56 protein-coding genes, 1 tRNA gene and 1 pseudogene (2 of these 58 cut by a window edge) are annotated in these 57,671 nt (G+C 39.0%); 29 read left to right on the forward strand and 29 right to left on the reverse strand.

What is annotated here, in order from left to right; translation table 11 throughout:
* From BTO08_RS06775 to BTO08_RS06800, 6 genes are all read right to left on the reverse strand, one after another.
* Nucleotides 1–550: the beginning of a hypothetical protein gene (locus tag BTO08_RS06775; RefSeq protein WP_105060413.1), read on the reverse strand. It extends 593 nt beyond the left edge of the window; the window shows 550 of its 1,143 coding nt (coding positions 1–550); its start codon is at nucleotides 548–550; the stop codon falls past the left edge of the window.
* 438 nt (nucleotides 551–988) lie between these two features.
* A complete protein-coding gene (locus tag BTO08_RS06780; RefSeq protein WP_105060414.1) occupies nucleotides 989–1,195 on the reverse strand; it encodes a hypothetical protein in 207 nt (68 codons plus the stop codon).
* Nucleotides 1,196–1,554: 359 nt separating this feature from the next.
* A tRNA-Ser gene (locus BTO08_RS06785) sits at nucleotides 1,555–1,645 on the reverse strand.
* 86 nt (nucleotides 1,646–1,731) lie between these two features.
* The gene (locus BTO08_RS06790) at nucleotides 1,732–2,523 is read right to left on the reverse strand and encodes a phosphorylase (RefSeq protein ID WP_105060415.1); all 792 of its coding nucleotides are present in this window, start codon (nucleotides 2,521–2,523) and stop codon (nucleotides 1,732–1,734) included.
* A 21-nt stretch (nucleotides 2,524–2,544) separates the two neighbouring features.
* On the reverse strand, nucleotides 2,545–2,940 hold the full coding sequence (locus tag BTO08_RS06795; RefSeq protein ID WP_005367289.1) for a hypothetical protein: 396 nt from the start codon (nucleotides 2,938–2,940) through the stop codon (nucleotides 2,545–2,547).
* A 450-nt stretch (nucleotides 2,941–3,390) separates the two neighbouring features.
* The gene (locus BTO08_RS06800) at nucleotides 3,391–3,852 is read right to left on the reverse strand and encodes a hypothetical protein (protein ID WP_242446243.1); all 462 of its coding nucleotides are present in this window, start codon (nucleotides 3,850–3,852) and stop codon (nucleotides 3,391–3,393) included.
* Nucleotides 3,853–4,121: 269 nt separating this feature from the next.
* Between BTO08_RS06800 and BTO08_RS06805 the strand changes: the two genes are divergently transcribed.
* From BTO08_RS06805 to BTO08_RS06815, 3 genes are all read left to right on the forward strand, one after another.
* Nucleotides 4,122–4,475 carry a DUF6404 family protein gene (locus tag BTO08_RS06805; RefSeq protein WP_005367285.1) on the forward strand — a complete coding sequence of 118 codons (354 nt, stop codon included), beginning with the start codon at nucleotides 4,122–4,124 and terminating at the stop codon, nucleotides 4,473–4,475.
* Between the two features lie 175 nt (nucleotides 4,476–4,650).
* Nucleotides 4,651–4,836 (forward strand): hypothetical protein, encoded by a 186-nt coding sequence (locus BTO08_RS06810; RefSeq protein WP_105060417.1) that lies wholly within the window; start codon nucleotides 4,651–4,653, stop codon nucleotides 4,834–4,836.
* Nucleotides 4,837–4,884: 48 nt separating this feature from the next.
* On the forward strand, nucleotides 4,885–6,102 hold the full coding sequence (locus tag BTO08_RS06815) for an MFS transporter (RefSeq protein ID WP_105060418.1): 1,218 nt from the start codon (nucleotides 4,885–4,887) through the stop codon (nucleotides 6,100–6,102).
* A 77-nt stretch (nucleotides 6,103–6,179) separates the two neighbouring features.
* Here the strand turns inward: BTO08_RS06815 and htpX are convergent, their stop codons facing one another.
* Nucleotides 6,180–7,067: a protease HtpX gene (htpX, locus tag BTO08_RS06820; protein ID WP_005367279.1), complete on the reverse strand. Its 888-nt coding sequence runs from the start codon at nucleotides 7,065–7,067 to the stop codon at nucleotides 6,180–6,182.
* A gap of 450 nt (nucleotides 7,068–7,517) precedes the next feature.
* Here htpX and BTO08_RS22315 point away from each other — a divergent pair, with 450 nt between their 5' ends.
* Nucleotides 7,518–7,679 (forward strand): hypothetical protein, encoded by a 162-nt coding sequence (locus tag BTO08_RS22315; RefSeq protein ID WP_198038420.1) that lies wholly within the window; start codon nucleotides 7,518–7,520, stop codon nucleotides 7,677–7,679.
* Nucleotides 7,680–7,764: 85 nt separating this feature from the next.
* On the opposite strand, the gene bioD is transcribed toward BTO08_RS22315, so the two are convergent.
* From bioD to bioB, 4 genes are read right to left on the reverse strand one after another with little or no spacing between them, the layout of a single operon-like run.
* Nucleotides 7,765–8,445, reverse strand: a complete 681-nt coding sequence (bioD, locus tag BTO08_RS06825) for a dethiobiotin synthase (protein ID WP_105060419.1) — start codon at nucleotides 8,443–8,445, stop codon at nucleotides 7,765–7,767.
* Nucleotides 8,438–9,262, reverse strand: coding sequence for a malonyl-ACP O-methyltransferase BioC (gene bioC, locus BTO08_RS06830; protein WP_105060420.1), 825 nt, complete (start codon nucleotides 9,260–9,262; stop codon nucleotides 8,438–8,440). The genes bioD and bioC overlap by 8 nt, the downstream gene beginning before the upstream one ends.
* Entirely contained in the window at nucleotides 9,255–10,439 is a 1,185-nt protein-coding gene (gene bioF, locus BTO08_RS06835) for an 8-amino-7-oxononanoate synthase (RefSeq protein WP_105060421.1), read from the reverse strand. The genes bioC and bioF overlap by 8 nt, the downstream gene beginning before the upstream one ends.
* Nucleotides 10,426–11,478, reverse strand: a complete 1,053-nt coding sequence (bioB, locus tag BTO08_RS06840; RefSeq protein WP_105060422.1) for a biotin synthase BioB — start codon at nucleotides 11,476–11,478, stop codon at nucleotides 10,426–10,428. The genes bioF and bioB overlap by 14 nt, the downstream gene beginning before the upstream one ends.
* Before the next feature lie 214 nt (nucleotides 11,479–11,692).
* Between bioB and bioA the strand changes: the two genes are divergently transcribed.
* The 9 genes from bioA to BTO08_RS06885 all read left to right on the forward strand — a co-directional run bounded on the left by bioA (nucleotide 11,693) and on the right by BTO08_RS06885 (nucleotide 21,405).
* Complete coding sequence (gene bioA, locus BTO08_RS06845) at nucleotides 11,693–12,976, forward strand: adenosylmethionine--8-amino-7-oxononanoate transaminase (protein ID WP_105060423.1); 1,284 nt, start codon at nucleotides 11,693–11,695, stop codon at nucleotides 12,974–12,976.
* Between the two features lie 158 nt (nucleotides 12,977–13,134).
* The gene (locus BTO08_RS06850; protein WP_005367267.1) at nucleotides 13,135–13,704 is read left to right on the forward strand and encodes an LON peptidase substrate-binding domain-containing protein; all 570 of its coding nucleotides are present in this window, start codon (nucleotides 13,135–13,137) and stop codon (nucleotides 13,702–13,704) included.
* Between the two features lie 124 nt (nucleotides 13,705–13,828).
* On the forward strand, nucleotides 13,829–14,401 hold the full coding sequence (locus BTO08_RS06855; protein ID WP_105060424.1) for a sigma-70 family RNA polymerase sigma factor: 573 nt from the start codon (nucleotides 13,829–13,831) through the stop codon (nucleotides 14,399–14,401).
* Nucleotides 14,391–15,092, forward strand: a complete 702-nt coding sequence (locus BTO08_RS06860; RefSeq protein ID WP_105060425.1) for a ChrR family anti-sigma-E factor — start codon at nucleotides 14,391–14,393, stop codon at nucleotides 15,090–15,092. The genes BTO08_RS06855 and BTO08_RS06860 overlap by 11 nt, the downstream gene beginning before the upstream one ends.
* 650 nt (nucleotides 15,093–15,742) lie before the next feature.
* Nucleotides 15,743–17,326: an L-lactate permease gene (locus tag BTO08_RS06865; RefSeq protein ID WP_105060426.1), complete on the forward strand. Its 1,584-nt coding sequence runs from the start codon at nucleotides 15,743–15,745 to the stop codon at nucleotides 17,324–17,326.
* A 99-nt stretch (nucleotides 17,327–17,425) separates the two neighbouring features.
* Nucleotides 17,426–18,145 carry a (Fe-S)-binding protein gene (locus BTO08_RS06870; RefSeq protein ID WP_045083050.1) on the forward strand — a complete coding sequence of 240 codons (720 nt, stop codon included), beginning with the start codon at nucleotides 17,426–17,428 and terminating at the stop codon, nucleotides 18,143–18,145.
* A gap of 12 nt (nucleotides 18,146–18,157) precedes the next feature.
* The gene (locus BTO08_RS06875; protein ID WP_045082967.1) at nucleotides 18,158–19,570 is read left to right on the forward strand and encodes a LutB/LldF family L-lactate oxidation iron-sulfur protein; all 1,413 of its coding nucleotides are present in this window, start codon (nucleotides 18,158–18,160) and stop codon (nucleotides 19,568–19,570) included.
* A gap of 16 nt (nucleotides 19,571–19,586) precedes the next feature.
* Nucleotides 19,587–20,339, forward strand: coding sequence for a LutC/YkgG family protein (locus BTO08_RS06880; protein ID WP_105060427.1), 753 nt, complete (start codon nucleotides 19,587–19,589; stop codon nucleotides 20,337–20,339).
* Nucleotides 20,340–20,502: 163 nt separating this feature from the next.
* Nucleotides 20,503–21,405, forward strand: coding sequence for a LysR family transcriptional regulator (locus BTO08_RS06885; protein ID WP_105060428.1), 903 nt, complete (start codon nucleotides 20,503–20,505; stop codon nucleotides 21,403–21,405).
* Nucleotides 21,406–21,441: 36 nt separating this feature from the next.
* Here BTO08_RS06885 and mlc read toward each other — a convergent pair whose 3' ends face one another.
* A complete protein-coding gene (gene mlc / locus BTO08_RS06890; RefSeq protein WP_105060429.1) occupies nucleotides 21,442–22,656 on the reverse strand; it encodes a sugar metabolism global transcriptional regulator Mlc in 1,215 nt (404 codons plus the stop codon).
* 275 nt (nucleotides 22,657–22,931) lie between these two features.
* Between mlc and queE the strand changes: the two genes are divergently transcribed.
* Both queE and asnS read left to right on the forward strand, forming a co-directional pair.
* The gene (queE, locus tag BTO08_RS06895) at nucleotides 22,932–23,600 is read left to right on the forward strand and encodes a 7-carboxy-7-deazaguanine synthase QueE (protein WP_105060430.1); all 669 of its coding nucleotides are present in this window, start codon (nucleotides 22,932–22,934) and stop codon (nucleotides 23,598–23,600) included.
* Between the two features lie 275 nt (nucleotides 23,601–23,875).
* A complete protein-coding gene (asnS, locus tag BTO08_RS06900; protein WP_105060431.1) occupies nucleotides 23,876–25,276 on the forward strand; it encodes an asparagine--tRNA ligase in 1,401 nt (466 codons plus the stop codon).
* Between the two features lie 107 nt (nucleotides 25,277–25,383).
* On the opposite strand, the gene BTO08_RS06905 is transcribed toward asnS, so the two are convergent.
* A complete protein-coding gene (locus BTO08_RS06905) occupies nucleotides 25,384–26,925 on the reverse strand; it encodes an EAL domain-containing protein (protein WP_105060432.1) in 1,542 nt (513 codons plus the stop codon).
* Nucleotides 26,926–27,031: 106 nt separating this feature from the next.
* Here BTO08_RS06905 and BTO08_RS06910 point away from each other — a divergent pair, with 106 nt between their 5' ends.
* The 3 genes from BTO08_RS06910 (at nucleotide 27,032) to BTO08_RS06920 (ending at nucleotide 30,488) form a co-directional block, all read left to right on the forward strand.
* Nucleotides 27,032–28,333, forward strand: a complete 1,302-nt coding sequence (locus BTO08_RS06910; protein WP_105060433.1) for a GGDEF domain-containing protein — start codon at nucleotides 27,032–27,034, stop codon at nucleotides 28,331–28,333.
* A gap of 102 nt (nucleotides 28,334–28,435) precedes the next feature.
* Nucleotides 28,436–29,191 (forward strand): enoyl-CoA hydratase/isomerase family protein, encoded by a 756-nt coding sequence (locus BTO08_RS06915; RefSeq protein ID WP_105060434.1) that lies wholly within the window; start codon nucleotides 28,436–28,438, stop codon nucleotides 29,189–29,191.
* 106 nt (nucleotides 29,192–29,297) lie between these two features.
* Nucleotides 29,298–30,488, forward strand: a complete 1,191-nt coding sequence (locus BTO08_RS06920; protein ID WP_105060435.1) for an amino acid aminotransferase — start codon at nucleotides 29,298–29,300, stop codon at nucleotides 30,486–30,488.
* A 108-nt stretch (nucleotides 30,489–30,596) separates the two neighbouring features.
* Here BTO08_RS06920 and BTO08_RS06925 read toward each other — a convergent pair whose 3' ends face one another.
* On the reverse strand, nucleotides 30,597–30,902 hold the full coding sequence (locus BTO08_RS06925; protein ID WP_005367233.1) for a hypothetical protein: 306 nt from the start codon (nucleotides 30,900–30,902) through the stop codon (nucleotides 30,597–30,599).
* 277 nt (nucleotides 30,903–31,179) lie between these two features.
* Nucleotides 31,180–31,590, reverse strand: a complete 411-nt coding sequence (locus tag BTO08_RS06930) for a MarR family transcriptional regulator (RefSeq protein WP_105060436.1) — start codon at nucleotides 31,588–31,590, stop codon at nucleotides 31,180–31,182.
* 296 nt (nucleotides 31,591–31,886) lie between these two features.
* Here BTO08_RS06930 and BTO08_RS06935 point away from each other — a divergent pair, with 296 nt between their 5' ends.
* Entirely contained in the window at nucleotides 31,887–32,555 is a 669-nt protein-coding gene (locus BTO08_RS06935; protein WP_105060437.1) for a DUF2982 domain-containing protein, read from the forward strand.
* Here BTO08_RS06935 and BTO08_RS06940 read toward each other — a convergent pair.
* The 11 genes from BTO08_RS06940 to BTO08_RS06990 form a co-directional block, all read right to left on the reverse strand.
* Nucleotides 32,545–33,837, reverse strand: coding sequence for an MFS transporter (locus BTO08_RS06940; RefSeq protein ID WP_105060438.1), 1,293 nt, complete (start codon nucleotides 33,835–33,837; stop codon nucleotides 32,545–32,547). The genes BTO08_RS06935 and BTO08_RS06940 overlap by 11 nt on opposite strands.
* Before the next feature lie 30 nt (nucleotides 33,838–33,867).
* On the reverse strand, nucleotides 33,868–35,439 hold the full coding sequence (gene uhpB / locus BTO08_RS06945) for a signal transduction histidine-protein kinase/phosphatase UhpB (protein ID WP_105060439.1): 1,572 nt from the start codon (nucleotides 35,437–35,439) through the stop codon (nucleotides 33,868–33,870).
* Nucleotides 35,439–36,047: a transcriptional regulator UhpA gene (gene uhpA / locus BTO08_RS06950; protein ID WP_105061318.1), complete on the reverse strand. Its 609-nt coding sequence runs from the start codon at nucleotides 36,045–36,047 to the stop codon at nucleotides 35,439–35,441. Before uhpA ends, uhpB begins: the two co-directional genes overlap by 1 nt.
* A gap of 161 nt (nucleotides 36,048–36,208) precedes the next feature.
* Nucleotides 36,209–37,603: a hexose-6-phosphate:phosphate antiporter gene (uhpT, locus tag BTO08_RS06955; RefSeq protein WP_045185874.1), complete on the reverse strand. Its 1,395-nt coding sequence runs from the start codon at nucleotides 37,601–37,603 to the stop codon at nucleotides 36,209–36,211.
* A 347-nt stretch (nucleotides 37,604–37,950) separates the two neighbouring features.
* Entirely contained in the window at nucleotides 37,951–38,604 is a 654-nt protein-coding gene (locus BTO08_RS06960) for an MBL fold metallo-hydrolase (RefSeq protein WP_105060440.1), read from the reverse strand.
* An 86-nt stretch (nucleotides 38,605–38,690) separates the two neighbouring features.
* Nucleotides 38,691–39,239 carry a YcbK family protein gene (locus tag BTO08_RS06965; protein ID WP_198038453.1) on the reverse strand — a complete coding sequence of 183 codons (549 nt, stop codon included), beginning with the start codon at nucleotides 39,237–39,239 and terminating at the stop codon, nucleotides 38,691–38,693.
* 170 nt (nucleotides 39,240–39,409) lie between these two features.
* Nucleotides 39,410–41,149 carry a L,D-transpeptidase family protein gene (locus BTO08_RS06970; RefSeq protein WP_105060442.1) on the reverse strand — a complete coding sequence of 580 codons (1,740 nt, stop codon included), beginning with the start codon at nucleotides 41,147–41,149 and terminating at the stop codon, nucleotides 39,410–39,412.
* A gap of 211 nt (nucleotides 41,150–41,360) precedes the next feature.
* Nucleotides 41,361–42,482, reverse strand: coding sequence for a DUF1513 domain-containing protein (locus BTO08_RS06975; RefSeq protein WP_198038421.1), 1,122 nt, complete (start codon nucleotides 42,480–42,482; stop codon nucleotides 41,361–41,363).
* On the reverse strand, nucleotides 42,463–43,560 hold the full coding sequence (locus BTO08_RS06980; RefSeq protein ID WP_105060443.1) for an imelysin family protein: 1,098 nt from the start codon (nucleotides 43,558–43,560) through the stop codon (nucleotides 42,463–42,465). Before BTO08_RS06980 ends, BTO08_RS06975 begins: the two co-directional genes overlap by 20 nt.
* 15 nt (nucleotides 43,561–43,575) lie before the next feature.
* Nucleotides 43,576–45,012 (reverse strand): di-heme oxidoredictase family protein, encoded by a 1,437-nt coding sequence (locus BTO08_RS06985; protein ID WP_105060444.1) that lies wholly within the window; start codon nucleotides 45,010–45,012, stop codon nucleotides 43,576–43,578.
* A 95-nt stretch (nucleotides 45,013–45,107) separates the two neighbouring features.
* Complete coding sequence (locus tag BTO08_RS06990; RefSeq protein ID WP_105060445.1) at nucleotides 45,108–46,361, reverse strand: imelysin family protein; 1,254 nt, start codon at nucleotides 46,359–46,361, stop codon at nucleotides 45,108–45,110.
* 310 nt (nucleotides 46,362–46,671) lie between these two features.
* On the opposite strand from BTO08_RS06990, the gene BTO08_RS06995 reads away from it, so the two are divergent.
* The 9 genes from BTO08_RS06995 (at nucleotide 46,672) to BTO08_RS07040 (ending at nucleotide 54,913) form a co-directional block, all read left to right on the forward strand.
* Nucleotides 46,672–47,175 (forward strand): MarR family winged helix-turn-helix transcriptional regulator, encoded by a 504-nt coding sequence (locus BTO08_RS06995; RefSeq protein ID WP_005367205.1) that lies wholly within the window; start codon nucleotides 46,672–46,674, stop codon nucleotides 47,173–47,175.
* Nucleotides 47,176–48,354: 1,179 nt separating this feature from the next.
* Complete coding sequence (gene cyoA / locus BTO08_RS07005; RefSeq protein ID WP_005367204.1) at nucleotides 48,355–49,242, forward strand: ubiquinol oxidase subunit II; 888 nt, start codon at nucleotides 48,355–48,357, stop codon at nucleotides 49,240–49,242.
* A gap of 28 nt (nucleotides 49,243–49,270) precedes the next feature.
* Entirely contained in the window at nucleotides 49,271–51,322 is a 2,052-nt protein-coding gene (gene cyoB, locus BTO08_RS07010) for a cytochrome o ubiquinol oxidase subunit I (protein ID WP_198771995.1), read from the forward strand.
* A 15-nt stretch (nucleotides 51,323–51,337) separates the two neighbouring features.
* Nucleotides 51,338–51,982, forward strand: a complete 645-nt coding sequence (gene cyoC / locus BTO08_RS07015) for a cytochrome o ubiquinol oxidase subunit III (RefSeq protein ID WP_105060447.1) — start codon at nucleotides 51,338–51,340, stop codon at nucleotides 51,980–51,982.
* Entirely contained in the window at nucleotides 51,982–52,320 is a 339-nt protein-coding gene (gene cyoD / locus BTO08_RS07020; RefSeq protein WP_005367198.1) for a cytochrome o ubiquinol oxidase subunit IV, read from the forward strand. The genes cyoC and cyoD overlap by 1 nt, the downstream gene beginning before the upstream one ends.
* Before the next feature lie 12 nt (nucleotides 52,321–52,332).
* Nucleotides 52,333–53,250: a heme o synthase gene (cyoE, locus tag BTO08_RS07025; RefSeq protein WP_045082985.1), complete on the forward strand. Its 918-nt coding sequence runs from the start codon at nucleotides 52,333–52,335 to the stop codon at nucleotides 53,248–53,250.
* Entirely contained in the window at nucleotides 53,250–53,870 is a 621-nt protein-coding gene (locus BTO08_RS07030; RefSeq protein WP_105060448.1) for an SCO family protein, read from the forward strand. The genes cyoE and BTO08_RS07030 overlap by 1 nt, the downstream gene beginning before the upstream one ends.
* A gap of 18 nt (nucleotides 53,871–53,888) precedes the next feature.
* A complete protein-coding gene (locus tag BTO08_RS07035) occupies nucleotides 53,889–54,401 on the forward strand; it encodes a copper chaperone PCu(A)C (RefSeq protein ID WP_105060449.1) in 513 nt (170 codons plus the stop codon).
* Nucleotides 54,402–54,415: 14 nt separating this feature from the next.
* Nucleotides 54,416–54,913 (forward strand): hypothetical protein, encoded by a 498-nt coding sequence (locus tag BTO08_RS07040; RefSeq protein ID WP_105060450.1) that lies wholly within the window; start codon nucleotides 54,416–54,418, stop codon nucleotides 54,911–54,913.
* A gap of 124 nt (nucleotides 54,914–55,037) precedes the next feature.
* Here BTO08_RS07040 and BTO08_RS07045 read toward each other — a convergent pair whose 3' ends face one another.
* Both BTO08_RS07045 and BTO08_RS07050 read right to left on the reverse strand, forming a co-directional pair.
* A complete protein-coding gene (locus BTO08_RS07045) occupies nucleotides 55,038–55,502 on the reverse strand; it encodes a DUF2846 domain-containing protein (protein ID WP_045129592.1) in 465 nt (154 codons plus the stop codon).
* Between the two features lie 272 nt (nucleotides 55,503–55,774).
* Complete coding sequence (locus tag BTO08_RS07050; protein WP_105060451.1) at nucleotides 55,775–56,140, reverse strand: DUF4870 family protein; 366 nt, start codon at nucleotides 56,138–56,140, stop codon at nucleotides 55,775–55,777.
* A gap of 131 nt (nucleotides 56,141–56,271) precedes the next feature.
* Between BTO08_RS07050 and BTO08_RS07055 the strand changes: the two are divergent.
* Nucleotides 56,272–56,808 (forward strand): annotated as a pseudogene (locus BTO08_RS07055) (peptidase T); the annotation flags it as partial.
* A 185-nt stretch (nucleotides 56,809–56,993) separates the two neighbouring features.
* On the opposite strand, the gene BTO08_RS07060 reads toward BTO08_RS07055, so the two are convergent.
* A protein-coding gene (locus BTO08_RS07060; RefSeq protein ID WP_105060452.1) for a hypothetical protein crosses the window boundary here: on the reverse strand, nucleotides 56,994–57,671 show its end. It continues 1,146 nt past the right edge of the window; only the last 678 of its 1,824 coding nucleotides appear in the window; the start codon falls outside the window, past its right edge; the stop codon is at nucleotides 56,994–56,996.

Consider the following 57,671-nt stretch of genomic DNA (forward strand, 5'->3'; position numbering starts at 1 on the left):
ACTCACAGGCCAGTTCTAACTCTTTAATCTTTGTTTTTGCTAGGGACAAATAGTTGTTGATCTCTTCCTTTATTTGAGAGATTCGCTCTGCTTGCTCTTTTGTTAAACTTGTATTTGAAAGTTGCTTGTCCAGATCCACTTTTAGTAATTGTTTAAATAACACCTTTATGACCGAGATGTACTCTTCTAAATGAATTCGTTGAACTGTGAGACCATTTCCTTGATGGTATAGCTTATTTCTAATTCCATGGAAAAATTCAACTCGGGCTAAATCTTTTAAGCTGATTCCTTGTCTACTACTTTTGACGCCCTCAACAACGTCATGGAAACCCTTGCGAATTATGGTGTAACGTTCGTCTTCCGACGTTGTTGATCCTGTAATTTTCTTAGGAAGACCTAAATAGGTCTTTAGTAACATTTCTGCTCCAACATCTAATAACAGGAAAGCAATTAAGTTATCTTCTTCACTCTTTTTTCTTGCATGGTTGATAGCCTCACTCACGATTTTTACGGGCGCTTTTTGCCAAGCTTCTAAATTTTCTTTACTCATCTACTTTCATCTCTAAATCTAATATAAGCTAACAGTGTATTAATAAGTATTCTTACTTTCACGTAAAAAACTCATAAAATATCTTCATCGTACTCAATATAATCTCTACATATCATGAGGTTGGTAGCATTATTTAACACCAATACTTTATGGAAGTATCTGAAAAATAAGAGGTGTATTTAATCTGTCTTATTAAATACAAAACGGAACTCAAACGAGAAAACCACCACGTTTCATTACCACTGTTTATACACATTAAATAAAATTAGTGCAAAATCACGTTAATACGATAGGAATGAGTATCTGTTCGAGATAATAAAAGGGAAAATATGAGTGAGCCGAATAACTCACTCATTTGTAAACATAAGTGCGTAGAGTACAAACCGTACAATACGCACTAGTGTTTTAGTAAATTTCAGGATAAATACTATCTCCCATTCACTCATCTTTATTGATACCCAATATTTTATCGCACCAAGCTATAATTTTTTCAGCATAGAGAGTCAGAATACCAAGACCTAGCAATAAGAAAATGTAGATCCATCCAAGCCAGTAAAAAATTTTCGGTACATTTGGAGCAATAACTGCGGCTACACTACCAAACGACATTAATAAAAAAAATATTTCCCAGAATGCTTTCTTCATAGCAAACCTCTAACTTTAGTTAATAGAACACCAACGTTAGCATGCCTTTTTTATTTCCAAAGTCAGCGTACTGCGACCTTACAAGCTCGCTTGGGATGCTTATTTAATAGAAATGGCAGTAATGAATTTTCAGACATAAGCGGTTATGCAGTTGCCACAATTAAAACTAATCGTCTTAGGAAAAGTAAAGGTAGCAGTAGCACTTATTACAGACATTGCTCTAGATAAAGAAGGTATGTAATAAATACAGGAAAGTAGTTTGTTTTGAACTCTTTGTATCACTCCATTGGCATGAGTAGTTTCAATACTCTAGATACAAAAAAGCCGCTGATTAATCAGCGGCTTTTTCGTTTTAAATATGGCGGAGAGATAGGGATTTGAACCCTAGATACGCTATAAACGTATGCCGGTTTTCAAGACCGGTGCTTTCAACCACTCAGCCATCTCTCCATGGCGCGAATAGTAGCGAAGTGAATACCGAGTGTAAATAGTAGTAAGTGTTATCTGGACAGTCTTTAATCGAATTTAACGGATTATTATTTTGGAACACCGCAATCTGTTAAAAAACGTTCAAAACCGTATTTTTCTAGCCATTCCAATTGTTCAGTGGAACTCACTAAGAAGCGACCAATAAAATTAACCCCATGCCCTTTTATTTCGCCAACTTGATTCTTTGTACGAGGAATAAGCAACATCCAGCGTTGCGTTAATAATATATTATACGGGTGACATTCTGTTAAACCATTGATACTCGATGTCATATACAGCTGCATTGATTCCATAACCGACAAGTAATGCTGGTAGAGTTCTGCTGCATTCAAATATTCGAATATTATCAAGTCATGTTTAAAGGGTAATAGACCCTGAAGAATTGTCTTTTCTAATGGCAGTGATGTTCTAATTAGCTGCATATGCCTATGCATTTGACTAGAACCTGCTATCGCACCTGAATTAAAAAAACCTAAGACGCTATCATCCGTTATTCCTTGTACCCAAGCTTCAAAATCTTTTAAAACTAATGGCGACGTTTGAGGAATATAATTTTTCGCACAGATAAGTAGATGCGGAACAACAATAGGAAATTTATTTAATAAACAAACGTGTTGTTCTCCAATCGTGTTGATATATGCTGAGGGATTATAAGGTGATACAAACGGATCATGAGTTGCTACAGATGGAGAATGTTTAACTTTCATATTCTCTGTTTCTACATTAACAATGAACTCTATCCCATTTTGCTCAATGATAAGATCGTTTGTTATTAACGGTAGTAACTCACCAGACGCTAATCCCTTGTTTGACTTTTCATAACCGATATCCCACAGCATATTCTTTCCTTTACTACTTATTTAGTAGTCTTCATCAATCTCGGGGGTACATTCTTCGCAACTTTGTAAAGCAATCTCGTGTTTAAACATTGCAACACCTTCTGATGTCATATGCTCTGAAGTGAGATCATTAACTTCGGTTGAATCTTCTGAATTAACTTGGCCATGGTTAATTTCATGTTCAGAATAACCATAATAGTTCAGTAACAAATAATCACGAGCTTCATCTTCTGAACATATGATACTGACTGAAAAATACTCTTCGTAGTCTGTATCTGATTGAGATAGTACGTTTTTTATCTGTTCGAGAACATCATCTTTCATACTTGGTGTAAACCATCCAAGTTCAGTTTTCGCCATTCGTTTATGACAGATAAAGCAAGGTAAATCTTCGCTATAATATTTAAAGTTAGTCATTGTGAAACTCCATAAAAGAGGTACACGACAAAATATTCCTAATATAAATAAATTAATACCTATAAAAATGGAATTTTGTGTTGCGGTTTGAGCTTTTATTCTATAAATAATAACGTTAGCGAGATCATATATTTTATAAATATAACCTCTCTACCAATTTAATTGACTCAAGATCACAAGTTAACAACTTAATTACATACTTTATATTTTTAATAGCTATTCTTAAAAATCACAAATTGAATGCTTACAGGATGTAAGATAAGCATTGCTCTTAAATGGATTAGGAGGTTCAATCGAAATGGAAAATAATAAAGACACAAAAAATCAATGGATTATACCCACAGGGATCAGCTTACTTATGGCTGTACTTGGTGTTGTTATACTATCTCCATTTATTAACATTTAATTTAAATGGGGAGTTTCTTCTCCCCATTTACTTCTTACTAAACATTAACTTACAGAGTTCATATTGAATGGATAATAATATTTTGGCATTTCAGAAAGCCGGTTAATATTTTTTTGTTCTTTTTCTGTTAATACTAAATTATCTCTTTCACCGTATAAAGCAGATTGAAATATAAGCCAACTATTAAGAAATAATTTATCTCCTGTTTTGGCTGTATAATCCAATAACTTATATGTAAAATCTTTTTCTTTATTTATAACACACCGCTGAAGAGCCGTATTATTCAATTCATTAAGTATTATCTTTTTTCTTTCTAAAGGTAGACTGCTTAACCATGGATCATTAATAGGTTTTAATTTTCTATTTTCAAGTAATTGACATTGATGAATTTGATTCTCATATTCTTGCTTAACTTTTAACAACTGCATTTTCTCTGAAGAGCCATTCATACTTAATGAAAATGAAGGAAAAGAGATAATTAAAAATATATACAATAAATTATACACTTATAGCTACTCAATAATAAATAATGATTCAGTGAAAAACATTAATTAAATGATGTTTTATATATCAGACGGCAACCTTACAACAATAATTAATGTAAAACAATAAAGATATTTATCGATAAAAAATACAAATTATAACCATAAAAATTTCTTGTTTAAATTATTAGATTTTCATTTTAATTTGATTGTTTAAACTCATTTTTTACTACAAAATAATCTCAATTAATAACGCTGTCTTTTTCATACACACTATGTTTAGGGATAAAATAATGCATTTCGAACAGCAATTAGCCTTAGCGCATCAAGAATTAACTCGCTATGGTATTCAGGCATCGAATAGTCATCCTATAAGTTTTCAATTATTGCACTGGTCAGGTTTACAAGCGCCTCTCCCTCATTATGGTCACTTCAAAACCAACTTTTCCATTTTTTCTGCATGGTATAGCCTTATTTTTGCGATCATTTTCATTCTTGCAGAAATAATCAGTGACACACCTATTGCTCTCATTTCGGCTATTTTTACCTCTTTATTTGCAGGTCTAACTGCAGGAATTTCAATGGCTACTTATTATTACTACAGTGCTAAACGTTTTAATTTGAGCCCTTGGCACCAGTTAAAATAGTTTTAATGGCAGACCCAAACACGACTTCTTTTATTTCTGATTTAATTCCCCTATTAAGCTATGTATAAAACGCATGGCTTAAATGTATTTTATTCATTTGTTTAAAAAATTTATCTCTATATTATCCGCCGCTCGCATTTTAACGCACGCTGCACACTAAAATTTAGAGACAATCATGTTTTCACAATCAACACCTGCACAACTTATTCGCATGCTTGCGCTCCTTGTTATCACTTTGGTTGCTGTTCATCATTGCCAACCATTATTAGATGCCCTTGCTAAACATGCGACAAATGGCGGCTGCCACCAACAAAACATGATGGATGATGAGCAACCTATGTCTCACCACCACATGCATTAGTTATCAACACTTCCCTATAAATATAATTCACTTATACGAGTACCCTTAATGAGTATTTTTCGCTTTCCTCTCCTAGTTTGGTTAGGTATTGGCATTTTAATTTTTAGCCTAGGGATCAGGCAGTCTTTCGGTATTTTTATGATGCCCATATCTGACACTTTTGGCACAGGACGTGAGTTTTTCAGTTTTGCTATCGCCTTACAAAACCTATTATTTGGCTTTTTCCAACCTTTTATCGGCATGGCATCTGATCGTTTTGGCTCAAAGAAAATCATCATCGGTGGTGCCATTGCGTATGGGTTAGGTTTATATCTTACCTCTATCGCAACCGAGCCAAGCATGCTGTATTTGAGTATTGGTGCTTTAATTGGCTTGGGCTTAAGTGCAACAAGCTACGTGATCATCTTAGGTTCTATTGCGCGTGTTGTTCCCGCAGAGCACACAGCAAAGGCATTTGGCTTAACCACATCAGCAGGATCATTTGGTATGTTTGCTGTGATCCCGGGTGCTCAAGCGTTACTTAATCAATTTGATTGGCAAACAGCAATGCAGATATTCGCTCTACTTTGTTGCATGATGATCGCTTTTGCTGCCTTTATGAAAACGGCTAATGAAGATAGCTCTAGCAATACACCTGTGGTTGACGATAGCCAAACATTATCAGAAGCTTTAAAGGAAGCATTTCAAAATAAAAGCTATTGGTTAATTCACTTAGGTTTCTTTGTCTGCGGTTTTCACGTTATGTTTATCGCGACGCACTTACCAAGCTATTTAGCAGATAAAGGTTTACCTGCACAAACAGCCGCTATGGCGCTGGCCTATGTCGGTATCTTTAATATCTTCGGATCTTATTTCTGGGGAATTATGGGGGACCGATTCGACAAGCGCTATGTAATGACATCACTCTACCTTGTAAGAACAGTTGTTATTGCAGCGTTCGTTACACTACCTGTAACTGAAAACACAGCAGTTATTTTTGGTGGGGCTATCGGTTTTTGCTGGTTAGGGACTGTGCCATTAACTTCTGGTCTAGTTCGACAAATATTCGGTGCGAGATACTTATCTACTTTGTACGGTCTGGTTTTCTTTACTCACCAAGTGGGGAGTTTTTTAGGTGCTTGGGTCGGTGGGCGTATTTACGACTATTACCATTCATACACACCTATCTGGTGGCTAACTGTTGTTATGGCATTTATTGCTGCGCTAGTGCACTTACCTATTAACGATAAGCCTCTTCCTCGTTTACTTGCTCACCACGCAAGTTAAACGCAAAAAAAAAGCCCTACTAATTTTCATTAATAGGGCTTTATTCAGCTCTTTCTAATTGAAAGTGTCTCCGTCGATTACTTGTTTAAGTACTCGCCTTGACGAAGTGCTTCAATACGTTTTTCTAGTGGCGGGTGAGTCATAAATAATTCAGATAATGACTTCTTACCATTAATACCAAACGCCATCATTGAGCCTTCTAATTGTGGCTCGTGGCTCACTTTTAGACGCTCAAGCGCTGCGATCATTTTCTCACGACCAACAAGCTTTGCAGAGCCAGCATCAGCATAGAATTCACGATGACGGCTGTACCACATTGTTAGAATGCTTGCTAAGAAGCCGAATAGAATTTCCATGATGGTTGATACGATAAAGTATGTCATGTAGCTACCGCCACTTCCGCCTTCTTCATCGCTATTATTCACACCACTGATTGCGCCAGCCACTAAACGTGAAACGAAAATAACAAAGGTATTCACAACACCTTGCATTAACGTCATTGTTACCATGTCACCATTAGCCACGTGACTCACTTCGTGAGCAAGCACAGCTTCAGCTTCATCACGTGTCATACTGTGTAATAAACCTGTAGAAACAGCTACAAGTGAATCATCACGCTTCGCACCTGTTGCAAATGCGTTAATATCTGGTGAATCATAAATAGCGACTGTTGGCATACCAATACCCGCCTGTTGTGCTTGGCGAGATACTGTTTCCATCAACCAGTGTTCTGTTTCGTTACGTGGGCTTTCGATAACCACACCACCAACAGAACGAAGGGCCATTGACTTTGACATCATCAAAGAAACCAATGAACCACCAAAACCAAATAGTGCAGCCATAACTAGCAAACCAGAAAGGCTACCGGGTTGCATCCCTGTTACAGCATAAACAATGTTCAATACAACACTGAACACCAGCATTACTGCTAAGTTTGTTAATAAAAACAATGCAATACGCTTCATATTTCTAATATTCTCCACTTAGAAATTATTTCAATTCCTACCGTTATCAGTAGAATCGATGCTATCTCTTAATACTGACTCTATACTAAACAAAGCCTGTAACTTAACATTATATTCAATGAATATACGTATGATTTAAAGAGTTTAATTGTTACTAATTCTTTATATATGTTCAAAGAGGCAATTTATCAATAGCGAACATTGACAAAGGTTTTCCTTTATTAATTTAATATAGTCAATCTACGCTGCTGTTTTATCCTCTTTTTAACTACCAATATAAAATTAATTTCATATTAATTACGAATAAAAAACCAACATTATCAAAAAGTTACGACTTACGCATATGCAATATAATACTTATTAGACTTTAGTCTTATTGCTTAAGATAACATTCTCGACTATTGTGATTGTGTTTTAAAATTAGACAAAACATTGAACCAGGGAGGATTCATGGCTAGTAAAGAGAATTACCAAGTTGCCGTTGATATTTTACGTTGTCACCTTGGCATGTCTTTAGAAGAAGCTCATAAAGAGCTTGGCATTGATCAGGTAGCAAAAACGTCAGCAACAGAAACACAAGAATTACTCATGGGTCTTAACCAAGATAATTAATTTGTGTATGCTCAGTTATACAGAAAAAGGCACTCAATGAGTGCCTTTTTCTTATTCTTTGTATTAAAAATACGATGATTAAATCCTATAACCCAAGCTTTTCTAATTGAATATACGATGATAAATCACGCTTATTAATACCTGGCATATAGGGGATCTCACCTAATTTCACACCAGGTAAATTAAGCTCAAGCATTTTTATCATTTCAGCGTAATTTTCAACCCCAGGGTTAACACGATTAGCAACCCAGCCAACCAGTTCTAAACCGTCAGCTTCAATAGCTTCAGCCGTTAGCATCGCGTGGCTTAAACAACCTAATTTAATACCTACCACTAAAATTACAGGCAACTTTTCTCGTTTAACCCATGTAGATAAGAAATCGGTGCGTGTTACGGGCACACGCCAACCACCCGCCCCTTCCACTAATACCACATCAGATTTAGCTTTAAGGTGCGCTAATCCCTGTGAAAGCACATCAAAATCAATGGTTTTACCTTCTCTTTCTGCAGCCAAATGCGGAGAGACAGGCTCTTTAAACGTATAAGGATTCACTTCTTGATAAGTAAGCTCAACCGGTGAGGCTTCTTGTATAAATAAAGCATCTGAATTGCGAAGTCCTTCGGCTGATTCTTCACTGCCTGAAGCGATAGGCTTATAACCTGCCATTTGAATATTGCGCTGACTGGCCGCTTGTAAAATAGCGCGACTACTGACTGTTTTACCGACTTCGGTATCCGTCCCAGTAAGGAAAAAAGCATTAGTCATTAATTAAAACTCCAAAACAAACTTGATAAGTGGCGGGTAATAAATTGCTTTCATCACGATAGGCATCATAGGCATGCTCTAACGCGTTCAATGTTTGACGCCCTAATAACACATTTTTCCTTTTTTGTTGCAAATGTGTAGCGCCAATACCTTTTAGATCTTTCATTAACCCTAGTGCTGATGGGTAATGAACGACTATGGGTGAGAATACTAATTTATCAACCTGTGTTCCTGTTTGCGCCAGCGCAACTTTTATTTCATTTTCTGTTTTAAAATCATTAACATGTTGATGCTGATCAACTTGTGCCCATGCATCTTTTAACTCATATAATGAGCCATCAACCAGCGTTGTGAAAAAGATCATACCGCCCGGTCGAACAATACGTTTTAATTCTTTAAGTGGTACAGCTAAATCATCACACCACTGTAACGCCAAGCTACTAAAAGCAATATCATAGCTATTGTCTGCCAATGGCAAATTTTCAGCATCAGCCAATAGATAATCACAGTCGCTATTACAGCGTTGTTTAGCTTGCGCCAACATTTCTGAAGACAGATCTGCAGCCGTCACATTAAAGCCAAGCTTTACCAGCTCCGCACTAAAATAGCCTGTTCCACAACCTATATCGATCGCTTTTTTATGGCTTCCTACGGCATGAAGATGAGGTAATTCCTCTAATAATAAATGCCCAACTTTACGTTGAAATGCCGCTGCGTTATCGTAATTTTTCGCCGCTTTACCAAAAGCCGATGCAACCGCTTGTTTATCTATTAGCATCGCTGGCTCGGTATTTAACGCCGTATTAAATTTATCCATTATATTGCTCATTAATCACCTCATTTAATGATGCAGCAAGCAGACGAATATCTTTATCGTTATGTGTTGCTGTTAATGTGACGCGAAGACGAGCTGTATTTTGAGGAACCGTCGGAGGACGAATAGCACCTACCCATAATCCACGCTGTTTTAACTGCTCAGATATCGCGATAGTTTGTTCACTACTACCAATAACTATCGGTTTTATAGGGGTAATGGTGTGCTGCAACGGTATTGCAGAATCGAGTTGCTGGGTGAACAAATCACTTAACGCTGTTAATTTTTCTCGTCGCCAAGGCTGTTGCTGTATCACTTCACATGCTTTACTTAATGTATAGGCTTGAGCTGGCGGCATCGCTGTTGAGTAAATAAAGTGTCGTGCAAACTGAATCAAATATTCAGCAGTGTCGTTATCACATAATATTGCAGCGCCTTGGAGCCCAAACGCTTTCCCGAATGTGATCACTAAAATATCTGCTTTTATTCCGCTCGCAGCACAACTCCCTCTTCCTTCATCGCCAAGTACACCACACCCATGTGCATCATCAACCACTAACCAACTTTTTTGTTTATCACAAACATGACGTATTGCTTTAAGCGGTGAACAATCACCATCCATGCTAAATACGCCTTCTGTAATCACCATTCGTGCTTGGTTAGGTTCGAGGACTTGTTTATCAAGTAATCTATCTAGAGCATCAATATCATTATGTGGAAAACGCTTCATCATTGCTGGTGATAACATTCCCGCTTCCATCAATGAAGCATGATTCAACTTATCTTGGTAAACACTGTCGTGCTTTTGTAATAGCGTAAAAAGCAAAGCTTGATTTGCGCTAAATCCGCTATTGAAAAGTAATGCCCTGTCATAGCCGAGCCATTCAGATAATTGCGCTTCTAAATTTGCATGGGGAGAGTGGTAACCTGTCACTAATGGTGATGCGCCACTGCCAGCACCATATAGACTCAACCCTAGCTGCCATGCTTCGATGATTTCAGGTGACTGTGCTAATCCCAAATAATCATTACTTGAAAAGTTAACAAATGATTGTTGAACCGCAGAAATGTGCCCTGAATCATTACCCTGCTTACGAGATAAACAAGTACGGCTACGATAAAGCCTTTGTTTATCTCGTTCTGCTAACGCATGGCGAAAGCGTTGACTAAACAGAGGCATCGTAAAAGATGTCATCTTTAGTCGGGCGAGATGCCACACGGTGTGCCACTTTGCCTAATAATTCATGCTCTTGAACTTCATCAGGTTTCGCTGCTTGTTGCTCACTGTTAATCCCTAACTTAGCAAACAACTGCATGTCTTTATCTTCACCAGGGTTTGGTGTTGTCAGTAATTTGCAACCATAGAACACAGAATTAGCACCCGCCATGAAACAAAGCGCTTGCATCTGCTCATTCATGTCTTCACGACCGGCTGATAAACGTACTGCTGACATCGGCATAATAATACGGGCAACCGCAATAATACGAATAAAGTCAAAAGGATCGACATCATCAACACTTTCTAACGGTGTCCCTTTCACTTTTACCAACATATTAATTGGTACACTTTCAGGGTGAACAGGCAGGTTCGCTAGCTCAACCAATAATCCAGCGCGATCACGCGAGCTTTCACCCATTCCAATGATCCCACCTGAACAAATTTTCATCCCAGCATCACGAACATGAGATAACGTATCAAGTCGATCTTGATAAGTACGTGTGGTGATAATATTGCCGTAGTATTCAGGGGATGTATCAAGGTTATGGTTGTAATAATCTAAACCAGCATCGGCAAGCGTATCGGCTTGATCACTGGTGATCATACCCAGCGTCATACACGTTTCTAAACCCATTTCTTTTACGCCTTTAACCATATCGAGTAGATACGGCATGTCGCGCTCTTTCGGGTTCTTCCAAGCCGCTCCCATACAGAAACGGGTTGCGCCTGATTGCTTTGCTTTATTTGCAGCGTCTAGGACACGCTCAACTTCCAATAAGCGTTCCTTATCTACATCTGTACGATAATGAGCACTCTGTGGGCAATACTTACAATCTTCAGGACATGCGCCTGTTTTAATCGAAAGCAAAGTACTGACTTGTACTTGATTCGGCTGATGATATTGACGATGTACTTGCTGTGCTTCAAAGACTAAATCCATAAATGGTTTATCGAATAAAGCTTGGACTTCCTCTACTGTCCAATTATTACGTACTTCCACAGTCTGACCTCAATTATAGTTATCTTACGACTCACAAGGACTTGCTCGATCCTTCATGTTTTCCTATGTTTCACAGCTCTAGTTGTTAACGTCTTGTTTCACTTTTACTAAGTAAAAAGCTATTAAATGATAACTCTATGAACTATTACTACTTGGCTAGTCTACTAACAGCACGTAGACTGTCAACTATGGATAATAACAGAGGTTTACATCTGTGCAAAAAACAAACAATGTAGATATTGGTTTTGATAAAGAACACGTTTGGCATCCCTATACATCAACAGTTACTCCCCTACCTTGCTACCCTGTTACATCAGCCCAAGGCGTTTATCTCACCCTTGAAGATGGTACGCAGCTAATCGATGGTATGTCATCATGGTGGTCGACTATTCATGGTTATAATCACCCAGTTTTAACTGAAGCGGCAAAAGCGCAGCTTGATAAAATGTCACATGTGATGTTTGGTGGTATCACCCACCAGCCAGCCGTTGATTTGTGTAAAAAACTCATTTCCATCACGCCAGATCCTTTAGACAAAGTGTTTCTTGCCGATTCTGGCTCTGTTGCCGTTGAAGTTGCTCTTAAAATGGCATTGCAATATTGGCACGCACAAAATGAATCTCGTGCAAAATTTTTAACGGTTAGCCATGGCTATCACGGTGATACTTTTGCAGCGATGTCTGTGACTGATCCTACAAATTCCATGCACAGCATTTATAAAGGTTTTTTACCTGAGCATATTTTTGCCAAATCGCCAGAATGTGGGTTTGGGGATGATTGGGATGAAACTGACATTGCTGACTTTGAAGAAAAGATTCGTACTCATCATCAAGATCTTGCTGCTGTGATTATTGAACCTATTGTTCAAGGTGCAGGTGGCATGCGTTTTTACCATCCAACGTATTTAAAACGTATTCGTGAACTTTGTGATAAATACAATGTTTTACTTATTGCTGATGAGATTGCTGTCGGATTTGGTCGAACAGGTAAATTATTCGCCTGTGAACACGCAGAAATAAGCCCTGATATTATGTGTTTGGGTAAAGCATTAACGGGTGGGTATATGACCTTGTCAGCCACGCTGACCACCAAGCATGTCGCCGATACCGTTTGCAGCGGTGAAGCGCAATGCTTTATGCATGGACCAACATTTATGGGGAATCCCCTTGCTTGTGCCGTCGCAAACGCCAGTTTAGATTTGTTAGCAGAAAATAAATGGCAACAACAAGTCAAAAATATAGAGCAGCAATTATCGCTGGAACTTCCGTTAATTGCAGAACTTGAAAATGTAAACTCTGTCCGTTGGTTAGGTGCTATTGGTGTGGTTGAATTACATCACCCAGTTGAAATGAAAAGTATTCAAGAGAAGTTTGTCCAACAAGGCGTATGGGTTCGCCCATTTGGCAAACTTGTCTATATTATGCCGCCATTCATTATTAGCTCTTCACAGTTAACCCTACTAACAACGGCTATTAAAAAGGTTATAAGCTCAATATAACGGTCATTAATTCTAGCGAAAATATCGCATGATTTATCAAAAAGCAGACAAAAATCTTATTTATGTCTGCTTATACTTTAGGTCATGATGCCAGTACTAAAAAATAATAATAATTTAAGTACTGTATCGAAGAGAGTACGTCAGCTAGGGCTAAGATTATGCAAATACCTCTGTTTCCACTAGATGTTTATCTATTACCAGGCGGGGTCAGCAAATTAAGGATCTTTGAACCTCGTTATATCAAACTGGTAAAAATTGCAGCAACAAACAAATATGGATTCGGTTTGTGCATGTCAATAGATAATACGATCTGCCACTTTGGCACACGCGTAGTTATCACTGATTTTGATTCATTGCCAGACGGTGTCTTGAGTATCACAATTCAAGCCGTTGAGTTATTTCTTATTGATGATCATTGGCGTGATGAAGATGGCCTTTATTTGGGCAGAATATCTTCTGTTCCTAATTGGCAAAGTACTGATATTAACTATACCGATGTTGAGATAGCTAACAGCCTTAAAGTGCTTTTCCAAGAGCATCCAGATCATGCAAGCTATTACCCTACCCCTAATTTTGAAGACATGACTTGGGTATGTCAGCGCTGGCTCGAAATTTTACCCTTAGAAGTCAACCAAAAGCAGTGGTTCATGAGCCGAAACGACCATACTGCCGCCTTATCTTTTTTACACACTGTAATTGATGATAATTTGCAAAAAAATGATCCATAACTAAATTAATGACGTATCACTATGTAACCATTCACTATTTATATCAATACACATTGAGATTATGTCTATTATTACATACCCTAATTCTCAATCTAGTCATCATTATAGGTTGAGAACACCAACAATGAATGAGATCAGTATTGAGCAACAAAAACAATTACTCGTTAGTGTAGCAACAGACCGTGACAAGACGGCCTTTGCCGCTATATTTTCTCATTTTGCGCCTAAGATCCGCTCCTATGGTTTAAAACACCTCAAGCAAGAAGCGAATGCGATGGAGCTCGTTCAAGAAACAATGCTTACTGTTTGGCGTAAAGCACATCTTTTTCACCCAGAGAAAGGTGCGGTATCAACATGGGTTTACACAATAATGCGTAATCAATGCTTTGATATTTTACGTAAGCGCCAAGCAACAAAAGAAGATAATTACAGTGATGATATTTGGCCTATTTTTGAGCAGAAACTCGTCACAACATCAGAAGACCCAAGTAACGAACAACTCAATGGTGAGCTCGTTACATTAATAGCAACATTACCGAAAAATCAACAAGTTGTAGTGAAAGAAATTTATCTCAATCAGCGTTCACATCAAGAACTTGCTGATCAGCTAGGACTCCCAGTGGGTACCGTAAAATCGAGGTTACGCTTAGGCTTGCAAAAGCTGCGTTTGCATTTGGAGAATGACGATGCCTACTAATAATATATCGTTTATCAAACATCACCCCAGTAAACAATTACTCGAGCAACATATAGAAGGCAAATTACCTCTTTCTATGGCACTGGCTGTAGCGGCACATATTGAACTTTGCCCTCATTGCCAACAATTAGAGGCACAATTAACGCCTCAAATTGCCAATGCTTCTTGGGCACAGTCAAAAGTCGCACAACGTGATTTAGAGCAAGACATAAACGTTGACGCATGTTTTTCTGCCATGCTGAGTGATATTACAGAGAGTAGTGATGACAATACGTCATACCATGAGTCAGAGCCTCTTGCTATTGAATGCAAAGGAATGACATATACCTTACCGAGAGCATTCACTAAATTTCATCAGTTAAACTGGCGCAATTTAGGGAAAATTAGTCGTGCTCGGTTACCCTTTGAAGAAGCTGAAGTAAGATCCAGCTTATTACACATAGGCAAAGGCGGTACGATCCCAACTCATACTCATAAAGGCTACGAACTTACGCTGTTGCTTGCTGGAGATTTTGAAGATGAAAACGGGCACTATGTCGCTGGTGATTTTATCTTACTTGATGAGTCACATTCAGGACACAGCCCAAAAACCTCCGAAGGATGCCTTTGCTACACCGTGTCAAATGCCCCACTTCATTTTACCCAAGGTGTGAGTCAGTTATTTAACAGCATAGGTAAAGTCATCTACTAATACTTATTTAGAGCCTCTTAACTAAAATGCCTGATGGCTAGAAAAACAGTTGAGAGGCTCTAAAACCCCATTCATTTATTGATTTAATGTATTTACAATTTTTTACTTTATTTCGATAATCTATATTTCACCCTACCATTCATTTACAAAATCAAATATAAAAGCAACCTTATTTATAATATAAACAAAATAACATCGTTTTATATTTTAATTCTTATTTAAACATAAAATCGTATTTGTAGTTTAATTACTACAAATACGATTTCATTTGAAAATAAGTCTTATTTTATTTTTTACTAAACTTACCTATTATTCAAAATAAATAGCATCTTTATTAGGTTGGAATCGCAAAATGTTTGTTTCCAATACTCACCTAATCAATTATTAAACACACCCTCAAAAAACACACAACCCATTGATTATAAATAAAAACAAAAACAACCAATGATACATAATTGTCAACTAGCATCACATTTCTTTTATTTTTCATCACCTTTGGGATTAAAAAATAGATAGTCATCATCTATTTCCAACCTAAAATACTCTTCCCACTGTGGTTATACGTTCAGTTATTACGTGTCACTCAGTAAATAATTAAAAATAACAACAAAACAATTTCGTGAAACAACGAAATAACTTAGGTGGGAAATATGTTAAATCTTGCAATATCGGTTATCCCTATTTTGCTTTTAATTTGGATGATGACAAAAAAGAATGCGTTACCATCACATATCGCATTACCAGTGACGGCACTCATCGTTGGTTTTTTACAACTTGTCTATTTTGGTACAGAAAGCCAACTTTTAGCCGCAAACGTCATTTCTGGTGCATTATCCGCGATAACGCCAATATCAATTATTGCAGGTGCTATTTTATTAAACCGTACGTTAAACGTATCTGGTGCTGAAGATGTGATTCGCCAATGGTTAGAAGGCATCAGTAAAAACCAAGTCGGTCAGTTGATGATTATTGGTTGGGCATTCGCTTTTATGATTGAAGGCGCATCAGGGTTTGGTACCCCAGCTGCAATTGCAGCGCCGATATTAGTCGGTCTTGGTTTTAATCCATTACGTGTAGCCATGCTAGCACTGGTTATGAATTCTGTTCCAGTCTCTTTTGGTGCAGTGGGTACACCTACATGGTTTGGTTTAGGCAACTTAGGACTTCCCGATGCAGAATTGCTTGATGTAGGTCGCCTATCAGCAATTATGCATACAGCGGCAGCTGTGGTTATTCCCGTAATTGCGCTTAAGTTTGTTGTTAACTGGCAACAAATAAAACGCAACTTTGTGTTTATCCAACTAAGCATTTGGTCATGTACTATACCTTATGTATGTCTAGCCCAGTGGAACTACGAGTTCCCAGCATTGATCGGTGGCGCAATTGGCTTAACGCTGTCGATTATTTTTGCCCGTTACAATATTGGTTTAGAAAAGCAGACAAATGCTGAAAACGATGAAAAATTAGCAAGATTACCATTTGGTACTGTTTTTAAAGCAATGGCGCCAACACTATTACTTATTGTTATTTTAATCGTAACCCGTATTAAACAACTTGGTCTCAAAGGCCTATTAAATGACGCAACGCCGATGCTACATCTAAATTTAGGTTTTGCTGATTTACACCTTAGCCAAGCGTTAATCATTCAGCTTAGTAATATTTTAGGTACAGATACATCTTGGGCATATAAAACACTCTATGTTCCTGCATTAATTCCGTTTTTTGTTGTAGTGCTTATTTCGATTCCTTTCCTAAAAATGAATAAGCAGCAAACAAAACAAGTATTTAGTGATACCGCATCACGTATTAAAACACCGTTTATCGCCCTAGTAGGCGCGTTAATTATGGTGAAGTTTATGATGATTGGTGGAGAGCACTCACCAATTATGACTACGGGTAATGCCTTTGCTGATCTAATGGGTAAAAACTGGCAATACTGCGCTGCCTATTTAGGTGCGCTTGGTGCTTTTTTCTCAGGCTCCGCAACCGTTTCAAACCTAACCTTTGGGGCAATTCAGCAAAGTATTGCCCACAATGTTGGGTTACCTGAAGCCACTATATTGGCCATGCAATCTGTTGGTGGTGCGATGGGTAATATGGTGTGTATTAACAATATTATTGCGGTATCGACCATTCTTGGTATTGCAAATAAAGAAGGCTACATCATTAAGCGTACAGTGATCCCTATGATTTTGTACGGTGTGATTGCAGCATGTGTCAGCATTTTTATCTAATTGTCCTTACATAACATTAGATAAATGATTGGCTTACTTTCGGGTAAGCCAATCTCAAATATGAACAATCAGGCGGTAAACCGCCACTGGAGCAATAAAATGAAGGTAAACTTTTTTGTCACCTGCCTAGGCGATACAGTAAAAGCTGAAGTTGCCAAAAAAACAGTAGGTTTACTAGAACAACTTGGCTGCGAAGTGATCTTCCCAGAACGTCAAGGTTGTTGTGGTCAGCCTGCATTAAATAGTGGCTACATTGAAAAAAGTAAGCCGGCAATGAAAAGCATGATCCAAGCTTTTGAGATCAATGACTTCCCTATCGTAACACCAGCCGGTTCTTGTGCGGCTGCGGTTAAAAAGTACCCTGAGTATTTAGCAGATGAGCCAGAATGGGCAGAACGCGCGAAAAAAGTCGCTGATCGTCTGTTCGAATTAACACAATTTGTTGTACGTCAGCTAGGTGTTGAAAACGTCGGTGCTCGTCTTGAAGGTAAAGGTGTTTACCACCCTTCTTGTAGCTTGATCCGTAAACTTGGCGTACGTGAAGAACCTCTACTTCTTCTTAGCAACGTTGAAGGCCTTGAGCTTTTACCTATCGAAAACCAAGAAACATGTTGTGGTTTTGGCGGTACATTCTCTGTGAAAATGTCTGAAATCTCCGGTGAGATGGTGACAGAAAAAGTGCGTCACATTAAAGCAGCAGAGCCTGATTTCTTAATCGGCGCTGATATTAGCTGCTTATTAAATATTGGTGGTCGTATTAGCCGTGAAGGTCAACCAATCAAAGTGATGCACATTGTTGATGTGCTGATGAGTCGTTAAGAGGTCATTATTATGTCAATGAAAACAAGCAACCAAAAATTTAAAGATCGTATTCATGTAAAAATGAAAGACGAGTCTATGCGTGCCGCTGTTGCTAATGCACAAGAACGTATGTTCAAAAACCGCGCTGTTGCTGCGGAAAAACTCGGTAACTGGGAAGAGTGGCGCGAAATGGGTATGGATATCCGTAACCATGTGCTTGAAAACCTAGACTACTACCTACAACAACTTAGCGATAATGTTGAAAAGAACGGTGGTCATGTATTCTTTGCAGCAACAGCTGAAGATGCAACTAACTACATCGAAAAGATTATCCAGCAAAAGAATGCGAAAAAAGTTGTTAAGTCTAAATCCATGGTGACCGAAGAAATCGGTATGAACCAAGTGATTCAGCGTAATAACTGTGAAGTAATTGAAACTGACCTTGGCGAATACATTCTTCAAGTCGATGATTGTGATGCGCCATCGCACATCGTTGTACCTGCACTACATAAAAACCGTACTCAAATTCGTGACGTTTTCAATAAAAAACTCGGTTACGAAGGCTCTTCTGATCCAGAAGAAATGACACGTTTTGTTCGTAAACATATTCGTCATGATTTCCTTGAAGCAGAGATCGGTATCACGGGCTGTAACTTTGCTATTGCAGAATCAGGCACCGTCACCCTTGTGACCAATGAAGGTAACGCGCGTCTTGCAACCAGCCTACCGAAAACACATATCGCAGTAATGGGTATGGAGCGTATCGTTCCTACTTTTGAAGAATTCGATATCCTAGCAAGCTTGCTATGTCGTAGTGCTGTTGGTCTGCCTCTAACAGGTTATGTAACAGCACTTACAGGCCCTCGTGAAGACGGTAACTGTGATGGCCCTGAAGAGTTCCACTTAGTGGTTGTTGATAACGGTCGTTCTAAAATTATTGGTTCTCAATTCCGTTCTATCCTACGTTGTATCCGTTGTGCGGCGTGTGTTAACACATGTCCTGCATACCGTCATATTGGTGGTCAATCTTACGGTTCAATCTACTCTGGCCCTATTGGTGCGGTACTTTCACCACTACTTGGCGGCTATGAAGATTTTAAAGACCTACCAAACGCTTGTAGCTTATGTCGTGCTTGTCATGATGTATGTCCTGTTAAGATCCCACTGTCTGATTTGCTGCTTAAACACCGTCAAATCATGGGTGAAGAAAAAATCACAGATTCCATGGAGCGAGCTTCAGTCAGTGGATTTAGCTTTGTGAATGCTCATCCTGCACTATGGGATAAAACCGTTAAGATTGGTGCTATCGTTGCAGGTAAACTGATTAAAAATGGTCAATTACCATTTAAAGTTGGTCTATTAAACGCATGGACTCAAACGCGTGATTTACCAAACCCATCGGGTGAGTCATTCCGCAGTTGGTTTAAAAACAAGAATAAATAATTAAGGAGCTTTCCGTATGTCATCTCAAAATGAGCAACGCATTTATAATCGCGATAGTTTCCTTAACAACATCGCTAAACAACTTGGTCGTGAGCGCATTACTACACCCGTAGAGCGCCCAAACCTAAAATATAACTGTCACAAAGAAGTATTTGCTGATAAATCACAAGATGAATTAAAAGATATCTTGGTAGAATACACGCAGTCTTCTTTAGGCGCTCAAGCCGTTGTGACAACAAAAGCACAGTTAACTGAAGCACTACGTAATGTTTGTTTCAAATACTGCAGCGAAGACGAAACAAACATTGATCCTGTTGGTGAAACCATTTTTACCGCAGATACTCGTCTACTTAACATTATTGACCCGAAAGATTTGAGCGCCGATAAGCATGGTGTTTACATTTGGGATCACTCGGCGGGTTACGAAGCAAACATCACAGTAGCAGAACGTGCAAAAGTCGGTGTTGTCTTCGCTGAACAAGCGTTAGCAGAATCAGGCACAATGGTACTTTACAGCAACCCAGCACAGGGTCGCGCAGTAAGCCTATTACCAGAAGCTTCTGTATTCGTTGTACCTAAAAGCTCAATCGTTGCTCGTTTAACACAAGCAACTGAGATTCTGCATCAAAAAGCCATGAACGGTGAACGTGTACCTTCATGCGTAAACTTTATTTCAGGTCCGAGTTCGACAGCAGATATCGAGCTGATCAAAGTTGTTGGTGTGCATGGGCCCGTCTTTGCCACCTACATCATTATTGATGATATGTAAGCTTACTTATCACCAATAGTGATAGCAAACTAGTAGGATACTAGTGGTTAAGCACATTACGGGAATATGAATAACGCAGTCTTCGGGCTGCGTTTTTTTAACTAGAATTTAATCTTTTTAAGTATATAATCCTTCGCCTATTAGGCTTTAAGTGGGATAAATAATGCCAGCTATCGATGATCTCGTTTTATTCACTCAAGTTATTGAACATGGCTCATTCAGTAAGGTTGCTGAACTCAATAATGTGACTAAATCCGTTGTTAGCAAGCGTATTAGTAAACTTGAAACCGAATTAGGCTTACAACTCATTTACCGCACCACACGAAAGCTTACACTCACTGAACCCGGTGAAGTGCTTTACCATCGTGCTAAAAGTATCAACCATGTTGCTCAAGCTGCTTTTGACTCTGTAAAGGGTTACAGCGAAGCACTCTCTGGTAAAATTCGGATGTCAGTACCGACGATTTCAGGCGAATTGGTGTTAGCAAAAGCCGTGTCTGATTTTTGCCAGAAACATCCAGGTCTTTCGGTTGATATGTCGCTAAACAATCACTTTGTCGATCTCGTTGCTGACAACTACGATCTGGTGATCCGTACCGGTTATCTCGAAGATTCAAGCTTAATCGCTCGTCATATTTTTAATTCGCGCTGGGTAATATGTGCCTCACCCGCTTATATTGAACATTATGGCAAGCCAGAAAAACCTAAAGATCTCAATTGTCATAACTGTCTTGGTTATAACCCTCAAAGTACCGGCCCTTTTGACTGGCAATTTATTAAACAAAATAAAATTTACACTCAAAAAGTCAGCGGAAACTTTTCATCCGACAATGCGATCGCGTTGAAAAAAAATGTACTCGCAGGTAATGGTATCGCTTATCTACCAAATTGCTTAGTTCATGATGAATTAGAGCGCGGTGAGTTAGTTGAATTGCTCTCGACACATGCAGGTAAGGTGGTGGGAATTTATGCTGTCTATCCTTATACCAGAAAGCCCGCTAAACGAATTCAAGCACTGATTGAACATATTCGAGAAAGCTACATGGAAATTAAAGAAAAATTCTAACCCCCATGTAATATCAATCGGTTACATCAAATACAATTAACCATCTACGAGTTTCATCAGTAGATGTCCATCGTATAACGCTTGTTTAACCAGCGCTGCTCCCGGCATCGTTGCTTGAGTATAAAAACAGCTTTCTTCTATTTCTAAGCCATCGAAATAAACAGGTAAGGTTTGCGAGCTAATACACTCCATAATCGCAGGGTAAAGTACCGATTTAGCACGATTAAACTCCCCTCCAATCAAAATACGCTGAGGGTTAAATAGGTTAACCATTATCGCAATGGCTTGCCCTAAATTATGACCTAACTCCACAATAATTTGTCTCGCTAAACTGTCACCTTCTACTGCCGCATCACAAACTGACTCAATCGTTAAAGGCATATGACTCAGCATAGATTCATGCCCAGCTTCAAGCTGCGTTTTCACTTGTTCCAAAATAGCCTGTAAACTCGCAACGGTTTCTAAGCAGCCGTGATTACCGCAAAAACAACGTTTACCAAACGGCTTAATTTGAATATGCCCAAGCTCACCCACATTACCGGTTTTGCCTTGCAGCACATTATCATCAAGGACGATCCCCGCTCCTACGCCATGATGAATCGAAATCAAAATAGAGTTTGAAATACCACGAGAATTACCAAATAACTTTTCAGCTAAAGCCCATGAACGCGTGTCGTTGCCGATAAAAACAGGCAGTCCGGTTTCGTTGTGAATAATTTCACCCAAGGGTAAATTAGACACATTATAATGTGGCATCTGCAATACCATGCCTTCACTGGAATTGACTAACCCCGGTAATGACACAGCAATCGCAGTCATTCTATCTAGTTCGCTGACATGATTGGCAAAGAAAATGTTTATTTCAGCTAATAACTTTTTAACCACATCTTCTTGATGAAGTTCTTCAATATCTTGACGTTCTTCCACTAAAATTTCACCGCCAAGTGCATGTAAAGCAATCGTAAGGTAACCACGACCTAAACGAATAGATAAAAATTGCCACCCTTCATTAGCAGGAACTAGCCCAATAGCAGGTCGTCCACGGCTACTAGGTTCTTGAAATTGCGTTTCTTTAATTAAATGCGCATCAATTAATTCACGGGTGATCTTAGTAATACTTGCGGGGGCAAGTTGACTGCGTTTAGACAATTCAATGCGTGAGATCGGCCCATACAAATCAATTAGTTTATATACGCTGCCGGCATTATTTCTTTTTATATGATCGATATGGCCTGGCTGAGCGACGTACATGTCGATACTCCTGAGAAAAATCAGCTGAAAAACCTTCGGAAGTTAATTTTTTTACTTTGCGAAGTAATTGTGAAGCCTCTTATCGTCAGTACGTGACAAGTATCACTATCAATGACTAAAGACATTGAGTTTCGCTTCTGCGATAATGAAAAAAAGGCTTTTTTGCCTACTATTTTTTTTAATTAGCGGATTTATTTCACGCAGTAACTTTTCTAATAATGACCATGTTTCATTGAAAATAGAATGGTGATAGTCGTGAGAATAAGAGGTTCAACGTGTACAAAATTAACGAAGTATTCGAAACAATTCAGGGTGAAGGTGTATTTACTGGCGTACCTGCAATTTTTGTTCGATTACAAGTCTGCCCTGTTGGCTGCTCATGGTGTGACACCAAACAAACTTGGACGGCAGAGCCACAAGATTTAGTTAGCTTAGACCAGATCATGGCTAAAACTGGGGATTCACCACTTTGGACTAATCTTGACGCTAATGGTGTAGTGCAATTATTACAAGATCAGAAATATACGGCTAAACATGTTGTTATTACAGGCGGTGAACCTTGTATTTACGATCTTCGACCTTTAACTCATGCACTAGAAGATGCAGGCTTTAACTGTCAAATAGAAACCAGTGGTACGTCTGATATCCAAACTAGTGATAATACTTGGGTAACGGTATCACCAAAAATCAACATGAAAGCAAAGCTGCCCGTTTTAGCTTCTTCCCTCGCGCGCGCTAACGAGATCAAGCACCCTGTCGGCACTAGCAAAGACATTGAACAACTTGATGCGCTCATTGATGGCGTTACGCTAAAACCTGATGTCACGATTGCGCTTCAACCTATCAGTCAAAAGCCACGTGCAACAGAGCTATGTATTGAAACTTGTATTCAACGTAACTGGCGTTTATCGATCCAAACACACAAATATCTAGCCATCGCTTAATTGCTCTGTACTTTGCTTGATTTATAAAACACTTATCAAAAAAACCGCTTCGCAGTAATGTTTTACAACGCTAAAGCGAAGTGGTTTCTTGCAAATGACCGATAATTAACCAACTATCACCTCAAATTGCCTATTTCCTTCATCAATTTATCATTTGATTGATATCAATACTTGATGCTTGTCGTAAGAAAGGTAATATTGCTAATACATAAATATCTTTAAGCACGAGATACTTTAATTCCAAAGTCAGTGCCTAAACGGAGAATGATTTAAACATGACTTACGCGCCTGTAACAGACGTATTAAGCGGTAAACTAGCGGTAGACAGTGAAGTTACTGTTCGCGGTTGGGTTCGCTCACGTCGTGATTCCAAAGCTGGGATCTCTTTCCTTGCCATTTATGACGGCTCTTGTTTCGACCCGATTCAGGCCGTGGTCCCTAATGAGTTAAATAATTACCAGGAAGAAGTGCTTAAGCTAACAACTGGTTGCTCTGTTGAGGTTACCGGTACAGTTGTTGCTTCACCTGCTAAAGGTCAAGATTTCGAACTTGCGGCAACAAATGTGAAAGTGGTTGGTTGGGTTGAAGATGCTGATTCTTACCCAATGGCTAAAACTCGTCACTCAATCGAATACTTACGTGAAGTAGCTCACCTTCGTCCACGTACTAATGTAATTGGTGCGGTTGCACGTGTTCGTAACTGCCTATCTCAAGCTATTCACCGTTTCTACCACGAGCAAGGCTTCATTTGGATGTCAGCACCACTTATCACAGCATCTGACTGTGAAGGTGCGGGTGAAATGTTCCGTGTATCAACATTAGATCTTGCTAATGTTCCTATGACAGATGAAGGCAATGTTGACTTTGACAAAGATTTCTTTGGTAAAGAGACATTCCTAACGGTATCTGGTCAGCTAAACGCAGAAGCATATGCTTGTGCACTAAGCAAAGTTTACACTTTCGGCCCAACATTCCGTGCTGAAAACTCAAACACAAGCCGCCACCTAGCTGAATTCTGGATGGTAGAGCCTGAAGTTGCTTTCGCTGAACTTGATGATGTAGCAAAACTTGCTGAAGACATGCTTAAGTACGTGTTCAAAGCTGTACTTGAAGAGCGTCGTGACGATCTTGAGTTCTTTGCATCTCGCATCGACAAAGAAGCAATTACTCGTCTAGAGCAATTTGTAACGTCTGATTTTGCACAAGTTGATTACACTGATGCAATTAAGATCCTACAAGATTCTGGTCGTAAGTTTGAGTTTGATGTTGAGTGGGGCATTGATATGTCTTCTGAGCACGAGCGTTTCCTTGCAGAAGAGCACTTCAAAGCACCTGTAATTGTTAAGAACTACCCGAAAGACATCAAAGCATTCTACATGCGTATGAACGATGATGGTAAAACAGTTGCAGCAATGGACGTACTAGCACCTGGCATCGGTGAAATCATCGGTGGTTCTCAACGTGAAGAGCGCCTAGACATTCTAGATGCACGTATGATTGAGATGGGTCTAGATCCTGAGCACATGGGTTGGTACCGCGATTTACGTCGTTACGGTAGCGTTCCTCATGCAGGTTTCGGTCTAGGTTTCGAGCGTCTAGTATCTTACGTAACAGGTATGGGTAACGTACGTGACGTGATCCCATTCCCACGTACTCCTCGCTCTGCAAACTTCTAATCGTATTTAGTTTAGAATTTCAAAACGCAAAAAGGCTGCCCTATTGGCAGCCTTTCTTTTATCATCTATTTTTCAAGAAATTTACTTAACAATGAAATTAAACGACGTTAATCATTAAAGTCTAACTCACTAAACGGCACAGGCTTTGAGTAATAATAGCCTTGAATATAATCGATTTTATGGGCACGCAAGAAATCAACTTGCTGTTGGGTTTCAACTCCCTCAGCCACAATATCAATACCTAATCGTTTTGCCATCATAATAATAGAGTTGAGTACTTCCACTTTCACATCGTCAACCCCAATAACATCAATAAACATTTTATCGATCTTCACGCCATCTAAGTTAAAGTCCATAAAATAACTAAAACCACCATAACCCGTTCCAGCATCATCCAATTTAATTTGATACCCCTGCCCTTGTAGACTGCGGATATTCGCTTTTGCCATCGCTAGGTTTTTAAAATGCTGGCGCTCGGTAATCTCGAACGAGGCAATAAAATTCGTTTCAGATTTCAACATATCAATAAGCTGATCAATAAATGCTTTATTCTCTATTTGTTGCGCCGTTAAGTTAAAGGCGCAGAATACCTTCCGTTCATATTGATAACGGTATCGTGAAAAGTCTTTTTGTACTTTTTTCACTAAGGTTAATGTGATTTGGTTAATTACTTCTATTTTCTCAGCGACATCAATAAAATATGCTGGCAGTAATAAACTACCATTACTTAATTTCCATCGAACGAGAACTTCTACCCCTTGAAGTGTATCATCAAGAGACATAATAGGTTGATAGTAAGGAATAAATTCATTCTTTTTACAGCCAACTACTAATAACTTTTTTAAGTCATGCCGAGAATGATAATAGTAAATAATACCAGCTGAGATTAAGCATAATAATAAGAAATAAATTAACCAGTAATAATAAATATTTCTCTGATTTAACTTTTCTTGTAAGTATTTATCAACAACAACAACCCCATTGAGATGACCTAAATCAGAACGCATTACGAACCAGGTTGTGGGCTTAAAACTAATATTATCTAAATCATGTTCATAATGAAAAGATAAACACTTATTACAAAAATAGAAAAAAAACTTTGAAAAATCAGATACAGTAATATCAACAAGAAACGTTTGCTGATTAACACTCATTAAAACCGCTGTTTCTTTTTTCTTACTAATTGGAGATATGTAGCGAATATAAGGCGGCTGTTGTGCTTCAATAATTGGAAAATCAATGAGTCCGTTCGAAGTGCATAATTTATCAGATCCTAATTTTACACCAATATAACGAATGTCATGACTATCATATTCTAACTCTCTTAATTGCATTTGATCTAACTGACTACAATCTGATACTTTTTTTAATTTTTCGATTTTTTGTCTTTCAAACCAATAATCTGTATCTAATTTTTTACCATAATCTTTTATATCAGAAGCAATTGTTGAATAGGCAATAAGGTAAGATAGCCAAGATGCAGAAATCTTTGCGAATCCATAACTCATGAAAATAAGAATAAGAATAACAGTCAGTTGTCTTGCTATTTTTACAATAGGATTCAAAAACACCGCTATTACCTTACCAATAAACCACAGATGTGCTTTAATTATACTTAAAATGAATAAAAAAAATTCAATGAATTTCATATATCGTGTTGATAAAATATTCTCATCAAAGATATGACAAATATGATTGAATTTATATCTTCAAGATATAAAATCCCATCCTTCATCTCTTGTATTGATATTGCAAATGTTTGGTAAGTTAACAAGTAAAAACAAAAGTTTAATCACTAGCTTTAAACTTTTCTCTCTGTTATTCACAGCAATATCAGGTGGATATTTTGCTTATAACGCCTATCATTTAGACGAATTTCATGATCAATTTTTTGAAAAAATGAATTCGATTTACTCTGTTAGTCGACGTTTTAGTTCATATTACAACAATACTGGCACCACCTTTATCCCAAAAGGTATGCATGATTACAATGGCGTTGACGTTTGGGTAAAAAAACCTTCAGATGTAAAATTATTATCAACAGGGATAAAACGCCTTCGTTCTCAACTAGATGAACTTACCGATAATAATATATGGACTATTGCGGTTTTTGAAAATCCTGCCGACTATGTCCATTTTGATCCCGCTAGACCACTCTATTTAGAACTTTATAAAAATAATAAAGACAACGATATAATAAAGCGAATTATCAAACGTGAGGGTCTCGGTGAAACCTACCGATATTTTTATGGCTGTAATTTAAAACTGACGGAAAGGTATGTAGAAGAAAGTTCTAACCAAAAGATCAGGTCTTTATATTACCCTATTTACAATAATCGTAAGTTAGATGCGTTACTGGTCATTGATATCAAAAGTAACTTACTTAATGAATCTCTTAAAAGTTACAATAATGAATTCAAGACGGTGCTTTTTGCTAACCCATCAAAGCATGGCTATTACATAGAAAAGCTATTACCTTGCGCTAGCCAAGATCCTTTTTATGTTGGTGTAAACTTATTGGCTATTTTAAAAGTATCGCTTACACCTGCATTACTTTTAACCTTCTTTATTCAACTCTTAAGTTCGAGATTAAAAAGAAGAAAGTTTTCGTTACAACGCGATCTCATGACGCATTTCTATCGACGTGATTATTATGAGAAAAAGCTACTTTCTCAAAAGAGTTTTTGTTTATTAATCATTGATATTGATAACTTTAAGTCTATCAATGACACTTATGGTCATGAAGTCGGCGACGAAGTAATTCGTACTGTCGCGGAAAGAGTAAACCAATGTATCCGCCAAAGTGATATCGCGATACGTTGGGGAGGAGAAGAGTTTATTTTAAGCTTCCCAGTAATGACAAGAGAGCAATTAGAGCTGAAGGCAGAAGAAATCCGACATATTATTCAGGTGTACCCTATCCATGGGATTGATGTCACAATTTCAATTGGGGGGACTGTGTCGGACACATTGTCATTTACTGAAGCATATAAAGTCAGTGATGATGCGTTATACCAATCAAAACATAACGGCCGTAATCAATCGACGATTATTTGATAACGTTATTGCTGATGACAACTTACTTTTGATACTAAATTAGTAAATAATTACTGTTATATGCCATCCTTGATAAATCACTTATCGTTCAAGGATGGCAACATGATCACTTCATCTTTATCAAATCATATTCTTACGCTCACTATTGACCGCCCTACCGCGAAAAATGCACTTAACCTTGATATGTACCAAGATCTTGCTCAACAGTTAGAGCGAGCAAAAAATGATGATATATACGTCGTTATTATTACCGGTAATTCGGATATTTTTTGCAGTGGTAATGATATTGAAGACTTTATTCAATTAGCGCAGGCAGATAACACTCAAGCACAAATAAACCGAGAGATTATTGAACGCTTTATGCTCGCAATGATTGATTGCCCTGTGCCTATTATTGCCGCGGTGTCTGGTGCAGCCATTGGGATAGGGATGACACTGTTACAACACTGTGATTTCATTTTTGCCACTCCTAATACACACTTCACTCTCCCTTTTGTAAAGCTCGGATTATGCCCTGAATTTGGTTCAAGTTTGTTATTACCGCAATTGATCGGTGAACGAAAAGCTAAAGCAATGTTACTGCTTGGCGAGGAAATGACAGTAGAGGAAGCGTTATCTCTTGGTTTTATCAATCAAATAACCGTTCAACCTGAGCAACGTGCTGCGCACTGTGCTAATACACTTGCCGCTTTACCTAAAGAAGCATTACAACACTCTAAAAAACTACTATCAGACAGTACGCGCCAACAGCTTATTGATTGTATTTACAAAGAGAATGACCTTATTTTTAAGCTGATTAAACGTTCAGAAGCAACCAGTGCATTATCTCGATTTAAGGGAAAAAAAAGTCATACTTAATTCATGAATAAAAATTATGACTAATTTGTTGCATTATCTTGTAAAGGTTCTATGACAAAGGGTATAAATAGACATTACCATTTATTAACGCCACGGATGACCAAATATGTTTGAGAAAATTACGGCAGCTCCTGCTGATCCAATTTTAGGTTTAACAGAAGAATTCAAAGCAGATACACGCGCAACAAAGATTAATCTAGGCGTTGGTATTTATAAAGATGAAACAGGTAATACACCTGTTCTTGCCACCGTAAAAAAAGCAGAAGCAATTTTGCTTGAAAAAGAAAAAACAAAATCATACTTAAGCATCCCAGGTACGCCAGAATACGGCCTAGCCGTACAAGAGCTACTTTTTGGTAACGATGCAACAATCATCACTGAAAAACGCGCACAAACAGCTCAAGCACCTGGTGGTACTGGTGCACTACGTGTTGCCGCTGAATTTATTAAGCGTCAATTAGGCGATGTGAAAGTATGGATCAGTAATCCTACTTGGGCAAACCACCACGGCGTATTTGGTGCTGCTGGTCTTGAAACACAGCAATACTCTTACTATAACGCTGAAACAAGTGATATTGACTTTGACGCTGCTGTTGCTGATTTAAGCCAAGCTAGCGAAGGTGATATTGTTCTTCTGCATGGTTGCTGTCACAACCCAACAGGTATTGACCCAACAACAGAGCAGTGGCAAGTACTAGCAAAACTCTGCATTGAGAAAAAACTACTACCAATGTTTGATTTTGCTTATCAAGGCTTCGCACGCGGTGTAGAAGAAGATGCGCAAGGTTTACGCATCTTTGCAGATCAACTGCCAGAATTACTGGTAGCAAGTTCATTCTCTAAGAACTTTGGTTTATACAATGAACGTGTAGGTGCATTTACACTTGTTGGTAAAACTGCAGAGCAAGCAGCCACAGCATTTAGCCAAGTGAAATCTATCGCACGTGTTATTTATTCTAACCCACCAGCTCACGGTGCTGCGATTGTAACAACAATCCTAAACAACGCTGAACTTCGTGCAGAATGGGAACAAGAAGTTGCTGATATGCGTGATCGTATCCAAGAAATGCGTACGCTATTTGTAACGACATTAAAAGAGTTAGGTGTAACTAACGACTTTAGCTTCATTGAACGCCAAAACGGTATGTTCTCGTTCTCTGGTTTATCAAAAGACCAAGTTACACAACTTAAAAATGACTTTGCTATTTATATTGTTGGTTCAGGCCGTATTAGTGTTGCGGGCATGACAAAAGATAATATGATGCCTTTATGTAAAGGTATTGCTGCAGTCTTATAATATAAAAGATAAACAATAAAAGAGGACGTAATGTCCTCTTTTTTATTTCTGAGCATAACAACTAAATGTCTTTTTTCTGCGAATTTGACTAATTAAAACAAGATAAAATCAGCCTGATTTATTTAATGGTAATACATTGCAATATAAATCGCGCTCGTAATTTCTTTTTAGCTGTTCCTTCCAAGGTCTTTTTGCAATAGGAACAAGATAGAACATTTCACGTGTAGTATCTGTTACAAAAGCCATATCATGGCGCATCACTTCGTAGTGAATATCATGAACAAATCCTAACGAGAAACTTTGCCTACCCGTTAATATATTTATATCTTCCCGCGTTAAAGAAACGCCTTGATTATCTTCAGCAAAACGATCAATCAACCAATCTGAAAATTCTCTCGCACTTATCATTGTCATAGATCATTAACTCCAAATGCTTCGAGCTCCTTGAAATTAACATCCAAATAATCGCCATATAAAACGTAAACTAATAAATGTTTAAATGTAATCTAATAAAATCATGGATATTAATTCATTATTATATTTATAGCATTAAAATAGTTATTATTAAAAATAATCGGAACGATGCATAAATAATAAAGTAGAACTTAATATTAGCAGAAGAAAATAATTTAGAAGGAATATAAATGAGAATAAAAACCCCCGCTTCTTAAGAAGAAGCGGGATTGGCTGATTAAAGTGCTTTGTATAAAACTTTGTTGCCAGCCAATTGAATGCGTTCAACTAACCCTTCTTCAGTCAGTTTTTTTAACGCACCTGTAGCCCAAGAAGCCGCTTTCGCATCTTCCTGACCAGCTTCTAAGCCAATGCCTTTAGGGTTTAAACCTTCAGCATTTTTAACAACAATATCTAACACTTGTTGCTGCTTAGGAGTTAATGACACTGCCGTTGTTGCTTTCGCAGGTGTCGCTTTAACTTCTTTTTTTGCTTCTACAGCTTTTGCTGCTGGTGCAGCTTTCACTGTTTCAACATTTGATGCTTTTTCAGCTGCTTTTTTAGGCGCTGCTTTTGTCGCTAACTCAGCAAAAACAGGCGTCTGTTTTTGAAGTTTTAGCTGTACTTTACGTTTGTGAGAGATTCTCATTAAATTTCCTACTCCGTTGCACTACTTTCAGTCACCACTATGCCAGCGGGAAAAAGTAAGCGCGTTTTATATCAAGTATGTCAGAGAAATGCCAGCAAACGGCGACATATCAACCGATAAATATGATTTTAAGCAAAAAATTCCTTCTATATTCTTCATATATACTTAATAAGTACAAAAGATGTAGGCATCTATCATGAACATGCCGTTGATGTGCAATATTTTGAGTAGCCAATACGATCGCTACGCATGTCCATAACGTAGGATAAATAGATGATTTGATTTGGAGTAAAACAATGGAAACGTACCATGTAAAGTCAGCCCCTATTACCCCTTATGTAATGCTGTTTGTTTTTTGTTTTACAGCGTCGATTAGTGCTAGCTGCCTTACCTTTTTTATTCCTGATATGACACTTCTAGCAACTATTCTGACCACTATTATTATTGGGGTTAGTGCCGTTATTGTTATTCGTTACATCTGTGATTCAAAATATCTGTTCACGCTTACATTCATGCATTGCCAATATCATAGTCATTACGGTGGTTGGTCAACGCCTTGGTATAATATATCGCAATTAGGTAAAGCCGAAATAAGCCACCAAGGCTGGCAACAACCTCTGCCGTGGATTGGAATTAGACTCAACGATTATGATGATTTTATTAAAAATATAAGCCCCCGTTTGGCTGCTCGCATTATTATTGAGCAACGCATTTTATTAGTCATGGCGATTAAAAACAGCGACGTTGATAATTACACGATAGAAGATGTGTTATTTGATGATGAACCTTACCAATCACCAAATGGTAATGTCTTTAAAGGCCTAAGAGCGATGCTAGCACACCGTATGAAATATAATCGTGAGTTCTTAGGCTTTGATTTTTTCATATCTGAAGATACGTTAGATAGGCCAATTAATGATTTTATTGGCCTACTAAGACGTTATAAAGCAGCCGCTATACACTAATAGCGTCGCCGTGTTGCGCTTTTAAAAATGGTAATAGCAATAACCCTATCGCAGCAGCTGCTACAGAAATAACAACAAAGAATCCCATCCAATGGTAATGCTGCATAATTATCGCTAGAGGGTAACCTGCAAGCGCTGCGCCCATATAGGCAAATAGCCCCACAAATCCGGTTGCTGCGCCAACGGAGTCTTTATGTGAGCACTCAGCAGCCGCCATACCTATAAGCATTTGAGGGCCAAACACAAAAAAGCCAATCGTAAATAAACACACCGCCTGCAACACAAAGCTCGAGATTGGAATTAACCACAGCGCGGCAACAGATAAAAAGATACCGATTGAAAACAATAAGATCATCGGCCCGCGATTACCTGAGAATATTTTATCCGATCCCCACCCAGCCACCAGCGAACCGAAAAATCCGCCAATTTCAAACAATGACAATGCGCTATTAGCCGTGATCAAGCTATAACCGTATTGTTCGGTAAGGTATAAATTACCCCAGTCATTAATCGCTGTCCGAACGATATAGACCAGAATATAGCTAAAGCTTAATAACCAAATGTATTTATTATTGAGTACATAACGAAATAGGATCTGCTTTTGCGATAAGCCCTTGCCTGTATTTTCATGGGCAATTTCTAAGTGATCTTTGCGCCAGTGTCCGATACTCGGTAATCCCATTGACGTCGGTTTATCGCGTAAACGCCAACAAAGAAATAAACCGATAACCACAGCAATGATGCCAGGAATATAGAAACTGTAACGCCAGCCAAAATGGAGCACAGTGAAACCAACAATAATGGGGATCATTGCGCCCCCCACATTGTGTGCAGTATTCCAAATAGACCACCATCTGCCACGCTCAGAGCGTGAATACCATGTTGTTAGTAATTTAGAACAGGCAGGCCATCCCCAGCCCTGAAACCATGCATTTAATATCCATAATATGCTGAGCGCGACAATGGAACTAGATAAGCCAAATAGAATATTAATTATACCGGTTGCAATCAGCCCAACCCCCATAAAATAACGAGGATTAGAACGATCACTGACAATACCAGAAATGAATTTAGAGCAGCCGTAAGTGATATAAAATAATGTGCCCATTAGGCCAATATCTGCTTTATCCCACCCCAAATCAGTAATGATTGCAGGCATGGCATAACTGAAGTTTTTACGGGTTAAATAGAAGGCAGCGTAACCAATATACATACTCACCATAATGTGAATACGCCAATAACGATAGCGTTGTGCCGTTTCTTGAGTAGCGTCTATATTCATAATCTCTATTATCGTCTAAAGGTTCTAAACCTACGAGAGCGAGCTAAGCTGTGGCAGTACAACACGAATGTTAGTCCCAGCTAAAGGCGGATGGTCATAGTACATCTGTAATTCAGCTTTAGGCTGAATATGGCTGGTAATAACACACTGACCACCTAACGCTTCGATACGCTCTTTCATCCCACGCAAACCAAAGCCTTTCAATGTATCACTGGTTTTAAAACCCACGCCGTTATCTTCTATTTCCATTGTGATATTGTCATCAACCGACAGTGTGATCAGCACTTCCGTTGCCTTTGCGTATTTTGCGATGTTATTTAGCGCTTCCTGTGCGACACGAAACAGCGTGATTTGCAGCATATCTGACATCACATCATCAATATTTTTCGGATAAGACATTGCGACATCAATATCTTGTGCTTCAAAGTTTAAATCTCTGATCACTTGTTCGATCGCTGCTTTTAAGCCTAAATCATCCAGTGTCTTTGGCCGTAATTGCGACAATAAGCCTTTTGTTGTGTCATAAATATTTAGCGATAATTGCTCTATCGAAGAGGCACAAGATTCGCCAACCTGTGATGTTTCAACACGTTTTAAAATACTGGCTTGAGTGCGTATTGCGGTAATATTTTGTCCAATTTCGTCATGTAATTCTCGAGCGATATTTTGTCTTACAGACTCTTCTGCCGTAACCAACTGACGTGATAAGGAATAATTGCGTTTTAATTGTTTCGACAGTTTTTTATTTAAATCACGCTGATGTTGGATCCCAATCCCCAACAAAATCCCCGTAATACTTTGTGCTGATAACGACAGCAACAAATCAACGGTTTCAATTGAGCTCACTTCACTACGAACAGCAATTAAAGCAATACTGTTAAGTAAGGTGCCCAGTAATGCCCCTTCCCAACCATAACGAAACGCTAATACTATAATCGGAATTGCCAAACAAAATGGCGCAAACAAACTCAATTGCTCAGGTAAATGCACCTGCAATAAGATGTTGGCAATGAATAATAGGCAGAAGAAAAAAAGATGCTGGCTACGAAATTCAACCGGACGAGAAACCACATCGACTGTTAATGGTATCCACTCCTTTTGAAACAAATAATTCCAAATCAAATAACAGCTCGGTACCAACATTAAGCCGCTTGTCATACTAATAAGAAAAATAAAACCGAGTCGGCGAGTATTGAAAAGATCAAAGAAGTGCACCCCATTCAATACCAGCATATTGATCAATGCTAACGTTGTTATCGCAATCGCCATAACAGTAAGTAAACGCCACTGCACACCTTTATAATAACGCCGCGCAAGTAAGGTGACAGGTATCGATAACATACTGGCAATAAATAAAGCCAGCCAACTATATTGCGGCAAAGATAATGCCAGTAATAGTAACCCGCTCCATTCTGCACTATAGATAGCAAGCCAATACTTTTTAGAGCTATGAAGAGTTAAACCAAGCCTAAGTGCAAAAGGAAAAAACACCGTTGCGAGAATAGGATCCATAATGAAGTAATATGAAATACCCCATAAGCAGAACCAACTACAGCAAACAAATAACCAAACACAAAGTGATGTTAGGCTAAAGCTACGCACTAGATAACATCCCCGCTAAAGAACTTAGCAAGCTCAACGTTATTTTTTACGTCCAATTTATCCATCGCATTCGCACGATGAACATGTACTGTTTTATGGCTTAAACCCAATTTTACCGCGACCGCTTTAACATCGAGCCCTGTTGCCAATAATTCACTAATTTGATGCTCACGTTTCGTCAATTTTCCTAACGCTTGCTTATTACAATTAGGTGAAACTAAATTAATCGCGATATCAGGGGTCAAATAACAACCACCTTGCGACGCTGTTCTTACCGCTTGAACTAATTCCTCAGGACTACAACGTTTACTTAAAAAGCCTTTTGCACCTAAGCTCAATGCTTTTTCTACTACCGTTGCAGAGTCATGGACACTCAGCATAATACTTGTAATACCTGATGGAAGATCTTCAAGTAACGTTAAGCCACTTTCATTAGGCATCGAAATATCTAAAATACATACCGTAACATCTAAACCAGGTAAACCTAATCGAGCATCTTCAGCAGAACTGAATTGTCCAACAACCTCCATATCAGGCTCTAACGCTAATAGCTGAGCAAAGCCAGAACGCACGATTACGTGGTCATCAACCAAAGCAATTTTAATCATTACCTGAATACCTATAGAGAAAAACCCCATAAACTACCCCTTAGTATTACTGTGAGCAAGTGCTTTACTTTAGTTTTATTCCCTATTGATATACCTAAATGCATAGATACAAAAAAAGCGCTTTGGTAATCAAAGCGCTTTTCTAAAACGTTATATGCTAATTAGTTAGTTGCTAATTGCTGTTTTTCTTTCTTCTCACGGTAAATCTTACGCTCTTCAAGAACAGCAACAATTGCCATGATCACACAACAAATAACTGCAGCCGTATCTAGCGCAACGAATGTTCCTGCCCAACCCGTTTGACCGAAAATAGGCGTACCATCAGCAATCATACCTAAACCTAGTTTCGCAAAGCTATCACCGATTAGGTAAGCAAACGTACCTTTAATACCATCGGCAACCGCGATGCCCTGTTTAGGCACAAAGCCAACTGCTGCAACACCAATAAGAAGCTGTGGACCAAAGACTAAGAAACCAAGTGCAAATAATGATGCTCTGTAAGCAAAAATTGTATCCGCATGTTGGTAGAAACCTAATGTTGCAATCACACCAATAAGCGCAATACACGCAACTAAGCCACGACGACCATTGATTAAGTCAGAGAAGAAACCCCATAAACATGTGCCGATTAATGCGCCCGTTTCGAACATGGTGAAACCAGAAATAGCCGTTTCTTTATCAAAGCCAAGTATTTCGTAACCATATACCGTTGACCATTGGTCGATACCAATACGCACAACGTAAAGAAATACGTTAGCAAAACATAGAAGCCAAATAACCTTGTTGTACAGCACATAGGTTTTGAAGATTTCCAGCTTGCTCATCTGGTTTTCGTTAACCGCTTTGTCTTCTTCAGAAATTGGCTCTTCAAATAGCTCTTCTGCAGTACCTAAACCATAAGACTCTGGGCTATCGTTACCCATGCTAAAACCAATTAGCGCAACAACAATTGCAATGATAGAAGGCACGATAAACATACCCGCAACATTACCATTAAAGAAGTAGTTTGCACCAAATAGTGCAACACCTGCGGCACCCGCACCACCGATGTTGTGCGAAATATTCCACATACCAAGGAACGTACCGCGGTTCTTTTTACTGGTCCACTTTGAAATAGTGGAGTACGAGTTAGAACCACCCACACTTTGGAATAAACCCGATAATGCATACAGGCCAATCATCATGTAAAACGAGCCCATTGATGGCCCCATGACTAAACCAAAGCCCAGCATACATAAACCAGACAATAATAAGCCCAATGGCAAAATATTTTTCGAGTTCTTACCATCACACCAGTAATTTAATGCTGTTTTACCGATGCCATAAGTAATAGAGAAACCAAGACCAATGGTACCTAGTTGCGTCATACTCATACCGTAATCAGAGATCAGGTCGTTTTGCGCAATATTGAAATTCTTACGGATGAAATACATTACCATGTAGCTAACAAATACTACGAGGTATGAACGTAAGAATGGCGCAAGCCACATTTTCTTACGAACAGCTAAAGGTAAATCAAGCGTTGGTTTTCTTACCTGTGTAAGCAGTTTTAACATGTGAAATCCTCAGATAGTCACTGAAAAATCGATGCTATGGATGTTTTATGATCAATACGCCCAATCGGAGTACTGTTATTACCATTAACATTCACAGTGCAGGGATCACCATCATTCAAAACGTGTGATTAAATTGGGATAAACCAATCAAAATGGATAGATGATCATTGCCGAGGATTTTATCGATACCCAACCGTTAGGGCATGAGAAGCCGACCTAACATGACTAGGAATAATTCCTAGTTTACGTGAAATCGGAGTAAAAGTGTGACACAGCGCAAACTGATGATATGTAGCAAATAGAATAAAGTGAGGATAGAACCTCACTTTATAGAATAGAAAATCGCATTAATATAATGGCATTTCATCAGCAACAAATGGGTTTGTTGCTCGCTCATGACCAAATGTCGATAATGGACCATGACCCGGTACAAAAGTCACAGCATCACCTAACGGCCATAGCTTAGTTTTAATCGCGTTGATCAACGTTGGATGATCACCACGAGGAAAATCAGTTCGACCGATTCCCCCTTTAAATAGCACATCGCCAACAAATGCAACATTAGCGTCATTGCTAAATAAAATCACATGTCCTGGGGTATGTCCTGGGGTATGGAGAACTTGCAATGTTTGATTACCGACATTAATTTCATCGCCATCGTTTAGCCATTGCGTAGGCTCAAATGCTTCCGTCATCGGAAAGCCAAACATTTCGCTTTGACGCGGTAGGCCTTGTAACCAAAACTCATCATCTTTATGTGGACCAATAACCGGTACATTTAAAGACTGAGATAACGGCGCTGTACCTCCAACATGGTCAAGGTGACCATGGGTTAAAATAAGTTGAGTAACGGTTAACCCTAACTCGTCAACCACTTTGGTTAATTGTTCAATGTCACCACCAGGATCAACAATCGCCGCTTGGTTTGTTTCATCACACCAAATAATTGAGCAATTTTGCTGAAACGGTGTAACAGGAACAATTTGATACTTAAGACTCATACTCGCTTAACATCCTAGCCATAAACATAAGCCGAAAGAATGCCACGATTATTTATAAAAATATAGCGACGATTTATGCTATCTCATTAACCACGCCAGTTACGCACAGGGCCTGTATCAATATGCACAAATTGGCTCCCTGGGTAATAACCCACACCACCAATTTTCAGATCCATTGCCGCTTGGCGAATTTTTGCTAATGGAACACCTTCAAGGTTAAAATCGATAGCTTGTGCCTTCATGTGATAACTCTTTTTCGCTACTCCACCGCTGCGTTTTGCTAACATTTTGTTAGTTTTTGGCGAGCGATAACCAGAAATAAGTTGAGCATAACCTTCATGTCCTAAATATGTCTGAATTTGCGATATTGCATCATATAAACGGCGATCAATACGCGCGACTTCATTTTGTCTAAAATCACGGCACAGATGATCAATTTGTCTTACCGCAGAGCCGACATAGGTTTTTCCATTAAAATATTTAGTTTCTAACTCTTCACCTGTATGAAGATTACGAATCAATAGACTACGAGGATCTGATGCTTTAAATGGGCTGGCAATTGCTATATTAGGTAATAAACAAGAACCGACAACCGCTCCGCCGAGAGCAAGGAATTTACGGCGATTAATATTAATTTCTGACATACCAACTCATGATAAAAAAGTGCTATTTATTGTAATAATGCAAAGCGTATACCACCCGCTTTTCCTGCACGATATCCATCACTGATAAAGTAGTCAAAGACTCACGTCACATATTTTTAATAGCAAAAAAACTACTATTTATTTTCATGGGGTTATCTAACTCAGTAATTGTAAGCAGAAATTAACGAACTATTTTTTCCTTGATCGCGGTCATACTTATATATATCACTACGGTAATTCAGCAAACCTAAATCATCGACCCATGCTGTCTGATAAATTAGATCTACAGGTACATTTTTACTGTCACCCAATACTATTGTGCGCGTTTTTCTACTTCTAGATAAATTATTAAAACGCTTTTCACTACTTCCTGAATATTCCAATAGTACCCTTGCTAAACTTTTTGCTCGTTCAACTCGAATACAACCAGAACTTAATGCACGTTCATGCTTTTTAAATAAAGATCGTGAAGCTGTATCATGTAAATAAATAGCTTGGTTATTCGGGAAATTAAATTTAAATAATCCTAATGCATTTCGTTTTCCTGGTTTTTGTCTTAAACGATAAGGAAAACGATTCGGTGATAACAAATGATATGGAATTGAATTAATAGCTATTTTTTGCGCACTTCCCCATCCTTTTATCACTTCATAATTATGGTTTGCCAAATAATTTCGATTTCTTCTCACCTTCGGCATAATATCTCTTTTCATAATAGAATTAGGGACATTCCAATAAGGGTTAAAGACAACTGATTGAATATCAGAATCAATCATAGGCGTTTGCCTTGAAGGGCGTCCAACAATCACTTTACTTCCCAGTACCCTTTCACCGTCAAGCCATAAATTCATATAATAACTGGGAATATTTACCACAATCCCAGTGTCAGGTTTCACAGACCATAATCGCATACGTTGTGCATTTAGCGCCAATAGCCGAATACGCTCTTTGATATTTAATGCTAGCCATTGCTGAGTTTGCGGGCCTATTACACCGTCACTCTTTAAACCATGTCGCTCTTGAAAACGCTTTACTGCTATCACAACAGCCCCTGATAAATGTTTTCTTTTTTGAGTGCGTACTTTCTTCGCTTCTAATGCCGTCATATCTCCTAATGTTTCAAGGACAGTCACAACACCCTCAATATTTTTAACATACTGTCCAGGACGAATATTGCCTTTAAATAAAAAGACTGGCCATCGTGTATCTTTTATTTCATTAAGTTTATTTAACGCAGTAACAAGCTCTGTATATTCATTATCTAATGGTTTTAACCTAGCAATAAAGTAACGTAACCGTTGTTGTTCATGGCTTGTTAATAATTCTTCTATAAACCCATCAGAAGGTAATGGCAGTATTGTGGGAGGTATATCACCAAATAACCATAAATTTCCTTTTTTTTGTATTCCTTCAATAAATCCCATATATGCAAATAATGTATCAGTTGCTAACACATCATAATCACGCCAATCATTATTATTTCTATAACGTTTTAAATTATGATAGCGACGGGTTAAATCAGGCGAGATTCTAGTTAGCGATAATAAGTAAAGTTGCTCTTCAAACTCAGCCATGGCAATTTGATCTTGCCAAACTTGACCATAGCCAATGGTTAAATACAATTCAGCTAACTTATCAATATATTGAATACCTTGTACATTATTCGCAATATCTTTAACCCAGCCTTTCGCGATTTGATATTGCTGACTAACGGTATGATTATTGCTAAATATTTCTTCATCCGATGAATTCATTAATTCAGACGTGATAATTTGCTTATCTTTTATCACTATCGTTTTATTTTCAATTTCAGAATGAGATGGTAAATCAGATGAAGCTGTAAGATTAATAGAAAATAAGCATAATACAGAGGTGAAATACCAATACTTACAAATAGTCATAGAAGTCCCCAAGCACTACTCCGCTATTACTAATAATAGTATTTAGAGCATTAAATGTAGACGCAATTTGGTTAAAGTGAAATATATCTATAAGAATAGAAAAGAAACGGGTTGTTATTGGCAATAACGTTCGCAGATTACAAAAAACAGTGCTGTTTCTTAATACTAAGAAGAAACAGCATTTATAATTTCGCAGTAGGAAATAACCTAATTAGACAGAAGACAATGCCCAATGGTTATCCCACATAATCGCACTTTGTTTTGACGTCTTTTTAAAATGGGTATCAATACTGAGTATTTTCCCAGCGCCTGAGCCAACAATCCAATGGTTATCAAGCATTGCAACACCAGAAGCATCAACCAAAGGCTTCACCTCAACTAACTCTCGCGTTGACTGATCCCAAATACCGTAACAATTCCCTCTTGGTGAGGTTGCTAATAAATAGCCATCAATCGAACCAATACTGGCAATGTAATGATTAAACCTCAACCATTGTTCATCTTCAGCCAATAAAGAGTGTAATGCTTGCCCCCGTTGATGCGTTGCCACCAGCGGTGCGGCATGTTCAGGCTCACCACGATACTGTTGACCGCAAGCAACACCACCATTATCCATTAAGCTAAGGTGGCGAATACTTAGTCGCTTATCAGCAAGTTCGGCTTGATCAACAATCTCACCTCGGCTTTTATCTAAATACACTAATGCAGGCTGCATTGAATCAAGGTTTAACGGTGTACGTCCTTGGGTATGCACCCCACCAACCCCCACAGCTAAGGTATTATTATCAGCCCAAATCACCTCATGAGGACCAATACCAAAATCGCTAAACTCAGCCACTTTTGGTAAACCTTGCCTGACCTCATAGACCCCAATAATACCGCGACTGGTTGCTGACTCTCCCTCCGTTGTATACAAATACTGACCATCATCAGAAAAAACACCATGGCCGTAAAAGTAACGATTAGGATCTGCTGCTCGTAAGCCCCACTCTGTACCTGATTTATGATCAAACACTTGAACATATTGCCCAGGACGGCGAGAAAACACCGCTGTTAATGAGCCATTACGTTGCAACGCAATACCATGACCTCGTGCAGGTAGCATAATTTTCAGCAGTGGATTTCCTGATAAATCAGCCACAATAGCTGCAAATTTCCCCGCTGCGGTTCGACTACAACCAATCAATTTGGGCTGACTGTGTGAATGTGCTGAAACACCATGTCTCGCGCTAGCATCACAGCCAGTTAACGACATAAACGGTAAAGCGCTGGCTGATGAAAGTGCATAACGTAATAATTTACGCCTCAATAAATTAGTCGCCATCGGTTGCATTAAACCCCATCACAATACCTAGCTCTGCCGCAACATCATCGTGTAACGCTAACTGAATATATTCCAGCCCATTAAACACATTAATTAATTCGCGGTATCCAGCTTTTGTTTTTAGTAACGCTCCCATGCTCTTTTCTTGAGGCCAATCGGCTAACAACAGTTCAAAGCGCTGATTAATACGATTTGCGGTGATCTCATGTCCTTCATTAATCAATAAAGCATTTAGACCTTTACCATTTGCTAAATATAACTGGTGTAATGCATCAACACTCGCTTTTAAACTCACCATTGATGTTTGTGAACGCCATGCTTCCGCTTGATATGGTTTTGGCTTACCCGGTTTACCCATTGGACGAGTCAGTTTTTTAAGAGTGTAATCAAGCTGGTTATTGAGTGCGCCTAAATATTCACCCAAAGCTAATGGCGGTGGTAATGTTTGCCATGGGTTATGTTTCCACTCTGAGACTAAAGCTGAAGCGGTTTGTACCATATGCCCTGTTATTGCATCGGCTAACTGACAATAATTAGCCTGAGATAACTGCTTTTGCTCTTGATATAAAAACCACTCAGCAGCACCTAAACCTTGCACAACCACACTTTGATCAGCAATGTCTTGGCTACTAAATGTTTTTTCTGACTGTAATAACTCTTTAAGCTTTCTACCTGTGGTGTTCTTTTTGTCAGGCCAAAATTGCACTTGCCAGCTTAACGCTAAAGCTTCTTCACTGCCTTTTTCTCGGCCTTGTAATGCCATCCAGCTTTGCATTGTTGTTAACCATGCATCTTGCGCCGCTTTTATAGATGCATCACTGTACTGAGTACAAATATGATTAACGCTATCATGCAGTAAACGGGTCGATTGCTGATACTTTGTTGCGGCATCCAGTGACAGATCATAAACAGGCGTAAGATTAAAACCTAACGCCTCCGTAGGTTTTACACTTTCAATCGGTGGCGTTGGTTTGGGCTCTGATTGTGAAACGTCAGTGCTATCGTCACTACAACCTGTGGTAATGATACTTAACGCCAATGTACAAACAGTAAGAGTAATCTGAGATTGGCTTGCATACTTCTTCATTACAATACCTCTCCTTTACAGTGAATTTAAAAACGCGACTAATGCTTGGCGATCAGATAAAGGCAGTTGCAACACTTTATCGCGGCTCATTTGTGCTTCACCGCCATGCCATAACACCGCTTCCATAACCGTTCGAGCACGCCCATCATGTAAAAAGTTAGTGTGTCCGTTCACTTCCTCGGTATAACCTAAACCCCATAACGGCGGTGTTCGCCATTCTTGCCCATTAGCTAAAAACTCAGGGCGATTATCAGCTAACCCTTCACCCATATCGTGTAATAACAAATCGGTATAAGGGTTGATAGTTTGTTCAGATAACGCTGGACGATTAGGTACGTTGGTTGTCTTAATATTCGTGCGGTGACAACTTTCACAGCCAATATCAGCAAACAGCTTTTCACCTTTCATGACTTGAGGATCTGTAATATTTCGACGCGCAGGAACCGCTAAATGCTGCGAATAAAATTCAACAAAATTAAGTACTTTTTCCGTCACTTCATGTTTGCCACCATTAGGCAGATCTTGGCAAATTGACTGTTTATCGCTACAGTTTTCTTGTTCAAATAACGCACTGGTTAAGCCTAAATCACCATTAAACGCAGCAGCATTTTGTTGCATTAAAGTCGGTTGCCCCGCTTTCCAACCAAAGCGTCCAATCACCGTTTTATTCGCTTGCACATCCCACACTAGGTTTAATTTTCCGCTTACGCCTCTTCCTTCATCGGCTTGTGCAGTAACAAAAGACTGCAATGTCGCCTCTGGGATATGCTCCAACAAACCCAATCCGATCATGGGTGGCGCAATACGTGCAGATAACATTACATCTTCCACCATTGGGCCATAATTGAGATCCGTAATAGTTAAATTAGGCTTACGTAGGGTTATCACCTCACCGTCAGCAAACGTCACAGGTACATCAGTGTAGGTTAATGATATTTGCCCTTCTGGTTTAGCTTCAGGCAAGGCAAAATCTTGTAATTGGCCGCCATAAGTCGGCTCAGGAATAGTGCCACTTTTAATTAACTGTTTTTTCTGCTCATCTGTTAGTGCAGGAATACTTAAACGTACCAGCATAGAAACAGCATTAATATCGCCTTTCTCAGGTGGATGACCACGCCCATCTTTAATGTGGCAGTTCTGACAACCATTAGTATTAAATAACGGCCCTAAACCATCACGGGCATCGGTTGTTGCTGGCGCTTGGACCCAAGGGTTACGAAAAAAACTGTTACCAACACTGAAATCTAATCGCTTAGACATTGGCAAATTACTTGAAGGCAAAGAAAAGGCATTGGCACCTGTTTTTGGCGTGGTGGTATCACCGCCAGATTTGATTTTTGCCAGTTGCTCTTGGGTATATTTTGGTTTTTGTTTTTCAGGAATAGTGGATTCTGCCAACGCAATAACAGGCAGTCCCCCTAACGACATCAACATCGTTGCTAAATACTTCATACTCACACTCATAGATTCTTATTATTAAAATACGAATAAAGTCGCCCTAACTGCTGGCGACTTATTCTTTATATTTTTGTAGAGCAGTAAGTCGTTTAGAACTGATGATCTGCTGTATCAGGATTAAGATTACTAACACCAATAATACTTGCCGCTTTTTCAATCTCAGCCGTTTGCTGCACTAACGCCATAATAGATTTATTCACCAACGCATGGCCGGCTTTATTATCTGTAGCAATAAGCTGATCAAAGTGTTGGTTATCTTTTTCAGCTGAATCAACAAGTGTTTGTAGTTGAGCACGAGTTTTATCAAATTCAGCTTTAATTTCAGCAGCGGCTTTCTTATCTTTCGCTGCTACTAAATCATTAATACTTGGGCCTGTTAACACTTCACCATTAGTACGGGTGTAAGTACCAGTGTAAACGTTATAGATACCTTGCTCATTGTAGTAATGCGAGTTATGGGTGTTATCTGAAAAACAATCGTGCTCGTCTTCCGTTGAATTGGCTTCTAATGCCACCTTCATACGCTCACCAGCAAGCTCACCTAATGAAAGAGAGCCCATACCAAATAGCATTTTACGCAAACCGTTATCTGCTGATTCTGCTAGTAGTTCACTACGGTAGTTCTTCGCTTCGGTTGCTGACCACTGCTTTTCCATCCATTGCAGATCGTTAATCAACAGTTGAGAAGAAGCCGTTAAATACTCAGCTCGACGATCACAGTTACCATTAGTACACGCTTCGCCTTTTACAAAATCTGTAAATTTACGATCGCCAGCGCCACTCTTAGTACCGTTAAGATCTTGTCCCCACAATAGGAACTCAATTGCGTGATAACCAGAAGCTACGTTTGCTTCAGAACCGCCTAACTCATTTAAATCAGCGATCAATTCAGGCGTGATCTTAGTTACATCAATCTCTTTATTACCCACATTCAGGGTTTTGCTTGCTACGATATTCGCTTTTGCGCCTTCATTACCAAGCTCGTGTTGGTAATCATTCGCTACGTAATCAATTAAACCTTCATCTAACGGCCACGCATTTAGTTGCCCTTCCCAATCATCAACAATACCGTTACCAAAACGGAATACTTCAGATTGTTGATAAGGAACGCGAGAAGCTTTCCATGCGGTACGTGCTGCTGAAAGTGTTTTTTCAGAAGGATTAGCAACAAGTGCAGCAATCGCTTTATCTAAATCTTTCGCGGTCGTTAATGCATCACTATAAACACTATGAGCAAGATCAGCATAATGCGTCACCACTTCTTGTTTAGTTGCCGCTTGTGCCACTGTCGGCAACGTGAATATCGCAGCCGCAATCAAAGTGTGAGTAAATGTATTATTCATTAAAGGTTCTTCCTTGTTGAGCGTTTCTTGATACAACCCAGAATATAAATCTAAGTGATAATTGTTATTATTAAGGCAATATATCAGATTGGTAACATTTTGAAACACATCAACCACATTTAATGATAATAATTTGCATTTAATTTTAAAAAAAAGCTATAAGTCGAACAGATATAACGATTATCTCGATGTAATTCACGTATAATCTTTGCTATAGCTAGCGTAATGATACATATTGCACCACTGAGATTTATTACCGCAGTGATAAATCTCAATACGTAATATGCCGCTGTAAGATTTGGAGATTTACATGGACAAGCACGAAGAAGTTCTGATCGCTCTTCGACAAATTATTCGCGCTATCGATCTGCATTCAAGAAAATTGAACAAAAACGCAGGATTGACAGGCCCTCAATTAGTTTTGATGCGAGCGATTAAAGCATCAGGTGAAGAAGTGACTATTCGTCAGCTTTCTAATAACACTAATATGAGCCAAGCAACGGCTACTACCATTCTTGATCGACTAGAAAAACGCGGTTTAGTGGTACGTCAACGTAGCCAATTAGATAAGCGTAAAGTGCATGCTCACCTTACCGAAGATGGCTTAGCACTCCTTGAAAAAGCGCCATTGCCGCTACAAGACAGCTTTATATCTCAATACCAAGAGTTGGACGATTGGGAGCAATCACTGCTGCTGTCATCAGTACAGCGAATTTCAACCATGATGAATGCCGAGCACCTTGATGTAGCTCCCCTGCTTGAAGTAGGTAGCATTACTCAGCAAGAAAAAACCAAAAGCGAATTAGAAGAATAAGCATCACACGTTCGCAAATATTGAGATAATAAAAAACCGATCGAATGATCGGTTTTTTACTTTTGGATATTTGGGTGTCTTTACAGGTTTGGAAACGTCCACACACCATCTATAATCTCTTAGCTAAGTTGATACATCCGCACAATGAACCCAGTATAAGCACTAACTACATTTTCTCTGTTTAGCCAAAACTTTCCAGCTCCCGTTTTAATAAATCTGGTATAAGCTTGTTCATTAATCGTCATTAGCGAAACATACCGCCGCCTATTTCTGATATCGAAATTTACCCCAGCACTCACCTCAAAAAAACACCACATAAAAAGCATCATATAAAGTGTATTTCGATTCATTCTGATCGTTGGTTGCTGTCCAATCAGAGTCAACGTCCTAAATCTTTACTATTGATACCACGTCTTTTTGCTAATTCTCAATCACCATGAATGTACTTGATGGATTCTACATGTACTCACAATTCTATTGCCTTTAACAGTCATCCCCCATTTTTAGCCAAACAATGCAATGAGTTAAGAATGATAAAAGAGAGTGACGAAAGCAGAACGTCAAGACAAACCCATGCCATATTCAATGTTGCAATTAGGTAACAAAAAATAATATAGCCACGAATAAACGTGATCTAAATCACGTGGGTATTTTGTATTAGAAAATCATAAAGCATCGGGGCTAAAGTGCCTCAAAAAAATGATCCATATCGTGCTTTAAAACATAAATTATTAAGAAAATCATAACTAAAGAGAATGTGAGATAAATGCTTGAGTTACACAAAAGTACTTATATAAGTAACTCAAATCTTTAAGCAATGTAAAAATTAGTGATCAACAAGGATGAAAGCTAGGAGGATTACGTTATAAAATAGGAAAAATTAATCAATGTGACGTACAAGTTCATCAATATTTGCAACGTACATCATCATTTTGCAACAAAACGAAACATGTGTTTTACATTGCTTACTTTTGCCATTAAATTGCACTCATAAACCTTATGAACAAAAGAAGGAAATCAGACACGGTTAATATCAATAACGAATAACAAATTTCTAAATTTTGTTTTCAACGTTAAATAATTACAAATCAACAATAAATATTTGACAATTCTTTTAAAGCAGTCTTCTGATTTTCATTACTGGATTAAATGAAAGTAGTACAAGGTCAGGGAGGAAAAATGAAGATAACACGTAGCAGGAAAGTTGGGATAACGATCCTTGCAATATTATCAGTAGCACTTTTAACGTTCCTATTTACTAGCAGTAACATGGTTCTATTCGATTCAAAAGGTTCGATTGGTCAAGCCCAGTCATCACTGATCATTACATCAGTACTTTTGATGGCAATAATTATAGTCCCTGTTTTGCTGATGTCCGTGTATTTCCCTTACAAATACCGCCACAGCAATAAAGATGCGGAATACAAACCAAACTGGGAGCACTCCACAAAAATCGAAGTGATTGTGTGGGCAGTTCCTTGCTTAATCATTCTTGCGCTTGGTTGGATCACCTATCAAACCTCATATTCTCTCGACCCGCGTAAAGAGATTGCATCTGAAGAAAAACCGTTGACTATCCAAGTTGTTGCAATGAACTGGAAGTGGCTGTTTATCTACCCTGAACAGCAAATAGCAACAGTTAATGAGATTGCATTACCTGTTAACCGTCCAGTTAGATTCCTTGTTACATCTGACACCACGATGAATTCATTCTTCATCCCACAACTAGGTAGCCAAGTTTACGCAATGGCTGGGATGGAAAATAGACTTCACCTTATGGCAGAAGAGAAAGGCGTTTACCGTGGCATTTCTGCGAACTATAGCGGCTTTGGTTTTACCAACATGAAGTTCAAAGCACATGCAGTAGACAATGCCGACTTTGACCAATGGGTTCAAAAAGTAAAAGCGTCCGACAAAGTATTGAACGACAGTAGTTACGACGTGTTGACAGCAAATGCTAAAGAGCAAATTAAAACAGCTCACCCTGTGACTTATTTTGCTTCTGTCGATCCTCTTCGATTCAAAGATATCATTGAAAAACATGCGGGAGTCCAAAATGGCTTATAAAGGCGATGTCTACGCCGATCCGGATCCTATCTTCGGCAAACTAAATTGGGATGTAATTCCATTTACAGACCCAGTTATATTACCTGTTATGCTAGGCGCTCTTTTGGGTGGACTAGCACTTGTAGCTGCAATCACTTACTACGGTAAGTGGAAGCATTTGTGGGAACAATGGTTTACCTCCGTCGACCATAAAAAAATCGGTATCATGTACATCATTGTTGCGGCAGTGATGCTTTTCCGTGGTTTCGCTGATGCCTTCATGATGCGAACCCAGCAAGCTGCAGCAACCATTAATGGAACGGGTTATCTACCTCCTGAGCACTACGACCAAATCTTTAGTGCCCATGGTGTAATCATGATTTTCTTCGTTGCCATGCCATTCGTGGTTGGTTTAATGAATATCATCGTTCCACTTCAAATTGGTGCACGTGACGTAGCCTTCCCATTCTTGAACTCCTTGAGCTTCTGGCTATTTGTTGTTGGTGCAATTCTGATTAACATGTCACTGTTTATCGGTGAATTTGCTGCAACTGGTTGGCTTGCTTACCCACCATTATCTGGTATGGAATACAGCCCTTGGGTAGGTGTCGACTACTGGCTTTGGGCGCTACAGATCTCTGGTATCGGTACCCTACTGACCGGTGTTAACTTCGTTGTGACCATTATTCGCATGCGTGCACCAGGTATGAAACTGATGCAAATGCCTGTGTTTACATGGACATCACTATGTGCAAACGCACTGATTGTTTTGGCTTTCCCAATTCTGACAGTAACGTTAACGCTACTAACACTTGACCGTTACATTGGCACCCATTTCTTCACAACAGATATGGGCGGTAACGTAATGATGTACGTTAACCTTATCTGGGCATGGGGTCACCCTGAAGTATACATTCTGATTTTACCTGCTTTCGGTATCTTCTCAGAAATCACAGCGACATTCTCACGTAAGCGTCTATTCGGCTATGTCTCACTTGTATGGGCAACAGCCGTTATCATGATTCTGTCATTCGTGGTATGGCTACACCACTTCTTCACCATGGGTGCAGGGGCAAGTGTTAACGCTTTCTTCGGTATTGCTACGATGATTATCTCTATCCCAACCGGGGTTAAGATATTCAACTGGCTATTTACTATGTACAAAGGCCGCGTTGAGTTTTCAGCGAGCATGTGGTGGACAATTGCATTCCTAATTACCTTCACAATTGGTGGTATGACAGGTGTAATGCTTGCAGTTCCAGCTGCGAACTTCGTACTTCACAACAGCTTATTCGTTATTGCTCACTTCCATAACGTAATTATCGGTGGTGCGCTATTCGGTTACTTTGCAGGTTTCACTTACTGGTTCCCGAAAGCGACAGGTTTCAAGCTAGACGAAAAACTAGGCAAGCTTTCTTGTGTTCTTTGGACTGTCGGCTTCTTCGTAACCTTCATGCCAATTTACGTTCTAGGTTTCAGTGGTATGACACGTCGTCTGAATGTTGCTGATAACCCTGAGTGGGCACCACTACTTTGGATCTCTGCATTTGGCGTATTTATCATTGCATCGGGTATTGCGACTCAGTTCTACCAAGTTTACGTAAGTATTCGTGACCGTAAGAAGAACCTTGATCTTACCGGTGACCCTTGGGATGGACGTACGCTTGAGTGGGCAACATCTTCGCCACCAGCGTTCTACAACTTCGCGACGCTACCTAAAATTCACGACCGTGATGAGCACCACTATGCAAAAGAGAACGGTTTAGCGTACAAAGCACCTGAACGTTACAAGCGCATCCATATGCCGAAGAATACTTGGGCAGGTGTTGTAATCAGCGCATTTGCATTAACTCTTGGTTTTGCTTTTGTATGGCACATCTGGTGGATGGTAATCGCTAGTGGTGTTGGTATTTTGGCGTCATGGATTGCATACAGCTTTGAGCGCAACAAAGACTACTACGTTGAAGTTGCAGAAGTTGAAGCAATTGAGCGTGCACATCTAGCACGTGTTTATGGCGAACAAGGTTCGACTAGCGAAGAAAACAAAGACGAAGATCAGGATGAAGATGATTCGTCTGACCTAAAACCTGTTACGGCATAGGGACTGACAGCAATTATGACTACAGAAGTTAAACATACATTTGAACCAAACGTCGCTGCTCAGTCACATGGCGGTCATGATCACGATGATCATGACCATCATGATTACGCAGGCGATACGATCTTTGGTTTCTGGATTTATATCCTTAGTGACTGTTTATTATTCGGTACACTTTTCGCAGTGTTTGCCGTTTTCTCAAACAGCTTTGCTGGACAAATTGAGCCAACTGAACTGTTCAACTTAACCTTCGTTGCTGGTGAAACTGCCCTACTTCTTCTAAGTAGTTTCACTTTTGGCATGGCGATGCTTAAGGCGAATAAAGAAGATATGAAAGGAATGCTCAAATGGTTGGGCATTACCTTTGCGCTCGGTCTGTCTTTCTTAGTAATGGAACTTTATGAGTTCTGGCATTTCAGTAATGAAGGTGCCACTTTCCACAGCAGTGCATACTGGTCATCTTTTTATGCACTTGTTGCAACGCACGGTCTTCACGTATTTGCAGGCCTGATTTGGATGACGGTTCTATTCGTCCACTTCAAACGTGATGGTTTTTCTGAAGATAATAAAACGCGTCTAGCTTGTCTGAGCTTATTCTGGCACTTCCTAGATGTTATTTGGATCTGTGTATTCAGCGTTGTTTACTTGATGGGGGTATTGTAATGGCTAATTCATCTGAGCACGGCCAAGGTGGACAGGCTCACGGTAGCGTAAAAGAGTATTTGAATGGCTTGATTCTATCCATCATTCTAACAGTAGTACCTTTTGTTATGGTGATGGCTGGAATCGGCTCTAAGCCGCTAATTATTGGCGTAATCATGGTTTTCGCAGTCGCGCAAATTTTTGTTCAACTTGTTTACTTTTTACATATGAACACCTCATCAAAGCAAATGTGGAATACCTCTTCCGCCGTTTTTGTTGTGGTAATTGTCGCAATTATCCTCATCGGTTCTTTGTGGATTATGGAACACCTAAATCACAACATGCTGATGGGTCACTAATAGGGTTACAGGATGTATAGACCTTATCTAAAAATCACCAAACCCGGTATTATCGGCGGCAACTTAGTTGCCGCCATCGGTGGTGTGCTTCTCGCCTCTCAAGGCAATATCGATTGGCTATTACTGCTTGCTGTTTGTATGGGTACTAGCCTAATCGTTGCGTCTGGCTGTGTTTTCAACAACGTGATCGATAAAGATATCGATCGCTTAATGAAACGCACCTGTGAAAGAGAGCTCGTTAAAAATGTTATACCTGTATCTCACGCGCTTATCTGGGCTACGGTATTAGGTTTGTCTGGCTTTTATATACTAAGCCAATTTACAACAACGGTTGCATTGCAATTTGGTGTGCTCGGGTTCGTTGTTTATGTCGGTTTATATAGCCTTTATTACAAACGTAAATCTGTTTACGGCACACTGATTGGCGGACTTTCAGGTGCATGTCCTCCGGTTATCGGTTATTGCGCAGTAACAGGTCACTTTGATGCAGGCGCTGCAATCTTATTCATTACTTTCTGTATCTGGCAACTTCCGCATTCCTATGCCATTGCCATTTACCGATTTGATGATTACAAAGCAGCATCTATTCCAGTTCTACCTGTAGAAGTGGGTATCGCACGTGCTCGTTTACACATCATCGCTTACATTATTGCCTTTGCTGTTGCTGCTTTAGCACTTAACTACCTAGGTTATGCGGGTAGCTGGTATGCACTGGGTGTTGGTTTAGTCAGTCTTCACTGGTTATATATTGCCAAAGTGGGCTACCAAAAAGTGCCAGATGCGCAATGGGGCAAACAGATGTTACTTTGCTCAATCGCTAACATCATGGTGTTTTGTTTACTTATTTCTCTCGACTTTTCGGCGGGAGACCTATCAGAAAATTATCAAGCTAGTAATACAGTAGTGTCTACTCTGCTGGAGCGAAGTTAATGACGAAAAACCCTGTAAAAATTGTGCTCCTTCTTGGAGCACTTGCCCTCGCTGGCATTTTCGCGCTTTACATAAGTAACAGTACAACCCCGATTGGAGAAAAACAGAAAGCACTTAAAGATCTTGGCGGTGAGTTTCAGTTAAATAGCCTTGATGGCACCGTTAACCTTAACCAATTTAAAGGACAAACAGTCGTTCTCTACTTTGGATTCCTTAACTGTGCAGAAGTCTGCCCTTCTTCAATGGGCGTGATGGCGACAGCTTTTTCCATGTTGCCACCAGAAGAATATGCAAACGTACAAGGTATCTTTATTAGTGTCGATCCAGGTCGCGATGATCTTGATTCTCTTGACAAGTTTGCTAAGTATTTTGATAAACGCATTAAGGGACTAACAGGAACAAAAGAAGAAATAGACGCCTTAACAGAACAGTATGGTGTTTACTTTGACTTAGTTGATATGGAGTCTTCTGAACTTAGCTACACCGTTGACCACGCATCTCGTTTCTATATCATAAACCCAGAAGGAAAGCTGGTTGATGCAATGAGCCATACAACAACACCTATCGAACTAGCGGCAGGTATTGACCGCGCTCATAGCAACGCCCTTGCTAATAACTAAAAATTTATAGGGAATATTATGAAAAAGACAGTATTATCGATCGCATTAGCACTCGCTGCATTCCAAGCTTCTGCACATGACCATAGTACACACGATCACAGTGGGCATGATGCTACTGCCGCTGACACGAAAACATACCATGAAGTACAAAGCATTAATGACGTACTTACGGTTGAAAATGCTCGTGCTAAAGCAACCATCCCAGGGGTAAAGGTTAGCGCTGGTTATATGAAGATAACCAACGATACCGATGAGCCTATTCGCCTTGTTGAGGCAAACTCATCTATCGCAAAACATACAGAGTTCCATCGTATGTTTATGCGTGATAGTCAGATGGCAATGCGTAAAGTTGATGCTCTAGAGATCCCTGCAAATGGTTCTATTGAGCTAAAACCAAAAGATTACCACCTAATGTTTATGGGTGTTAAAGAAGCTTTAAAGCCAGGCCAAGAAATCAAAGTGACTTTAGTTGCTGACAACGGTGAAAAGTTTGACGTGCAATTAACTGTTATGCCGATGACCAAGTATTGATTCGGAGTATAAATATGAAGTTATTTGCTTGTGTGCTAGGTTCGCTGATCGCGTTACCAAGCTTGTTTAATATCGCTCAAGCGAAAACATCAATGGACAGTATTCTTGAGAGCCAAGCTATCCCCTGCTCTTCTGAACTGAGGGATTTGGCAACAGTCACGTTGAAAGAGAATCCTCATAGAATGCTGCCCTACGTTAGTAAATCTGATGATGTGCACCTTTTCAATGCGCTGGCTGTAACCACTTATCGTGATCGTCAAAGCCATGTGACTTTTCATGGCGTGAAAAACATCGAAGGTGGATGTGATACTTCAGTTACTGAAAGCTATATTTTGCAAACTTCTTGTGCTGATGCCCGCCATGAAGCTTTTAGCAAATGGGATTTCGAAGGGAAACTGAATGAACATACCTATGTGCTTAAGAGCAAAAAGGTTATTGGTAAACAAGCGTTTCTTACAGAGCAGTTCTCAAACTTTTGCTTAGTAACGACGCGACAAGTGATTAGTAACTAACTATAGCCACAATCAATATCAATGCCCTGTTTCTTGATTATTCAAGTACAGGGCATTTTTTTGCACTGAAGATAAAAACCGATCATCAGATCGGTTTTTTGTATCTAGAATATCAGAACGTGCTTTAAGTGAGATCTGGACAATCCGCAGTTTTCGCCATTTTCACTTTCATTACTTCCGCTTTACCGGCCTCTTCATCAACTAATTCAATACCTGCACCGCCGACAAACGCGCCAATTTTAATAAATTGATTAATGAAATAGTTTCTACCCGCTTCAGTAAATAACGTTATATGGTTTTCAGAAAATTCAGATTCAGTACTGACTACGTGTTCTTCACCTGCTTTTACTTCATGGTAGAAAAAGACACCAGGTGCTGTTTCACCGACACATTCTTTATCTACATAAACATATTTTTTTAATGCCCCGCCTACAATAGAGTCCTCACGATAAATATAGATACCCGCTTTACCTTCTTCTGGCGCAGTAAACTTCTTCGCTTCATTAGACACCGCGGTATCAACAGTAGGAACAGATGCACAACCTGATAAACCTAGAAGTGCCGCACTAATTAATAATTTATATTTCATAAAACCTTTCCACCAACAAATCCATGACAAAAATAAATAAACAACCTTGTTACTGATTAAATGTTACTCAAGATAGTACATAATTAACACGAACCTAATAGCAGATTTTTACATTTGGCATTAATCTATTTTTGTATCTGACACCAAGCAATAAAACGCTAGTTAAAATATGAGTAAACAGGCATTTGTTATCTATGAGGGTAAAAAAAGACCATAAAAAACCGATCATCAGATCGGTTTTTTATTATTCGCCATACAAGGAAGTATTAACGTTAGCCGTTATACCCTTTGTTTGAAGTCAGTTTCGCTAAACCTTTCACCACGCGGAAGATAGACCAAATCCAAACTGCAATCGCTAAGAAATAGCCAACAACAACTAAAGTTAGTACGCCGCAAATAATCGATAAGCCTAACCCCCACCAGAACGTTGTTGTGATATTGCTGTAGTGATCAGCAAAGATAGTCCCTTGCGCATCACCCTTTTTCACCATTGCCCAAATTGCACCAACGAACCAGAAAACCCCTGTAAACAAGCCAAGAATCATCAAGCCATACGCAATCAATGCGTTCGTTTTTGCGGCTTCATCTTTTGCTGTCATGGCTGGATTAACCACCACTTCTTCTTGCATCTCTGACATGTAAAACTCCTAAAGTTGTCAGCTAATCATCCGATCAAATAATGGTGAAAATACTATATATGTCTTTTTTTACTCGCAACGTAATACCTTGCTATGAAACGAGATACACAATGTTATTCGACGAATATCTAAATTCATTATTAATGGCACATCAATTCATCAGCATGTTGCCAGCAGGTGAAGCACCACAATATACCGAAGGGCGCGAAGGTTATTACTGGTTAAAAGAAATGGCAGGCAACAGTGCTAAAACAGTGCTTAAGCTTGATATTCGTGATTTCAGCCAACAGGGCTATCGTGATCGCATGGCATTTTTACAAAACCTTGCCGATAACTGTGAAACATTGTGGGGTGAATCTACCATATCGATTCAATTAGATAACCGCTACGAGAATGTCGCAAATAGCTTAGAAGGTGAAGCAAGATTCCCTATCGATATTGCCAAAGAAGCCTACACACGTAATAACATAGAGATGAACGCGATCCCAATGCGAGGCGGCTATGATGGCGCGGTGTTGTCACAAAAAGGCTTACCTTGCCCTAACCTTTTCACTGGGGCACATAACTTCCATTCTATTTATGAATATCTGCCGGTTAAATCGCTACAAGCGGCCAGCTCTGTTGTAACCGAGATAATCAAAATCACCTGCGAGCGATACAGTAAATAAGCAAATATACTTATTGCTACGCTGTTTAGTTGCGCCTGATTAATAAAAAACCGATCGAATGATCGGTTTTTATTGAAGCTAGAATGAGCTTTTTTTGACAATGACGTGTTAGGTCCGATGCTCTAAAACGTCTCTGTCAAATTAAGGGATATATGTTGAACTTTAGATTATTTGCTAGCTTTTACTTATGGTAGGCATAGGATTTTTATTTCAACCCCTTGCTCTTTACATGAGCAAATCAGAGATGAGATAAACCATAAAATTTGTACTACTTCATTCTTTCTTTGTAATGGCGCCTTTTGTTTAAGAGCCACTAAGCTATTCTGTAAATTACTCTTAGAAATAAAATTAACAACTAAATAAACGACTTTTCTCAAGTTAGGGTTTTGTAATTGCTTATTATAGTATTCAATCGCATCCTTTATACCTTCACCGTTTGGTATTTTCCTAATCCGCTTAATAGATGTTTGAACACTTTGATTATTTGAGTCTTTTATTTTAAATTTTCCGCCCCACTTTTTTTCTTTTTCAATCAATCGGTTAGGATGTGGAACCAAATTTCCCAAATTCTTCTGAGCTTGTCCAACGACATCTTGGAACTTAGAGGCAGATAAACCATTTTTACCATATTTTGAGTGATAAAACTCAATGACACCATCAGAAACTGCGATATGGTCTGCCCATTCATTACCCAAGTCATCAAGAAACATATATGGTGATATTGTGTTAACTACCGTTTCAACTTTATTGAAAATTGAGTCATTCGAAAATTGAGTGCTATTTGATCGAAAATCACCTTTTTCACTTTTAACATCACTCAATCGAGAGCAAGGTTCGAAGATACTCATAAACGCACTAATATT

It is taken from the genome of Photobacterium angustum (assembly GCF_002954615.1).
Lineage (GTDB): Bacteria > Pseudomonadota > Gammaproteobacteria > Enterobacterales > Vibrionaceae > Photobacterium > Photobacterium angustum_A.

Bases quoted from the DNA above. Each gene is read 5' to 3' on its own strand.
- BTO08_RS06780 (WP_105060414.1), bottom strand. From the start codon at position 1,195: ATGAAGAAAGCATTCTGGGAAATATTTTTTTTATTAATGTCGTTTGGT.
- BTO08_RS06790 (WP_105060415.1), bottom strand. From the start codon at position 2,523: ATGCTGTGGGATATCGGTTATGAAAAGTCAAACAAGGGATTAGCGTCT.
- BTO08_RS06795 (WP_005367289.1), bottom strand. From the start codon at position 2,940: ATGACTAACTTTAAATATTATAGCGAAGATTTACCTTGCTTTATCTGT.
- BTO08_RS06805 (WP_005367285.1), top strand. From the start codon at position 4,122: ATGCATTTCGAACAGCAATTAGCCTTAGCGCATCAAGAATTAACTCGC.
- BTO08_RS06810 (WP_105060417.1), top strand. From the start codon at position 4,651: ATGTTTTCACAATCAACACCTGCACAACTTATTCGCATGCTTGCGCTC.
- BTO08_RS06815 (WP_105060418.1), top strand. From the start codon at position 4,885: ATGAGTATTTTTCGCTTTCCTCTCCTAGTTTGGTTAGGTATTGGCATT.
- htpX (WP_005367279.1), bottom strand. From the start codon at position 7,067: ATGAAGCGTATTGCATTGTTTTTATTAACAAACTTAGCAGTAATGCTG.
- BTO08_RS22315 (WP_198038420.1), top strand. From the start codon at position 7,518: ATGGCTAGTAAAGAGAATTACCAAGTTGCCGTTGATATTTTACGTTGT.
- bioD (WP_105060419.1), bottom strand. From the start codon at position 8,445: ATGACTAATGCTTTTTTCCTTACTGGGACGGATACCGAAGTCGGTAAA.
- bioC (WP_105060420.1), bottom strand. From the start codon at position 9,262: ATGGATAAATTTAATACGGCGTTAAATACCGAGCCAGCGATGCTAATA.
- bioF (WP_105060421.1), bottom strand. From the start codon at position 10,439: ATGCCTCTGTTTAGTCAACGCTTTCGCCATGCGTTAGCAGAACGAGAT.
- BTO08_RS06850 (WP_005367267.1), top strand. From the start codon at position 13,135: ATGCAAATACCTCTGTTTCCACTAGATGTTTATCTATTACCAGGCGGG.
- BTO08_RS06855 (WP_105060424.1), top strand. From the start codon at position 13,829: ATGAATGAGATCAGTATTGAGCAACAAAAACAATTACTCGTTAGTGTA.
- BTO08_RS06860 (WP_105060425.1), top strand. From the start codon at position 14,391: ATGCCTACTAATAATATATCGTTTATCAAACATCACCCCAGTAAACAA.
- BTO08_RS06865 (WP_105060426.1), top strand. From the start codon at position 15,743: ATGTTAAATCTTGCAATATCGGTTATCCCTATTTTGCTTTTAATTTGG.
- BTO08_RS06870 (WP_045083050.1), top strand. From the start codon at position 17,426: ATGAAGGTAAACTTTTTTGTCACCTGCCTAGGCGATACAGTAAAAGCT.
- BTO08_RS06875 (WP_045082967.1), top strand. From the start codon at position 18,158: ATGTCAATGAAAACAAGCAACCAAAAATTTAAAGATCGTATTCATGTA.
- BTO08_RS06880 (WP_105060427.1), top strand. From the start codon at position 19,587: ATGTCATCTCAAAATGAGCAACGCATTTATAATCGCGATAGTTTCCTT.
- BTO08_RS06885 (WP_105060428.1), top strand. From the start codon at position 20,503: ATGCCAGCTATCGATGATCTCGTTTTATTCACTCAAGTTATTGAACAT.
- mlc (WP_105060429.1), bottom strand. From the start codon at position 22,656: ATGTACGTCGCTCAGCCAGGCCATATCGATCATATAAAAAGAAATAAT.
- asnS (WP_105060431.1), top strand. From the start codon at position 23,876: ATGACTTACGCGCCTGTAACAGACGTATTAAGCGGTAAACTAGCGGTA.
- BTO08_RS06905 (WP_105060432.1), bottom strand. From the start codon at position 26,925: ATGAAATTCATTGAATTTTTTTTATTCATTTTAAGTATAATTAAAGCA.
- BTO08_RS06910 (WP_105060433.1), top strand. From the start codon at position 27,032: ATGTTTGGTAAGTTAACAAGTAAAAACAAAAGTTTAATCACTAGCTTT.
- BTO08_RS06915 (WP_105060434.1), top strand. From the start codon at position 28,436: ATGATCACTTCATCTTTATCAAATCATATTCTTACGCTCACTATTGAC.
- BTO08_RS06920 (WP_105060435.1), top strand. From the start codon at position 29,298: ATGTTTGAGAAAATTACGGCAGCTCCTGCTGATCCAATTTTAGGTTTA.
- BTO08_RS06925 (WP_005367233.1), bottom strand. From the start codon at position 30,902: ATGACAATGATAAGTGCGAGAGAATTTTCAGATTGGTTGATTGATCGT.
- BTO08_RS06930 (WP_105060436.1), bottom strand. From the start codon at position 31,590: ATGAGAATCTCTCACAAACGTAAAGTACAGCTAAAACTTCAAAAACAG.
- BTO08_RS06935 (WP_105060437.1), top strand. From the start codon at position 31,887: ATGGAAACGTACCATGTAAAGTCAGCCCCTATTACCCCTTATGTAATG.
- BTO08_RS06940 (WP_105060438.1), bottom strand. From the start codon at position 33,837: ATGAATATAGACGCTACTCAAGAAACGGCACAACGCTATCGTTATTGG.
- uhpA (WP_105061318.1), bottom strand. From the start codon at position 36,047: ATGATTAAAATTGCTTTGGTTGATGACCACGTAATCGTGCGTTCTGGC.
- uhpT (WP_045185874.1), bottom strand. From the start codon at position 37,603: ATGTTAAAACTGCTTACACAGGTAAGAAAACCAACGCTTGATTTACCT.
- BTO08_RS06960 (WP_105060440.1), bottom strand. From the start codon at position 38,604: ATGAGTCTTAAGTATCAAATTGTTCCTGTTACACCGTTTCAGCAAAAT.
- BTO08_RS06970 (WP_105060442.1), bottom strand. From the start codon at position 41,149: ATGACTATTTGTAAGTATTGGTATTTCACCTCTGTATTATGCTTATTT.
- BTO08_RS06975 (WP_198038421.1), bottom strand. From the start codon at position 42,482: ATGCAACCGATGGCGACTAATTTATTGAGGCGTAAATTATTACGTTAT.
- BTO08_RS06980 (WP_105060443.1), bottom strand. From the start codon at position 43,560: ATGAAGAAGTATGCAAGCCAATCTCAGATTACTCTTACTGTTTGTACA.
- BTO08_RS06985 (WP_105060444.1), bottom strand. From the start codon at position 45,012: ATGAAGTATTTAGCAACGATGTTGATGTCGTTAGGGGGACTGCCTGTT.
- BTO08_RS06990 (WP_105060445.1), bottom strand. From the start codon at position 46,361: ATGAATAATACATTTACTCACACTTTGATTGCGGCTGCGATATTCACG.
- BTO08_RS06995 (WP_005367205.1), top strand. From the start codon at position 46,672: ATGGACAAGCACGAAGAAGTTCTGATCGCTCTTCGACAAATTATTCGC.
- cyoA (WP_005367204.1), top strand. From the start codon at position 48,355: ATGAAGATAACACGTAGCAGGAAAGTTGGGATAACGATCCTTGCAATA.
- cyoC (WP_105060447.1), top strand. From the start codon at position 51,338: ATGACTACAGAAGTTAAACATACATTTGAACCAAACGTCGCTGCTCAG.
- cyoD (WP_005367198.1), top strand. From the start codon at position 51,982: ATGGCTAATTCATCTGAGCACGGCCAAGGTGGACAGGCTCACGGTAGC.
- cyoE (WP_045082985.1), top strand. From the start codon at position 52,333: ATGTATAGACCTTATCTAAAAATCACCAAACCCGGTATTATCGGCGGC.
- BTO08_RS07030 (WP_105060448.1), top strand. From the start codon at position 53,250: ATGACGAAAAACCCTGTAAAAATTGTGCTCCTTCTTGGAGCACTTGCC.
- BTO08_RS07035 (WP_105060449.1), top strand. From the start codon at position 53,889: ATGAAAAAGACAGTATTATCGATCGCATTAGCACTCGCTGCATTCCAA.
- BTO08_RS07040 (WP_105060450.1), top strand. From the start codon at position 54,416: ATGAAGTTATTTGCTTGTGTGCTAGGTTCGCTGATCGCGTTACCAAGC.
- BTO08_RS07045 (WP_045129592.1), bottom strand. From the start codon at position 55,502: ATGAAATATAAATTATTAATTAGTGCGGCACTTCTAGGTTTATCAGGT.
- BTO08_RS07050 (WP_105060451.1), bottom strand. From the start codon at position 56,140: ATGTCAGAGATGCAAGAAGAAGTGGTGGTTAATCCAGCCATGACAGCA.